Source organism: Bacillus pacificus (genome assembly GCF_020861345.1).
In the GTDB taxonomy this organism is placed as follows: Bacteria; Bacillota; Bacilli; order Bacillales; family Bacillaceae_G; genus Bacillus_A; species Bacillus_A pacificus.
Map to the genome: position 1 here is coordinate 288,358 of NZ_CP086329.1, position 53,357 is coordinate 341,714.

General features: G+C 33.4%; 44 protein-coding genes and 5 pseudogenes (1 of these 49 running past the window's edge). 18 read left to right on the forward strand and 31 right to left on the reverse strand.

Annotated elements, in window-relative coordinates:
- Positions 1-1,986: the 3' portion of a Tn3 family transposase gene (locus LMD38_RS28345; protein WP_046648580.1), read on the forward strand. 1,059 nt of this gene lie to the left of the window's left edge; only the last 1,986 of its 3,045 coding nucleotides appear in the window; its start codon lies beyond the left edge, outside the window; the stop codon is at positions 1,984-1,986.
- Between the two features lie 692 nt (positions 1,987-2,678).
- On the opposite strand, the pseudogene LMD38_RS28350 reads toward LMD38_RS28345, so the two are convergent.
- The 3 genes and pseudogenes from LMD38_RS28350 to LMD38_RS28360 all read right to left on the reverse strand — a co-directional run.
- Positions 2,679-3,221: pseudogene (locus tag LMD38_RS28350) on the reverse strand (DUF6037 family protein); the annotation flags it as partial.
- Between the two features lie 182 nt (positions 3,222-3,403).
- Positions 3,404-3,703: a transcriptional repressor PagR gene (gene pagR, locus LMD38_RS28355; RefSeq protein WP_000200275.1), complete on the reverse strand. Its 300-nt coding sequence runs from the start codon at positions 3,701-3,703 to the stop codon at positions 3,404-3,406.
- Positions 3,704-4,558: 855 nt separating this feature from the next.
- The gene (locus tag LMD38_RS28360) at positions 4,559-5,872 is read right to left on the reverse strand and encodes a hypothetical protein (RefSeq protein ID WP_000531859.1); all 1,314 of its coding nucleotides are present in this window, start codon (positions 5,870-5,872) and stop codon (positions 4,559-4,561) included.
- Between the two features lie 555 nt (positions 5,873-6,427).
- On the opposite strand from LMD38_RS28360, the gene LMD38_RS28365 reads away from it, so the two are divergent.
- Positions 6,428-6,808 carry a DUF4878 domain-containing protein gene (locus LMD38_RS28365; protein WP_000790845.1) on the forward strand — a complete coding sequence of 127 codons (381 nt, stop codon included), beginning with the start codon at positions 6,428-6,430 and terminating at the stop codon, positions 6,806-6,808.
- 39 nt (positions 6,809-6,847) lie between these two features.
- On the opposite strand, the gene LMD38_RS28370 is transcribed toward LMD38_RS28365, so the two are convergent.
- From LMD38_RS28370 to LMD38_RS28385, 4 genes are all read right to left on the reverse strand, one after another.
- Positions 6,848-7,297, reverse strand: a complete 450-nt coding sequence (locus LMD38_RS28370) for an SMI1/KNR4 family protein (RefSeq protein ID WP_000073371.1) — start codon at positions 7,295-7,297, stop codon at positions 6,848-6,850.
- A 12-nt stretch (positions 7,298-7,309) separates the two neighbouring features.
- Positions 7,310-8,542 carry a WXG100 family type VII secretion target gene (locus tag LMD38_RS28375; RefSeq protein WP_000107157.1) on the reverse strand — a complete coding sequence of 411 codons (1,233 nt, stop codon included), beginning with the start codon at positions 8,540-8,542 and terminating at the stop codon, positions 7,310-7,312.
- A gap of 132 nt (positions 8,543-8,674) precedes the next feature.
- Positions 8,675-10,402 (reverse strand): hypothetical protein, encoded by a 1,728-nt coding sequence (locus LMD38_RS28380; RefSeq protein WP_002163384.1) that lies wholly within the window; start codon positions 10,400-10,402, stop codon positions 8,675-8,677.
- A 262-nt stretch (positions 10,403-10,664) separates the two neighbouring features.
- On the reverse strand, positions 10,665-10,820 hold the full coding sequence (locus LMD38_RS28385) for a hypothetical protein (protein WP_000394773.1): 156 nt from the start codon (positions 10,818-10,820) through the stop codon (positions 10,665-10,667).
- A 351-nt stretch (positions 10,821-11,171) separates the two neighbouring features.
- Between LMD38_RS28385 and LMD38_RS28390 the strand changes: the two genes are divergently transcribed.
- Positions 11,172-11,426, forward strand: a complete 255-nt coding sequence (locus tag LMD38_RS28390; RefSeq protein ID WP_000045596.1) for a hypothetical protein — start codon at positions 11,172-11,174, stop codon at positions 11,424-11,426.
- 288 nt (positions 11,427-11,714) lie between these two features.
- Here the strand turns inward: LMD38_RS28390 and LMD38_RS28395 are convergent, their stop codons facing one another.
- Together LMD38_RS28395 and LMD38_RS28400 are read right to left on the reverse strand one after the other, a co-directional pair.
- Complete coding sequence (locus LMD38_RS28395; RefSeq protein ID WP_000386116.1) at positions 11,715-12,227, reverse strand: helix-turn-helix domain-containing protein; 513 nt, start codon at positions 12,225-12,227, stop codon at positions 11,715-11,717.
- Positions 12,228-12,248: 21 nt separating this feature from the next.
- Positions 12,249-12,598, reverse strand: a pseudogene (locus LMD38_RS28400) (transposase).
- 228 nt (positions 12,599-12,826) lie between these two features.
- On the opposite strand from LMD38_RS28400, the gene LMD38_RS28405 reads away from it, so the two are divergent.
- Positions 12,827-13,870 carry a tyrosine-type recombinase/integrase gene (locus tag LMD38_RS28405; RefSeq protein ID WP_001021542.1) on the forward strand — a complete coding sequence of 348 codons (1,044 nt, stop codon included), beginning with the start codon at positions 12,827-12,829 and terminating at the stop codon, positions 13,868-13,870.
- Between the two features lie 197 nt (positions 13,871-14,067).
- On the opposite strand, the gene LMD38_RS28410 is transcribed toward LMD38_RS28405, so the two are convergent.
- From LMD38_RS28410 to LMD38_RS28425, 4 genes and pseudogenes are all read right to left on the reverse strand, one after another.
- Entirely contained in the window at positions 14,068-14,223 is a 156-nt protein-coding gene (locus tag LMD38_RS28410; protein WP_000721811.1) for a hypothetical protein, read from the reverse strand.
- A pseudogene (locus tag LMD38_RS28415) lies at positions 14,220-15,122 on the reverse strand (AimR family lysis-lysogeny pheromone receptor); the annotation flags it as partial. The gene LMD38_RS28410 and the pseudogene LMD38_RS28415, both read right to left, overlap by 4 nt.
- Positions 15,123-15,132: 10 nt before the next feature.
- Complete coding sequence (locus LMD38_RS28420; protein WP_001214174.1) at positions 15,133-18,108, reverse strand: Tn3 family transposase; 2,976 nt, start codon at positions 18,106-18,108, stop codon at positions 15,133-15,135.
- A 1-nt stretch (position 18,109) separates the two neighbouring features.
- Positions 18,110-18,679 (reverse strand): recombinase family protein, encoded by a 570-nt coding sequence (locus tag LMD38_RS28425; protein ID WP_000668444.1) that lies wholly within the window; start codon positions 18,677-18,679, stop codon positions 18,110-18,112.
- 327 nt (positions 18,680-19,006) lie between these two features.
- On the opposite strand from LMD38_RS28425, the gene LMD38_RS28430 reads away from it, so the two are divergent.
- Both LMD38_RS28430 and LMD38_RS28435 read left to right on the forward strand, forming a co-directional pair.
- On the forward strand, positions 19,007-19,771 hold the full coding sequence (locus tag LMD38_RS28430; RefSeq protein WP_001070962.1) for a DeoR/GlpR family DNA-binding transcription regulator: 765 nt from the start codon (positions 19,007-19,009) through the stop codon (positions 19,769-19,771).
- Between the two features lie 19 nt (positions 19,772-19,790).
- Complete coding sequence (locus LMD38_RS28435; protein WP_000625819.1) at positions 19,791-20,411, forward strand: HAD family hydrolase; 621 nt, start codon at positions 19,791-19,793, stop codon at positions 20,409-20,411.
- 250 nt (positions 20,412-20,661) lie between these two features.
- Here LMD38_RS28435 and LMD38_RS28440 read toward each other — a convergent pair whose 3' ends face one another.
- Both LMD38_RS28440 and LMD38_RS28445 read right to left on the reverse strand, forming a co-directional pair.
- Complete coding sequence (locus tag LMD38_RS28440) at positions 20,662-22,095, reverse strand: IS4 family transposase (protein WP_000365962.1); 1,434 nt, start codon at positions 22,093-22,095, stop codon at positions 20,662-20,664.
- Between the two features lie 189 nt (positions 22,096-22,284).
- Complete coding sequence (locus LMD38_RS28445) at positions 22,285-22,707, reverse strand: carboxymuconolactone decarboxylase family protein (RefSeq protein WP_228920430.1); 423 nt, start codon at positions 22,705-22,707, stop codon at positions 22,285-22,287.
- A gap of 122 nt (positions 22,708-22,829) precedes the next feature.
- Between LMD38_RS28445 and LMD38_RS28450 the strand changes: the two genes are divergently transcribed.
- Entirely contained in the window at positions 22,830-23,270 is a 441-nt protein-coding gene (locus tag LMD38_RS28450; RefSeq protein WP_000686752.1) for an Lrp/AsnC family transcriptional regulator, read from the forward strand.
- Between the two features lie 558 nt (positions 23,271-23,828).
- Here the strand turns inward: LMD38_RS28450 and LMD38_RS28455 are convergent.
- The 7 genes from LMD38_RS28455 to LMD38_RS28485 all read right to left on the reverse strand — a co-directional run bounded on the left by LMD38_RS28455 (position 23,829) and on the right by LMD38_RS28485 (position 28,389).
- A complete protein-coding gene (locus LMD38_RS28455) occupies positions 23,829-24,095 on the reverse strand; it encodes a hypothetical protein (RefSeq protein WP_000379691.1) in 267 nt (88 codons plus the stop codon).
- Positions 24,096-24,367: 272 nt separating this feature from the next.
- Positions 24,368-24,709, reverse strand: coding sequence for a zinc ribbon domain-containing protein YjdM (locus LMD38_RS28460; protein WP_000067662.1), 342 nt, complete (start codon positions 24,707-24,709; stop codon positions 24,368-24,370).
- 137 nt (positions 24,710-24,846) lie between these two features.
- Positions 24,847-25,086, reverse strand: coding sequence for a D-alanine--poly(phosphoribitol) ligase subunit DltC (dltC, locus tag LMD38_RS28465; protein ID WP_001288604.1), 240 nt, complete (start codon positions 25,084-25,086; stop codon positions 24,847-24,849).
- Positions 25,087-25,127: 41 nt separating this feature from the next.
- The gene (locus LMD38_RS28470; protein ID WP_016099829.1) at positions 25,128-25,652 is read right to left on the reverse strand and encodes a hypothetical protein; all 525 of its coding nucleotides are present in this window, start codon (positions 25,650-25,652) and stop codon (positions 25,128-25,130) included.
- A gap of 86 nt (positions 25,653-25,738) precedes the next feature.
- A complete protein-coding gene (locus LMD38_RS28475; RefSeq protein WP_001214616.1) occupies positions 25,739-27,493 on the reverse strand; it encodes a SulP family inorganic anion transporter in 1,755 nt (584 codons plus the stop codon).
- A 100-nt stretch (positions 27,494-27,593) separates the two neighbouring features.
- On the reverse strand, positions 27,594-28,034 hold the full coding sequence (locus LMD38_RS28480) for a hypothetical protein (protein ID WP_000021457.1): 441 nt from the start codon (positions 28,032-28,034) through the stop codon (positions 27,594-27,596).
- 1 nt (position 28,035) lies between these two features.
- Entirely contained in the window at positions 28,036-28,389 is a 354-nt protein-coding gene (locus LMD38_RS28485; RefSeq protein WP_000526193.1) for an ArsR/SmtB family transcription factor, read from the reverse strand.
- Positions 28,390-28,698: 309 nt separating this feature from the next.
- Here LMD38_RS28485 and LMD38_RS28490 point away from each other — a divergent pair.
- The 3 genes and pseudogenes from LMD38_RS28490 to LMD38_RS28500 form a co-directional block, all read left to right on the forward strand.
- Positions 28,699-29,013 (forward strand): annotated as a pseudogene (locus LMD38_RS28490) (C39 family peptidase); the annotation flags it as partial.
- Between the two features lie 147 nt (positions 29,014-29,160).
- On the forward strand, positions 29,161-29,721 hold the full coding sequence (locus LMD38_RS28495; RefSeq protein WP_000668446.1) for a recombinase family protein: 561 nt from the start codon (positions 29,161-29,163) through the stop codon (positions 29,719-29,721).
- A 157-nt stretch (positions 29,722-29,878) separates the two neighbouring features.
- Entirely contained in the window at positions 29,879-31,987 is a 2,109-nt protein-coding gene (locus LMD38_RS28500; RefSeq protein WP_000254351.1) for a DUF4158 domain-containing protein, read from the forward strand.
- 5 nt (positions 31,988-31,992) lie between these two features.
- Here the strand turns inward: LMD38_RS28500 and LMD38_RS28505 are convergent, their stop codons facing one another.
- Positions 31,993-34,959: a Tn3 family transposase gene (locus tag LMD38_RS28505; protein WP_228920432.1), complete on the reverse strand. Its 2,967-nt coding sequence runs from the start codon at positions 34,957-34,959 to the stop codon at positions 31,993-31,995.
- A 154-nt stretch (positions 34,960-35,113) separates the two neighbouring features.
- On the opposite strand from LMD38_RS28505, the gene LMD38_RS28510 reads away from it, so the two are divergent.
- The 4 genes from LMD38_RS28510 (at position 35,114) to LMD38_RS28520 (ending at position 37,901) form a co-directional block, all read left to right on the forward strand.
- Entirely contained in the window at positions 35,114-35,674 is a 561-nt protein-coding gene (locus tag LMD38_RS28510) for a recombinase family protein (RefSeq protein ID WP_000262479.1), read from the forward strand.
- A gap of 160 nt (positions 35,675-35,834) precedes the next feature.
- Entirely contained in the window at positions 35,835-36,275 is a 441-nt protein-coding gene (locus LMD38_RS28515) for an Hsp20/alpha crystallin family protein (protein ID WP_000060050.1), read from the forward strand.
- Between the two features lie 64 nt (positions 36,276-36,339).
- Positions 36,340-36,465 carry a hypothetical protein gene (locus LMD38_RS28680; protein ID WP_255256528.1) on the forward strand — a complete coding sequence of 42 codons (126 nt, stop codon included), beginning with the start codon at positions 36,340-36,342 and terminating at the stop codon, positions 36,463-36,465.
- A gap of 617 nt (positions 36,466-37,082) precedes the next feature.
- On the forward strand, positions 37,083-37,901 hold the full coding sequence (locus LMD38_RS28520; protein WP_228920452.1) for an AraC family transcriptional regulator: 819 nt from the start codon (positions 37,083-37,085) through the stop codon (positions 37,899-37,901).
- 135 nt (positions 37,902-38,036) lie between these two features.
- Here the strand turns inward: LMD38_RS28520 and LMD38_RS28525 are convergent, their stop codons facing one another.
- The 3 genes from LMD38_RS28525 to LMD38_RS28535 are packed head-to-tail and all read right to left on the reverse strand — an operon-like array spanning position 38,037 to position 41,808.
- Positions 38,037-39,203: a Ger(x)C family spore germination protein gene (locus LMD38_RS28525; RefSeq protein WP_000153859.1), complete on the reverse strand. Its 1,167-nt coding sequence runs from the start codon at positions 39,201-39,203 to the stop codon at positions 38,037-38,039.
- Positions 39,200-40,726 carry a spore germination protein gene (locus LMD38_RS28530; RefSeq protein ID WP_000649999.1) on the reverse strand — a complete coding sequence of 509 codons (1,527 nt, stop codon included), beginning with the start codon at positions 40,724-40,726 and terminating at the stop codon, positions 39,200-39,202. The genes LMD38_RS28525 and LMD38_RS28530 overlap by 4 nt, the downstream gene beginning before the upstream one ends.
- The gene (locus tag LMD38_RS28535; protein ID WP_000372605.1) at positions 40,723-41,808 is read right to left on the reverse strand and encodes an endospore germination permease; all 1,086 of its coding nucleotides are present in this window, start codon (positions 41,806-41,808) and stop codon (positions 40,723-40,725) included. The genes LMD38_RS28530 and LMD38_RS28535 overlap by 4 nt, the downstream gene beginning before the upstream one ends.
- Before the next feature lie 216 nt (positions 41,809-42,024).
- Between LMD38_RS28535 and LMD38_RS28770 the strand changes: the two are divergent.
- From LMD38_RS28770 to LMD38_RS28550, 4 genes and pseudogenes are all read left to right on the forward strand, one after another.
- Positions 42,025-42,283: pseudogene (locus LMD38_RS28770) on the forward strand (hypothetical protein); the annotation flags it as partial.
- A gap of 506 nt (positions 42,284-42,789) precedes the next feature.
- Complete coding sequence (locus tag LMD38_RS28540) at positions 42,790-43,797, forward strand: site-specific integrase (RefSeq protein ID WP_228920434.1); 1,008 nt, start codon at positions 42,790-42,792, stop codon at positions 43,795-43,797.
- Positions 43,769-45,394, forward strand: a complete 1,626-nt coding sequence (locus LMD38_RS28545; RefSeq protein ID WP_228920441.1) for a site-specific integrase — start codon at positions 43,769-43,771, stop codon at positions 45,392-45,394. Before LMD38_RS28540 ends, LMD38_RS28545 begins: the two co-directional genes overlap by 29 nt.
- Before the next feature lie 35 nt (positions 45,395-45,429).
- Entirely contained in the window at positions 45,430-45,918 is a 489-nt protein-coding gene (locus tag LMD38_RS28550) for a DUF6262 family protein (RefSeq protein ID WP_001091679.1), read from the forward strand.
- A gap of 107 nt (positions 45,919-46,025) precedes the next feature.
- Here LMD38_RS28550 and LMD38_RS28895 read toward each other — a convergent pair whose 3' ends face one another.
- From LMD38_RS28895 to LMD38_RS28570, 5 genes are all read right to left on the reverse strand, one after another.
- Complete coding sequence (locus LMD38_RS28895; RefSeq protein ID WP_157674596.1) at positions 46,026-46,193, reverse strand: GNAT family N-acetyltransferase; 168 nt, start codon at positions 46,191-46,193, stop codon at positions 46,026-46,028.
- A 227-nt stretch (positions 46,194-46,420) separates the two neighbouring features.
- Entirely contained in the window at positions 46,421-49,579 is a 3,159-nt protein-coding gene (locus LMD38_RS28555) for a type I restriction endonuclease subunit R (protein WP_000590816.1), read from the reverse strand.
- A gap of 22 nt (positions 49,580-49,601) precedes the next feature.
- Positions 49,602-50,834: a restriction endonuclease subunit S gene (locus LMD38_RS28560; protein ID WP_000428096.1), complete on the reverse strand. Its 1,233-nt coding sequence runs from the start codon at positions 50,832-50,834 to the stop codon at positions 49,602-49,604.
- On the reverse strand, positions 50,824-52,416 hold the full coding sequence (locus tag LMD38_RS28565) for a type I restriction-modification system subunit M (RefSeq protein WP_000819001.1): 1,593 nt from the start codon (positions 52,414-52,416) through the stop codon (positions 50,824-50,826). The genes LMD38_RS28560 and LMD38_RS28565 overlap by 11 nt, the downstream gene beginning before the upstream one ends.
- Positions 52,417-52,438: 22 nt before the next feature.
- Positions 52,439-53,005, reverse strand: a complete 567-nt coding sequence (locus LMD38_RS28570) for a restriction endonuclease subunit S (protein WP_000762856.1) — start codon at positions 53,003-53,005, stop codon at positions 52,439-52,441.
- Positions 53,006-53,357: the final 352 nt, after the last annotated feature.

Below are 53,357 nucleotides of genomic sequence, written 5' to 3' on the forward strand. Positions count from 1 at the left end.
ATTGGCGGAACCTCTGGTCAACGTGTATTAGATGATTGTGAAAATCATTTAGCTTATGCTGGAAACAATTACTTTTCATTTATATGGAAGCATTTAAAAAGCAGTAGAGCAGAGTTAATGAAAATATTAGAAACGTTAGAATTTAAATCAACAAACCAAAATAAAGGGTTAGAACAATCCATTTTATTTTTAGTGAAAAATAAAATGAAGAAATCTGAATGGATTCCTATTATGGACTTAACTAATCAAAAAAATAATGAAGCTGATTCACATACAACGTCTGTGGTTGACCTTTCCTGGATACCTGAAAAATGGTGGCGATGGATTCGTCCACATCAGAGAAGGAACGCTCCTCCTGAAAAGATTCATCGGCGCCATTTTGAAGCCTGTGTTTTTTCTCAGATTTGGTTGGAATTAAAGTCTGGAGACTTATATATAGAAGGAAGCGATAAATATGCAGATTATCGAAAACAATTAATTTCTTGGGATGAATATCAAGAAAATGTCGCTACTTTTTGCAATCAAGCAGGACTTCCTACGACTGCTCAAGAGTTTAAAATGCAAGTTTACAACAAACTAGAAAAAAGGGCTAGAAGTGTAGACGTTTCTTTCCCAAAAAACAAAGCTGTCACACTACGTAATGGTGAGCCAGTTATCACAAAACCTAAAAAGAAAAGAGTATCTCCTTTGTTAAAAGCCGTACGAAAACGTATTGATGAAAAATTGGTTCCCATTAATGTATTAGATTTATTAGGAGACACAGAATATTGGTTAAACTGGACTCGTTTTTTCGGCCCGATTTCTGGTCATGATGCAAAGTTAGAAAAGCCACCTGAACGCTATTTGACAACTGCTTTTTGTTATGGATGTAATTTAGGTCCCACCCAAACAGCACGCTCTCTAGGAAGTGTAGATCGAAAACATATATCTTGGATAAATGAAAGACATATTACAGAAGAAAACATTCAAAAAGCCATTGAGTGGATTATTAATGCCTATAATCGATTTAAATTACCTAAATATTGGGGAAATGGAACTAGTGCTTCGGCTGATGGCACAATGTGGGATTTATATGAAAAAAATTTATTATCAGAAAATCATATTCGATATGGAGGATATGGTGGAATTGGTTATTACCATGTCTCCGACACTTATATCGCTTTATTTAGCCACTTCATTCCTTGTGGTGTCTGGGAAGGTGTTTATATTTTGGATCTTCTCATGAAAAATAAATCTGATATTCAACCTGATACTCTCCATGCTGATACCCAAGGACAAAATGCACCTGTTTTTGGGTTAGCTTATTTACTGGGGATTCAACTTATGCCACGTATTCGTAATTGGAAAGATTTAAAGTTCTTGCGACCAAGTAAAGAGTCTACCTATCAACATATTGATGGATTGTTCTCACACTCAATTGATTGGAATTTGATTGGAAATCATTATAAAGATATGTTACGTGTAGTAATGTCGATTAAAATGGGACGAATTCATCCTTCCACGATTTTAAATAAGTTAAATACATATAGTAAAAAGAACAAGTTATATCAAGCTTTTCGAGAGTTAGGTAGTGCCATTCGCACTTTATTTTTGTTAAAGTATCTATCAGATGAAAAATTGAGAAGTACAATTCAAGCAGCCACAAATAAAAGTGAATCTTTTAATGGGTTTTCAAAATGGCTATTCTTTGGTGGTGAAGGAATCATTGCAGAAAATAATCGAGAGCGTCAAAGAAAAATCATTAAATACAATCATCTAATCGCTAATTGCTTAATTTTTTACAATGTATTTCACCTTACACGGATTCTTCATGAATATATACAAGAGGGAAATAAAATTGATGCGGAAGTATTGTCTGATCTGAGTCCGTATTTAACATTTCATGTAAACCGCTTTGGGAAATACCGACTAGATTCTAATCGGCGCCCTCCAAATATTGAATTTGATATACCTGTATCACCGATTCCAATTGAAGGAACTGGTTAATCTAAGCAAGAGCGGGGACAATTTATATAACTTCCCCTCTTGCTTTACGTTTGCGAGTGGCTCCAAAAAGAAGGAATCGTTGCCGTACCCCTAGGTTGGGAACATATTAATCTACTAGGAGAATATCATTTTAATTCGGAGAAAGTGGTCTCGTTAGATTCTTTAAGACCATTAAAACTTTCTTAACGTTGTAAAAATGGGGGAATCGTCAGGAAAATAGGCTTAGCGTTGTAAATCCGCATTTTCCTGACGGGACCCCTATAAGTTCTTTTTTAATAGTAATAATGCAATAAGGAGAAAATTAACTTTCTTCTTATTGCATTATTGCTGGCTAAGTAGTTTAGAGTTTCTTGTCCTAAGTACAAAAAGTTTAGACTTTCATGTCCCGTTATTAAGACAAGAAAGTACCTACAAAGTTTATGATAAGGACTATTTTCCAACGATTGTTCATGAGATTTTAGTTTAGAGATTCATGTCTTTGTACATTACAGAAGCAAATCCATGTGATCTTATGGGTACGTGTAGGTTTAAATGTAGGTTACTTTTCTACTCTGTAACAAGTTTAAATATATAGTATATAAAAAATAAACAAGATAGATATGCTAGTCTATAGCTACTAGTGATTGGGTGTGTAGTAGGTATATATAAAGAACCCGACATTTGTGCCAGGCTCTTTTGGGTTATATTTGAGATTAGAGTTTGTTAAATTTAGTCTTTATTTCTTCTTTTTCTTTTCGCTCATCTTTTGGTGTACGCGTGAAGCATACGGAAATATTCCTTGTACCAATAAGCTTATGAGCATCGGGTAAAAGTTTTTCCGTTTTCGCTTTATTTTCTAAACTCCGTTTTTTTCCATTTAAATCATTATTAAGGAAACTGCGAAAATATATTTTGTCTTGTTCATTATCTTTACTGGTAGGATATGAATATGAACAAGCCAATCTATCCTTAAGCAGAATATTAGCTTTTGTTGGAATAGCGTTATGTAGAGCCTTGAAAAAATATAGTGGTTTAAAAGGACCGTTTTTATTATAATCAATTTCCAGGAACTCACAAAGTTTTTTGTATAAAATCTTATTCAGATCTGCTAATGGTAAGTGAAACGATTTGTAATTTTCTTCATTTTTGTATATTAACGGTAATTCCAAAAATTCGTTAGTGCCTCTTTTAAATAAGCCCAATGTGTATACTTTATTTGCTGTATCATCATAACTTTTTTTATCATCTATATCCCTTCCAGCGGCGTATTAGTGTTGATGGGGCATTTTCTTTTACAGGTTCATTATGACATATTTTAGTTATTGATATCATTAGAATAAAGAGATTATTTTTTAATGAATTAACAAATAAAAACCCTCCATTATCAGGAGGGTTTTGCTTTCTAAATAATTTACTTTTAAATTGTAGTCCTAATATTTTATTGTAACGGTCCTAATAACCCCATAATTTCTTTGGCTTTTTGGTTTTCAATGCTATAGTAAATTTCTAATCCTTGACGATTACCTCTTATAACCTTCCCTTTCATTTTAGATAAATGTTGGGAAACTGTTGATTGTGGAATGTTTAAAATTTCGGTCATTTGGGTTACATTTAGTGTTTTATGTTTAGAAAGCTCACTGATCAGTTTTAAGCGCATTGGGTGTGCCATAACCTTTAAAAGCTCTACATCCTCTTCTAAAATCGTATTTTCTACGTGTTGATTCGCAAAACTTGTCATAGTATCTTCTCCCCTTATTTGTTCTCTTCTCTTCTAATGTCATATAACTTCTGTAATACCTAATATCATTATATTTGAATGTTCTTTGTGAATTATAATAACTAAATTATACAATATCAATTTGTGTTAGTAGTGTAGTTAATGTGTGGTTTGTATGAAGTTTTAATTTGTAATGGTCTGAATGTAGCCTATTTATTAGACGGGACAAAATAATAAAGTATTATTAGGTAATAATATTTAAGTCATTAAGTATACAGGTAAGATTAGATTAGACTTGAATTAATACTTTACATAAACCATAACTAATTAAGTTGCCAAGCTCCTTTGCTTATTGCAAACTTTATGTTGTTTTCCGTTTATTACTAATTTTAGAATTACGTAGATATTATAAATTTCCGAATCTATATTTAACTATTTTAATGTTTATATATTAAAAAGTTTAAGGATATGTGTTATTATTTATATTGCAGGAATCATAGCTACCCTGCTTTTTTTAGTTACTAAGGAGGAGTGCAATGATGAGAGTTTTAATCGAGTTTTTGTTATTTATGTGTTGCCTTGCTTCTATTTTTCAGCTTGCATTGGTAATTAGACGTTATATGGCCATAAAAAAAGATTGGTTATTATGTAAAACAAAAGTCTTTAGTCAATCATGTGTGACTGGTTGTTATATTCTAGCTTTTTTTGTATTGAGATTCTATTAAGAACCTTTTATATAAGAATGGATACTAATGAATTTTAATTACCTTAGAACAAAAAAAGAACTTAGAAACCATAATACATAAAGGTTATAAGTTCTTTTTTGCTATTGAAACATTAAGTTACTGGCAGGTTTATTATCCATTTTACGAGAGTTTACAATTTCCGTATTACTCCCTCATTAATTCCAGTCATATAATCTCCATACATATTCCTTGCGAAAAGCTCGTTTTGTACTCCTAATTCCCATTTTTCGTTTGTAGCAGCTGCAAGATAAATAAACATATCTTTAACATGTAATTCAGTCTTCTTTTTATCATAATTGTCATAATTACTAAAGGAACTTATATACCTACAATACATCTCAAACAAGTGAGTTTCATCAAAATAAGTATCTCCTATGACACTGTAAACATGATCATTTCCAAAAAGGAACTCTGTCATTTTCGATATTAGGTCAAATTGATGCTCCTTTAGTACAAACCATTCTGCACCAAGGTGCTTAGTTTTTTCTGGTTCTGATTTATCATAACGAACTGCAGATGCAAGTTTAGAAATGTAGCTTCCTGTTATCACCACTAGCATATCTGCTAATTGTAATCCAACAAATTCTTTAGAATCCTTCTCTTCCATTATATTGCCAAACCCAATATTCTCAAATGGCTTAGAAGGTATTCCCTGATCAAGAATTAGTGTAGATTGCTCAGGTTCCCATATACCGTGTAACTTATTCTCACTTAACCATAAATCAACATCAGAGCTTACCTTTTCCCAGTCAAATGATACTTTTTCAAATACCACATCATTAGCTAATTTCTTCCCATTCCCAATGTCCTTTATCATTTTTTTGTAATATGCTATTTGGTTCCTCATTCTAGCAATATTCTTATGTTTTGCCACAAATTCTTTCAAATCTTTTTGAATAGAGTATAGTATTTCATTGATTGTTTTTTCTGGATCAAAAAGATTTCTAATAACCTCTTCAGATGCTTCTAATTCACAATATTTTGTGAGACTGTATTTAAACAAAATAGCAGAGTCGATAAATCTTTTTGCTTCCAGTTGGAGAATCCACTGTGTAAGTCTAGCATCAATAACCATCGACATTTTATTTACTGAAAATAGTAAGTTAGAGACATTTGCATCTAGTAGCATGTTAAATAAATTTAAATAAAAACTACTATTTACTTCTTTCATACTTGCAACGCCGAAATTGAAATTGCCTTTTAGAATATCAATTCCTTTTAGCTCTTTCTCAACTTTATTTTTTTGTCCGCTTCTATAGTTTTCAACCAGTTCCAGGTATTTTTTGTTAACATTTTCTAGGGAATCTTCTGGAATATAAAGTACATCGGCTACATAAGAACGCATTAAATCATCACCTAGATTTATTCTTCTATCGTCACGGTATGTATTTGGAATTCTGATTGTTTCTTGTGGTCCTTTTTCATCAATAAACACTTGTCCCATTGTTAATCATCCTCTCTTCTACTTAAGTCATTTAATTTTTACTACATTGTAAATGGATAAATAGTACACTCTAAAATTGCATTTAACGTTTTTTCTTAATGTTAGTATCTACAAATATATTATATATACGATATATGTGTTTTGTATGGAGTTACTGTAAATTTTTTGGGAAGTTTTCACAAAAGTAATCTATATAAAGAAAGCCTTAACTCTAATTTTTATGAATATGCTTATAGTTCAAAAAAGATAAAAGCCCTCCTGTGAATGGGAGAGCTTTTATCTTTCATATAAGTGAATCCGATTTTATGATTTTAAAAATGAATGTCGTCTGTTATACCCCTATAACGCTGACTTCATTATTATACTAATGTATATAACGGAAATCAATATTATAGTAATAGGTAGATTCCCCTGCTGCTCATCTTTTTAATAATAACATCATAAAAATTATATTTAAACATATATAGTTTTACGGTTTTAATTATTATATACTTATACAAGTGATTTAGCTCTTTATAAGAGTTGAAATTACGTTATATATAAGGAGTGGTTTGAATGAAAAACAAATTTGTGCGTATGATCATGTTAACGCTGGTAATGATAGTATCAATTTCAGCACTTGCAGCATGTGGAAATAATCGTAACCCTGAAGAAGTTGCTACAGCGTATTTCGAAGATGCAAAAGAAGGAAATGTTAAAGATTTTGGCGAGTTATTCACTCCTGAAGCGAAGAAAATCGTTGCTTTTGTGGGCGGAAATGCAGACCTAATGAAATCAGTTAGCAAGGATCTTAAAAGCTATAAAATTCGAAAAGTCGAAGAGAAAAATGAAATTGCTACAGTAACTGTTGATGCTGTATATAAAGATAATCCTAAAAAGGTAATCGTAATTGAACTAGAGAAAACGGATGATGGTTGGAAAATTAGTAAATCATAAAAAAACGGTCTAGAATTCTAGGCCGTTTTTTTTACTTCCTCAATCTTCTTCAAAATCACGTAGACTAGCAAGTAATTCTGTGAATGTTGAGCAAACAGGATATATTGCTTCTTCTATGTTATCCTCCTCATGCTCCCAAAATACTACTGTTGGTGATTCAGGACTGTTACGGTAATCAAAACATAGATGATTCCCAAATGAATCCTTGCCAAAAGGATATACTTTATTTGCTAATCTATCTTTTATATCATTATAAACTTGAATGATTGAATTTCTACTTTCTAAATCAAAAGTTAAAAGCTTACTAAATACATTCTCATCCTGTCCAGGTACATCAAATATTTTTGGTCTTGGATAACCACTATCATATTTTTTTACACATTCCACAAAATCCATAGGGAATTTTATGTTAAAATATTGTTCTACTTTCTGGATGTTTTCATCTGTAATTTCTTTTTTATTTACTCCAATCCAAGTAACGTTGCTCATATATAATCCTCCTTACTTATCGCTGTCTTTTCCCCAAATTTTATATCCACCAGTGTGGCCTGTTTTCCTATGTGTTTCATAATCAACAAGTTGCATTCGTCCTGCTTCTTGATGATGATGCCATGTATAATTTTCTGGTACCTCACCTAGTTTAAATAACTCTATTTCTTCTTCTGTGAATTTTGCAGCTAATTTAGGGTCTTTCATTATTTGTTCGTATAATGCTTTACTACATATTCTATCATGTGTTGGTCTAGACTTTTTAAAATCAGCTTCTTTTAATTTAACTTCAGAAACGGGTTTAAAGATAGGAAAACCATCTAAATCATACGGAATGCCTGTAACTGGATGTTTATCCCCCGCTAGCTCACCCAATCTTAATCTTATTGTTTTCGGACCATTTGGACCCTCATAAGTATATGGAGCTGCTTTCTGTAAGTACTGTTTAATACTACCGACTCCCGCATATGAAAGGTGGTTTCCAACCTTGAATTCATAGTTGTTTAATATATGTAGTGCATTTCTATATGCCGGAGAATTAATTACAAGTGATTTTCCTTTAGTAAAACCTGTAATAGCAGCTACCTTTCCAACTTGTCCTGCTTTACTAAGACCTTTATCACCCAGAAGCCCGAGTCCTAACGTTGCTATACCATAAGCTACATAATGCTCTCTACTTTCCAGATCCCCATTCCAAAATTTATTCATAAATGTATCTGATACAGTATTCCATGCAGCAGGAATAGTCTCCCTATAGTTTACAATCGCATCTCGCATATTAAGCCAGGTTTCTTTATCACCTAAGGATATCAGTCCTTCCCACGCATCCACTGCACCATCTACAAACCCATTAGAAATACCAGTCCACGCAGCATTTAAATCTTTTTTATTGAAAAAAGACTCTTCTGATTTTGGAGGGAGTTTTCCGCACATGGCTCCTTCTTGAATATCAGAGTCAACTAAATTTCCGCCATACAATTCATCCGCTTCTCGGAATTTAACAGCTGCACGTTCTAATTCTACTGCGATTTTATCTAATTCTTGCAAGATGTTAAACATCATTGGCTTTGCTTCATTAAACATCTGATAGAAACGATCACTGCTTGCTCCGCTCCACTGAGAAGCTATATATTCAGTTTGAGAGTATAAATCTTTATGTATATATTCTAATGACGACCTCGTATTTCTTACGGTTTTAGCAGCTTGTTCTAATTGTTCCGGTGTTACCTTAATTTGTGTGCTCATTCCATCCCTTCTTTGCATATATATTATGAAAATTATAACATATCATTATTTCATTAATGGTTATCATTTGAAAATATCCGTTCCTAAAAAAGATAAAAGTTACAACAATAGTTGCAACTTTTATCTGAAATATTAATCTTCCTTGATTTCTTCCCAACACTCATCACATACTTTATCCGTAGGGGAATTCAATGTTTTTCCACATTTCATACATTTCCCTACATGATTAGGATGCTCGCAATATAGGCAAGTACCTATTTCAAATCCGTTATCTTCTGATAAGTTGATGCTATATTTATTACATTGTTCACAAGGAAAGGATGCTATGTCATCTTCTTCTATTTCAGGCATATAATTCTTCATAAAATAGGAAATTTCAGTTTCAATTATTTCGAGGTCGTCAATATCAAGCTCTGCCTCATTGTCTGGCATATATGTTCCTTGATCATCATCAAAGTATGAACTCCCGTTTGTAAACGTGATTTTAAAGGTAGTTTGCGGAGTGTTGTTATAAAATAATATAAAGTTCACTGTACTTTCACCACATTCAGAACTATCAAGTGCTACTTCTGTTGCCATGTGTAATGTACAATCAAAGTAATTATGGGTGATTTCGAACGCTTTTTCATTATTTAATAAATTTTGTTCTTCAAATTCTAACTCGATGTCACTACGATAATATAACATTTCTTGTAAATTACCAAACGCTTCAGAGACTATCGCTTTAAACTTTTCTAGGATTTCATCTTCATCTAGAATTTCTACTGCTGCTTCTTCACGTATTCTTCTACGATAATGAAGTTCTGCTTCATTATCGCCCATCATTTGCATAACTTCTTGTTCTTCTAGTTTTTCAAGATATTTTTCCATTTCCGAATCTAAATGATTATTGAATTTTTTTTCGGCTTCTGTAATTATTCCTAATAACTCTTCCATGATTTTTTTGTATTTTTTAAACAGCTTTATATCTATTAATTTGTTATGGGCTACGTGATTTCTATCCTCACAAAAGCCTTTCCACTTGCCTATAAATCTATCTAAATCACAAGAAAACCATGGCTCAAAGAATTCTTTACCAAAGTCCTTATCTACTTCCAATGTATCCTCTAAAATACCTGTTAATTTTTTTTTATGCATATCTAATTTTTGTCCATTTAATAAATCAGTCATAATATATTGGAATTTTCGAATGTCCGGATTGTCTGTATTTGGAGAAGCGAATAAGTTAACTTCTTTTACTTTATGTGTTTTAAAGGTCAAAATACTTATTAAATCTCCGGTATCTATAGACATTAAACTTGTATGTATATTTTTAAAACTATGTGAACGCCCTTTAAATTGTTCATCTCTTTCTTTATATCCTTGAACGAGCTTGGTAGGCATATATGTTTCCCACCAATTTCCACCTAAATTATAGAATAGAATTGTATTAATTAATCTTCTTAATGCGTTCTCTACTTTATGAACCTCGCCGTATAATATATCTGAAAACCTTTCAGCTTGTATATCTTGTAGCCACAGACATTCTTCCCATTCAACTAGCATTAAATCTTTTAACTTGGTTTTTAAATTATGTAGATTCGGATCTAGATGCGTCCAATAATCTCCAGATATTTCTACTTTTAATTGTGAAATTGTATTTGACCTGATATAGGTAAATGAGATAATAAATTCATTTATATTATCTATCACAATTGCGCATTTTCTAGTTTTAGTATTGGCCGAAAAAAAATTAAAATCATTTGTCCTCAAATCTTTTTTGATGTTCTCCAGAAGTTTTTTCGTATAACTTTCGAAATCAAAATCTGATTCTGAATTCTTTAGATTAATCATTACGAACTGTACTAATTCGCTCATCATGTAGTCCCCCATTAAATTTAAAAATAACATGCACTTAATGAAAGAATATAGAAACCTCTCATTCCTCTATTAGTTCTATTTTCTTCATTTATTGACCAAAAAATAAAAATATGGTATGTTTACTGTAGATTAGATATATATTGAATGCATATCCAATATATATTAAGTATAGTACTTAACTGAATTGCATAAACTAAAAAAGACGAGATGCGTCAACATCCCGTCCCATAACTGCTACTGTCAAGGTGGCTGTTATTATGCATTATCTTTTTCTTTTAGACCCACGCTTGTACTTTGGTCGGTGAAGCGCGGGTTTTTTGTTGTCTTTTTTTTCGAATTGCTTTTTCAGTGCGTATGCTGAAACCTCACGCACAACTGCTCTTGCAATTTCTTTTAAAAGTTCAAACAAAAATTCCATGTTATATCACCCCCTTTCCTTCCAAATGGAAAGAAGGGATAATAACAAGCCCACCTTCACACGATATACAGTTATACTCCTATTTTATCATATTCCTATTCATTTAAATAGAGAATCCACAATGATACATTCATTTTTGAATAATCTAGTTTACTATAATTAAAATATGTTTACTCGAAGGTTTTCACACTTAACCATAAATTTTATTAGAAATAGTAATTTTTTTGAATTTTATAATATTTATTTATCAAGTTTTAAAGATTTTAAACACCTGTGGTATATGTTACCATTTTATTAACCTATTAGTTACATTATTCTAATAAGTTAATAAAATAATAAGGGGGATTATTTATGTCAAAGTCAAAAATTAAAAAGATAGTTGGGGCGCTAAGTTTAACATCTTCATTACTTATTTCTGCAATGCCGGCAAGTGCTGGTTCAGGATTAATATGGGTTAGAGACAAATACCCTAATGCATATGAATTTGATTATAATGGCGCCAAGGGGACAGTTAAAATTTTTTACAGAGATAAAAAAGGAAATACTAAAACAAAGATAGAAAAATGCCATATGGATAACAACACATGTTATGTACCAGATAAATGATAAAAAAAGCACTCAATTCGAGTGCTTTTTTTACCTTGAATAAAATCGTCTTAAATTTCTCATCACCAATTCCAAAATTCTCTATATATAGTATATATGTTACTTTTTTTGTATTTTAAGAGAATTTTTTTGGAGCACACTCAAAAAAGGGGCTCTCAAATTCGTTTATAAAGAGCGTTGGTTATATCAGCAATACAATAAGATTCGATAGTTGTAAAGTTTCTTAAAAACAAAAATAGACCCCTTATAACGTTTTTCGTTTTTTAGGGATCTATTCTTTCTGGGATTCTATTCTTCTATTTCTTCTTTTACTTCTGCAGATAAAATGTCTTCAGCAAACTTCTTGTAGCCATTATACCCCTTCTTTGCAGCCTTTTTCTTTATTGCTTCTACTACTTTTTCATCAAGATAGAGACTTAAATGCTGCTTTTTTTCTTTCGATTCCTCTTTTGAACGGTTTTCAATTTTTTCTTTGAAAACTTCCAAATCCTTTTTTAAGTACAATCGTTCAGTAGATTTCCCTTTAGCAATCTCTTTAAAGGGCAATATCCCGTCTTTAGCGGCATTATGAACGTAAGTCTTAGACTTATTTAGAAATTCAGCTGCTTCTTTTAATGTTAAAGAGTCTTTGTATAATTCCTCTAACTTTTTTACATCTTCTTGTTCAAAGCGATATCCGCCATCTGCTTTCCAGGTAGCCAGATTGATAGGTTCGATCTGTTTATACTTAATTAAATAGCCTAATTGATTTTTTGTTAAACCTACCCTATCGCATACCTCTTCTAAAGATAAATAGTCCATTTCTCACCTCGTCCGAAACTTTCATTCTAGCTGTTGTTTAAATTTTCTTAGTTGATACTTTGTTAAACCTGTTTCTTTTACTACATCTGTAATTGAGTACTCCTTATACTGCAGATACTTAAATGGATTCTCCATATAACGTTCTCGTACCTTATTAAATGTACTCTTTTTCGATAAAGAATTCAATTGCTCTCCTTTCTCTCGGATGGAATCGAAAATGGACAACCTTTACAATGTTTGTAGTTTCTCTGTTTTGCCTGTTCTTGCTCATCTGTACAATTCACTGATAGGTTGTTCAGAGGGCAAATTGAACAATGGGTATCTTCTAAATTATGGATTTCTTGTAAAATTTTCAGACGAAGACTAGTCAAAAAAATCTCCTCCTACCGCATTTGGATTGAAATGTACAAAAAAATCAATTAAATATTTCCATTATACATTATCTAAACAGAAACGTTAAATAATAAGGTAAAAAATATATTTAAACATTTCATTCTATACCACAATAAATTATGTATTTATTGTGGTATAATTAGAATCATAAAATTTTATAAAAATATATGTGTATCTTTTCATTCTATTAAAAGGTGTGTGTAAATTTGAATATTATAAATTACGAACATAATAATCAACTTGTAAAATCTAAATCGGATTTTTTTGATAGCAGCCATTTCGAAAAAATTATGGGTTTGGGTATCCGTAATATTGACTACTCCCAATTAAGTGAAGAATCATTAGTTTATTTATTTTTACATGATGAGCCTTCTTTAACGAAAAAAAGAAGTGAGCGAACAAAACAACAGTATCTGCACGATCTTTCTCATTTTCTTCGTTACATAAAAGAAACCATTGGAACCATCCAGGAGCTATCCCATAATGATATGGAAATCTACTTCTATGAATTAAGTAAGAAATATGCTGCCACTACATTACGTCGAAAGAAAACAGTGGTTCAGCAATTTTTAAAATACGTGTATGATAATAATGGACTCTCAGACAACTTTAGTAGTCGCCTTAAAAAAGTATCCATAAAAAAAGAAGAGCTAGTCAATCGTGACCTTTATCCAGAAGAAGTTACCCAGATATTAGATGAACTAAAAAAATCCAACTATTTTGTTTACACTATATTTTTCTTATTAACTACAACAGGACTACGAATTGAAGAAATCGCAACTGCTAAATGGGCAGATTTGGTCTTTCATTCATCTTTAAATGCCTATCTACTTCGTGTAGTTGGTAAAGGGAATAAAAGTAGGGAAGTTCGTATCTTTGAAGACACGTTGGATGATTTATACCATGTTCGAAGTTTACGTAAACAAACAATAGAACTAGATGCATCGAATACCTCCGCTTTCCTTCCTAAAGCTGATGGAACTAATTATCGAGCGGACTATCTATCTTCTCTTGTGGCAAAAAAAATTGAAGAAACAAATTTAGATTTTCTGCGTTATCGACAGGATAGAATTACTCCTCACACTTGTAGGCATTTCATGGCTAATTACTTAATGGAAAAGGGTATAGAACTAAAAAAAATAAGGGACTATTTAGGGCATGAGTCTATTATGACGACAGAACGTTATTTAAGAGAACGTACAAGACGTCAAAACTTGGCCACAATAGATATCGGAAAGTCATTATTTTAGTAAGTATATATAATAGGAAGAAACTCGATTTGATGTGTCGATTTTAGGAGTTAAAATTCCTTTTCAGTTCTCATTTTCTATTTGTGAATTTTTCACATACATTTCACGAATTTCGAAATCGATATTTAGGAAATATCCCTAAAAACAACAAATGCGATTGCCTCTACTGAGACAATCGCATTCGAATTATTTAAAGCTTAACCCATCCCACTTCCAGGGTCAGCCATTCTAGCTAATAATTGTTCTGAATCTTTTTTTACTAATTTGTTTGGTTGCTCTTTACTACCAGCAGCGGTGTAAACAATTCCTGCCGCTAAAACGATACTTGTTAATAAAAATAATATTTTCTTCATATAGCACCACCTTCGTACATTATACCATTCCCATTAAATTCTACCACTATTTTTTTAGGGAATCTACAATAGAACCTATTACCAGCACACTCTAGTAGCACAATTGACTTTTCAATTAATGAAATATCATTCTTTGCTATTCCTAAATAACAATATTGCATTGGTGTTAGCGTACCATTTTTCTTTTCTAATTCACTTAAAATATCAACTGCATTTTTGTGGTTTCCCTTAATAATCTCTAAAAAAGATTTTTCTGCAGAATGATATATATCAATATTCTCCAATTCTTGCTTATTAACTAACTTAATAAAAGCATATGTGTTAAGAATCGATTGCTTTCTTTGTTTTTCCCTTTCAAAGTTACATGGTCCTAACTGTTTTAGTGCCTTCTTCATATACCAAGATGCACTATCATAACAATCAAAGGTATATGACTCTGCTATATAAGCAAGAGCTAATGCTCTTAAAAGGCGGAAACAATCTTTAGGATCATCTATCGCTAAAATCTCCTGACACAATTTCCTAGACATTTCAAGGTTATCTTGCACTAAATAGGCATACGCTAATCCTTCTTTAATCCTACCTAAATAAGATGACTGAATAAAACTATCGGTAATTGCTTTTATATCCGGAAGTAACATCTCAGCATACTCGAACAGAGAATTGTATTTTTCTAAATCATACATAGTGTAGTAAGTTAATATACCACATAAGACCTTCATCTCAATTGTCTTGATTATCTTACTCCTCTTATGATCTTCAAGCCTAGATAACAATTCCTGTTTTTTAATCGTCCCGTTACTTCTAAGTAAAACCATTTCATATACATAAGCCCATTCTCTATTCATTGCGAGTGAGGACTTTCTCTCTCTATCTACTAATAGGGGTACTGCCGACAAAACGCGGATATTATACGCTAAGACATTTTTTGGATATGAAAACCCTAAGTGGACGTAGGGAATGTATTGAGTTCAAAATCTCAGGTATAAATGAATATTCTCCTAGAAAGTTTATATGTTCCCATCCTAATGGTGATATGTGTGGGAGCAATTCCTCTTGATACTTTCCTGTATTTTTAAAATGTTCAATTGCTTGTGATAGATACACGGTATTCCAAATACTAATAGCATTAATAATTAAGTTTAAGGCGCTGGCACGCTGTAATTGATCTTGTAATGCTCTTTCTCTAAGTTCCCCATGTTTCCCAAAGAAAATAGCTCGTGCCAATGCATTCATAGCTTCTCCTTTATTTAATCCACGTTGAATTCGCCGACGCAATGTTTCGCTAGAAATATAATCTAATATAAACAAGGTTTTATCTATGCGACCCATCTCTCTTAAAGTTGTCGCAAGGCTATTTTGACGAGAATAAGAACCTAATTTCCCCATAATGAGAGAAGCAGAGACCGTTCCTTTACGAATGGAATGTGCCAACCTTAATACATCATCATAATTTTCCTGAATGATCTTGGTGTTAATTCTTCCACGAAGCAACTTCTCCATTTCTGGATATTGGTCTGGTTTTTCAAATGAATAAAGTTTTGAATCTGCAAGGTCTCGTAGTCTTGGGGCAAATCGAAATCCTAACAAATTAGTTAATCCGAATACTTGATCCGTATAACCAGCCGTATCTGTATAATGTTCTTCAATATGCAAGTCGGTTTCATGATGCAATAAACCATCTATAACATGAACAGCGTCTCTTGCGTTTGTATTAATCACTTTCGTATAGAAGCTAGAAAATTGGTCACTAACAAACCGATAAATGGTTGTTCCTTTCCCTGTGCCGTAATGTGGATTTGCATCAGCGTGTAAGGATGAAACTCCTACTTGAACACGCATTCCATCTGAAGAAGAAGTTGTACCATCGCCCCAGTACGACGACAAGTTTAACTGGTGTTGAAAATTCACCATAACGGCTTGTGCTTTATTCATAGCATCTTCATATAAACGCCATTGTGAGGCTGTGGACATTTGCCGGTAAGAAACCCCTTGTGTCGCTTCTGCCATCTTAGTAAGACCGATGTTTGTTCCCATAGCCATAATCGCTGCCATGATCGCAGGCTTTTCTTCTTCTTTCGGTGGATTCAGCGTAGAAGCATGGAGGAACTGCTTTTCGAATCCCGTCCAACTTGCTACTTCCATAAGCAAATCTGTCAACTTCACATGAGGTATCAGTTGATATAGAGATAAACTATATTCTCGTGCTGTTTCTGGAACGTTTTTCTCCAAACGATGGAGATGCAGCCGTCCGTCTTCAAAATTAACCCCATCTAATTCTGTGATATTCGCTTTAATCCATTCAAGCCGATTATGTAATGCATCTATTTTCAATTTTAAGTATTCATCAACAGAAGGTGGTGCGGTAAGTCCATTAAGGTGCTTGTTTTGCTCCCATGCTTCTTTTGTCACTAAATAATTATCAAAATCTTGATGCTGACGACTTCCTTTAATAGAAACGTTACCTGAGCGTACAAGATTTCTTAACTCGGTAAGAACAGACATCTCATAATATTGGCGATTTATATTACCATCATCATCATAAACGTGCTTTTGCCAGCGATTCGAGATAAAGTCCAAAGGAGCTCCTTCTGGAATTTTTCGTTTATTATTTTTGTTCATCTCTTTAATGGTCTCAATAGCTTGAAGCAATGGCTCTCCTGATTTTGTAGAAGTGAATTCTAGGGCTTCTAACAATGTTGGAGTATATTTACGTAAGTAGTTAAAGCGAAATTTTAGTAAGTCTAAGTAATCGTAATCCATTGGGCGTGATAATTGCTTCGCCTCTTCTATTGAGTTTACGAAGTCCTCCCAAGGCATAATAGCTTCTAAGGCTTCAAATGGGTCCTTCCCTTGTTCTTTTGCTTGAATCAATGCTGTTCCCAAATCTGCAAAGTGAATAACCTTTTCATTAACTGATTTACCATTTAACCTCTGAATCTCTTCTTGAGCTTTACGTCCTTTTGATAACAATAGGCTAATTTGCCGATCATGTATCTCAAAGGCATGATCAGTAAGGTTTTGGCTAAGTTGTAGGAGGTGTAAAACTAAAAGCGCAAATTTCTTATTCTCTTTAAATCTACGGAATGAACGGGGTTCATATTTGGAACCCAATCGTGCTAGCTGTAAGACCCTATTTGGATGAATTTCTTTAATATCCACATTAAGTTGCAAAGTTCGTATGACTTGAAGACGTTTTATAACCTTTAAGAAGGCATCTGGAGAAGATTGACCGGGAACTTCTCGCAACCAAGCAAGGGGTGTCTTTGAATTGGTGGAACTTACATCAAGTAAGTGATCTAACTTTTGTTTTTGAGATTCACTTAATGTAGAGATGATAGATTTAAAAATTCGTTCTTCTGCCCGTTGACGAGCTTCCCATACAATCCTTTCTATTGTTGTCAGTGCTGGCAAAATTACTTTTTGTCTTCGCAATTCTTCAATTGTTGAGCGAATCAAGTAGTCTGTATTTCCGTTCTCAAGAGCGAGTTTAAGAGTAAATTGTGCAATTATTCGATATGCCCCAAAGGATAAGTTTTGGTAGCCATAATGTTGCCGAAGTTCCTCTAGATGTTCATTTCGAGTTGCTACCCGTTTTGCATACTGGGTATATTCTTGAGGGGAGACATCAATTTGTTTTGCAATATAATCGAGTATTGGGCTGGGAATGTCTTTAATCTGAAATAAAGTCCAACCCGGATACCGAAGGACAGCGAGCTGTAAAGCAACCCCTAAGCGATTATGGTCTCTTCGGTGCTTATTAATAAATCCAAGATCTTCTGAGGTAAAAGTATAGTGCATTTCTATGTCATGCTCATTCATATCATCGGGAATAGACACAAACATATTTCGCTGATCGGAGGTTAACAGTTCTTTCCCTCTCATGTTATACCTCCTTGCCAGATTTTTCTTTCGTTCCTAAGTAACGATATAACGTTGTTGCTCCTATTCCTGTGGCTTCTTTAATTTGAGATAAGGAGTAGTCTTTACTTTCATACATCTTCATGGCAAGCATGATTTTTTTAGGTTCAACCTTCGGTCTACCTCCATTTCTTCCCCTAGCTCTAGCAGCTACCAGTCCATCTTTAGTTCGTTCACTAATGATGTCCCGTTCTAATTCGGCTATGCTGGCTAACATTCTGAAAAAGAATCGCCCCATAGCTGTTGTTGTGTCAATTTTATCTTGAATAGACACGAAATGAATTCCCTTAGCTTCAAACTGCTCCATGAGTTCAATTAAATGTTTGGTACTTCGACTGATACGATCTAATTTGTAGACAACTACTGTGTCGCCCTTACGCAGAACTTTAAGTAGCTCGTCCAATTGAGGACGGTTTTTCCTCTTACCTGATTCTTTTTCTTCAAAAATCTGTTCCACTTCATAATGGTTCAAAGCATCCAGTTGTAATGACAATGACTGATCTTGCGTACTTACCCGTGCATATCCAAATTTCAACACAAATCCCCCCTTACTTAATACATTTACTATACCAAAAAGGGTATTTAAATAGATATATTAGTAATTTGATTTTGGTTATATTTTTGGTTATGTGTTTTAAGTAGTTTTTGAATATTTTTAGATAATCTCTTTTCTACAACCAAAAACGGTCGTTTATGGGACTTGTTATATTGAATTAAACAATATTTATAAAGGCACCAAATAAAGCCTCTCGCTTAAGTAACTTAAATTAACTTAAAAATCTAGGTATTTTTACATAATAACGCTTAAAGTAACTTGAAAATAAACTTATATTAACTTAAAATGAGCGTAAGGAGGTTACTTATGAATCAAGAAGAACGATTGATACGAGTCCTTAATTATTTAGAAACACATAAAACCATGAATATAAAGCAAATGTGTGAAATGTTTCATATCTCACGAGATACTGCAAGAAGAGATATAGTAAAACTTTCAAAAAATAAAGCAATAGTTAGAACCTATGGCGGGGTGGCTTTAGCTACTTTTCATAAGAAAATTGATACTTACCAAGAGCGTTCACAAACTGAATTAGAAACGAAAAAATCGATTGGAATGAAAGCTGCAAATATGATCACAAACAATGACATGATTTATTTAGACGTTTCAACAACAGTCAACTTTGTAGCACAACATTTACAATCACAGAACGTAACTGTTGTGACGAATTCGATTGATAGTGCTTATATGTTAGCTCAATCTGAAGATACGACTATTCATCTTTTGGGAGGAACTTTAAATAAGGTTTCTCGGCATACTACAGGGATTTCTACCACTGAAAAACTCAAAGATTATCACTTTAATAAGGTGTTTATTGGAACAGCAGGTATTACAGAAGACGGGATATACTATGGTTTTGAAGAAGATATTTATTTCAAGCGTGAATTAATAAAACATGCTGATCAAGTTATTTTGGTGGCAGATCACACTAAATGCAATCAACGACAAAATTATAAGGCTTTAACGTTTGAATCTATTGATACATTCATTACAAATAAAGCTATGCCTAGTAATTTATATAACACTCTGAAAGAAAATGGTGTTGAAGTAGTAATTACAAGTGAGGATTAAAAAATTAGGAGGTTTTATTATGATTTCATCTCTTGTTTTTGACGTAGACGGCACAATTTTAGACACAGAAAAGGCAATACTAAAATCCTTACAAAAAGTTTTAAAAGAAGAGCTAAAGAAAGATTATGAGTTACAGGATTTAAGATTTGCATTAGGAATTCCAGGGAAAGAAACATTGAAAAAATTAAATGTACAAAATATAGATGTTGTTCATCCGAAATGGTCCGAATCTGTACTAGATTTTTCCCATGAAGTTTCTGTGTTTGAAGAATTAGAAGACGTTATTAAAGAGTTATCTCTTAGTAAATTAAAGCTTGGTATTGTTACATCAAAAACTAAGCAAGAATTAATAGATGAGTTCGAGCCATTTGGTTTAAGTGGTCATTTTGAACATACAGTTTGTGCGTGTGATACAGATAAACATAAACCACACCCTGAACCATTATTTGCTTGTTTACAACAATTAGATGTTCCTAATCATGAGGCAATATACATTGGAGACTCTATATACGATATGCAATGTGCAAAAAGTGCGGGTGTAAAATTCGCATTAGCTTTGTGGGGTTCAAAAACACAGGAAGGGTTTGAAAAAGCTGATTATGTATTAAATACACCAAAAGATATTTTAGACTTAATTTAACCAAGCTTGAATCTAATAAAGACATCAAATCACTCATTAAAAAGTCGATTCCTTAACGTATAGGAAATCGACTTTTTCTTTATGAGAATTTGCTTAGCGTACGAAATTCGCGTTTTGTTGGTGCTACCCCATCGCCATCAACTTAAGGGTACTAAGAGGTTATATGTGAGGATTATTCCTTTAAATTACTACGACTGTATTAAAGATAGGCATAACAAATAAACCTATTAACTAGGCATTTTAAAAAATATTATGCAGCCTTGAAACTTTTTGACAACATATAATCATACACAACACCTAAGATATCAAAGACGGTTTTCTTTTCGTACCGGTGCGATTTTCTTCCGTTTTTTTCTAAAAGGTAAAACAAACGCAGTAAAACTTTTAATAATTCATGGCTGCCTTTCTGTAGTCCCTCATAAAACATTAGATAATAATTCTTTATCATATAGATGGATTTATATTCACTTAACTCTTTCTTTTTCTTATCCAAGAGTAACTGACGCATTTTGAACATCGTCGATGAACAGAGTAAAATACTAATGAGTTGCCCATATAAATGGCATTCTAAGCGTTCTTTTTTGATTTCTTTGCACTTGTCAATTTGAAAGAAAGATTTCCATGTTTTGAACAAAATTTCAATTTGCCAGCGTAATGAATACAAGTCATGGATATGTTCCGTTGGAACATTTTCTGCAGGAAGATTCGTAATATACACATTGATCCCACTCAACCGCTTACTTCGTTCTTTGTAGGTAATACCTTTCTTCTTTTCTTTTTTGGCTTGTTCCTTCAACCTTTTCTCTGTTTGTTCCTTTGTTAATCGATGAATAATAACACGAGCTGGTAATTTTTGATACTGTCCAATGTATGCCTCTGAAATCTCCATTGTTTGACCAGGGGACAATTGATTCATGAGTTCTTCCATATCTAACTGAATATAGAGTGATCCTTTCTTCACGGTTCCATTTCGAAAATACCCTGGCTTATCATTCTTACGATAGATTCGAGAATTTAATTTCAAACGTGAGATATAGTAAGCTCCTTTATCATGGATTTTCTGTAAGTCATGTAAGTCGAAATAGCCTAAATCTCTTATGTACAAGTCTTTTGGTCGAATGGTTTGTAGACTTGTTGAACCAAAGGTTTTATCATTTTCTCTTCCTTTCCCTACATAAACGTGCAGGAACTTTCCACTCAATAGGTCATACTCCAATTGAATTTTAACTCCTGCGGTATGGCTACTTCCACCTGAACCTTGATAATGTGAAGAAAACTTATCTGGAAGCTGAAATGTTGTAGAATCTAGAATCCGAATGCTCTTAAAGATCGTAGTATATTGATGAATTATTTCTTTTGTTAAATGAATTCTTTGAGTTAGAAGGTTAGCTAGAACTTGTTCAAGAAATTGTACTGCGGAAGCATTAAATCGTTGGTTAAGTCCTTCAGGACTAATAAGAACACCTGTAGATACTTCAAGACAGCTACATAATTGTGTGAGTGATGTACTTGCGACCTGTTGACTAAGCCATACACATAAAGCAACTAACTCCTTTGCTTGATATTTACTCTTTCGCTGAACGAATCCTTTTTCTTTAGCTAAGTGTTCTAGAACATGAGGAGACATATGTCGTTGTAATTCTTCAGCAAGCGGTTGAAGTTCGTCAAGAATCGAAAGATCCATAAAAAACGCCATCCTTTCCTATAATTCTACAGAAAGGATAACGTCTTTTTTGTTTTATGGATAGTGCAAAACCTTAGCTTGATAGCGATGTGGTGCTACCCCAATAAATAGTTTAATCTTACTTATATAGTATAATAGCTCTAACTATATCATAAAAATATTCTTTCCATGTAGAGTATTTCTCCATTTCTAAACCTCTTCCTGGGGCGGTTTTAAAGCTAACATTGCGCCAAAATACTGTGAAGCAGTAGTAAACGTAATAAACGCACAAAGCTCGCTAATTTCTACGTCAGAAAGATACTCTTTTAAAACATTAAACGTAACGTCTGATATATCCCCTTGTTGCTTTAAAAACACCTCTGCAAAGCCAACTGCAATAGATATTTTATTATTGAATAAATGGGGTTCAGGTTTTCCTTTTGCTTTACAATACTCACAACCATTACTTTGTGCTAAAGTTCTCCTTACTTGTTCTTTTAACTGAGAGGATAAATTCCCATCTTTCTCCAAAACTTCCCCCAATTGAGTCCATCCGTTCAATACATCTTTGTTATGTCCTAAAAGTTTTTGAAAAGGGGTCTCTCCGAATTTAGATTCATTAATTCTTGTCATAGTTAATACCTCCTGGTAATATTTATAATATCAAATAAATTTATTCCATCACATTAAATTTAAAACTAGTTTCCCATTAATTTTTTAACAAATTAATGAAAATAGGAGGATTTTCCTTAAAAATGAAAATAGATGATATTGATAAAAAAATATTAGAAGAATTAAGCAAAAATAGTCGATTATCAATGAGTGAACTTGGAAGAAGAATCAATTTGTCTTCTCCATCTATAACAGAACGGGTAAGACAAATGGAGTCATTCGGAATAATAAAGAAGTACACCTTAGAAGTCGATTATGAAAAATTAGGACTTCCTATCCAATGTATAATAGAAGCAACAGTTAAAAACGGAGACTATAATTCCTTTAAGAAATATATTGAGGGTCTGCCAAATGTAGAGTTTTGTTATCGAATTGCTGGAAACGCTTGTTATATGCTTAAAATGCAATTCGACACTTTTGCTAAAGCAGAAGAATTCATTGAAGCTGTAAATCCATATGCCCATACTGTAACACATTTCATTTTTTCTCAGGTCCAGACGAAATTAAGAATCAATTCAGACTGACTTTTATAATGCTTGTTCAACTAACCTGTCCAACTAATGTCTAGTTAACTTAAGCTATCATTATCAGTAGTCAACGATGCATAAAATTTTCGTTTTGGGGGTAATTAAAAAATATTAGCTTGATGGGCATGGGGTACAGCCAGCATTTCGGAAAAAAACCACGCTAAGCAAATTCATATAAGAAAAGAGCCACATTTTACCCCGTTAAGAGTAAAATCGGCTCTTTAATATATGGGGTAGAAGAGCAACTGTGCCGTGAAGTGCAAAGTAGTTTTCAATAAATGTATCAAAAAAACGCAAAGCTTTTTACTTTTGCGTTTCTTCTGTAGGTTTAGAATAAAGTTTGATTAAAAATCGCTCTAAACTGTTAATTTTTCTGCATATAAAAAGCTAACAATCAGCCATTCCTACGTAAGCGTTGGATATTTCACATGTTTGTCCTGGTTGAAGAGAGTTCATTAATATCTCCATATGTATTTGTAAATTGCCGTTATCAGAAGTTAGGGGATCTATCTAAAACACGAAAGCCTTCAGAATCCTGAAGGCTTTCGTGTTTTATTAATGAAATCTAAACCATGCAAACCATTGACCTTTTTTGTTTTTAGTTGCAAAAATTTGTCTATGTGCTGCATCATATGCTGGTAAATATTGTGGAAATAGAACTTCCACAAACCAAGATTTATTAGCTATTTCTTTCCCGCAATAATGTTTTGCCATTCCGTAATAAATTTTTGGATGTGGTGATTTTGGGAGATGGGCTATGGTTTCTACTTTCCAACCTTTATAATTTTGACCTTTATATACCGTGGGAATAATTGTATCCATTGCTTGTAACAGGGGTACGGCAACGATTCCTTCTTTTTGGAGCCACTCATAAAAATAACACAAGAGGCAAAACTATATTTATTGTCTTATTGTCTTATCTTTTTGTTAATTCACTAATCCAACTGAAATACAGATATGGCTGAGATAAGTTCAAAAAAATAGAAAGACCCCATTCATTCAAAAAATCTTATCATGAATGAATGGGGTCTTTCTATTAAAATACTGTACATTCATTGGCTTTCAAATTAACTCTGTTGTATTAAACCCACAATTTAAACCTTTTTCACAAATTCAGATTTTAATTTCATCGCTCCAAAACCATCAATTTTACAATCAATATCATGGTCTCCATCTACTAAACGGATACTTTTTACTTTTGTACCTATTTTTACGACTGATGAAGTTCCTTTTACTTTAAGGTCTTTAATTACAGTTACAGAATCACCATCGTTTAAGATGTTTCCGTTTGCATCTTTAATTACCTTTGTATCTTCACTATTTTCAGTTTCTGATTCTAAAGTCCACTCATGGGCACATTCTGGGCAAACAAAAAGATTTCCATCTTCGTAAGTGTACTCTGAATTACATTTTGGGCAATTAGGTAAATTAGACATATTTTTATTTCCTCCACTTGTTATCATTCATTCTATATATAGCTTTTTAAAACTTTCCTTTTATAATTTCATAAGAATAGCAATTCTGAAGTTGAAATTTAAGAAGCTACCCTTATCTATGTTTCAAGAACCTATTTTTATCGCATATCTTTCAGTTTCTTAATGATCATGTTCGGTGTTGCCCATTCATCACGGTCAAAGTCAGAAATAGACACTTCAATATTTAAACGCTCTTGAAATTCTACTAATAAAGATACTGTAGCAAAAGAATCTAGAATCCCTTCTTCAAATAATTGCACGTCTGGGTTATCTTTTACGATATCATTTTCACATACTTCTTCTAAAACAGTTAATACTTGATCTTTAAATTCAGACATTATTTATGCTCCTCTATATCCATGATTTATCATTAATTTTTTCATAGTTTTCTATTTTTTAACACATCATTTAAAAGAATCTGTCCCATCATCATTACAAAGCTACCCCTAGTTTTTGTGTAATAGTTATTCAGGTTTAACAAATAATCGTTCCCTGGAACATATGTGATTACAAACCCTTTGTTCTTTTCTTTAGGGAATGGAATGTAAATATTTTTAACATCTGGCTGTATAGCTGGAATGTCTTTCGAAAACAAACCATTTAATTTCGTTAAAAACGTCTTTCCATTAGAGATAGGTTGTATTTTCTCAGCCCTGTTCACACCATCTTTGTTTTTACTTGAATCTATTCCCCATACAATTACACCACCAGAAACACAAGAAAAAAATGACACGCTTTCTTCATAATTCTCTTTATCATCTTTGGAAAGAACACTACTCGTACAATCTGTTTTACATTGAAATGTAAAACAGATATTCTCTTCTTGCTGTTTGATGATCATTTGTTGGATGTATGAAAAACCTTCTTGTTCACACCTTGTAAAAATCTTCTCCGCATTCTCCAAAGTAAACTTTCTCCTTCTCTATTTTTTAATAAAATAATGAAAAGAGTAGATCAAATCAAACAAACTTTGTATGTGAAGTGAATTTTTTATAAATCTAATGCATTTACTTTATTCTTTATTGTATTTGCTTCCTGAGAAAGCTCGATACATTCATGAAAAGCGAAATGCTTACACCCTATACATTTTTTTGTATTCAAATGTCCTAAAGCATAGTTAATAGCTTCCCCGGTATGATCAAAAAAGTTTTCTTCCCCAATCTCAGCGTACAATCCATTCTTATCTAGAGTTGTCTTTAACTCGGATTGAATTCCTGAAATGAGAAGTATGCCACCTTGCTTTTTAAAATGCTGAACAATATTCCTAAAGTAAGACTCTCCTGTTGTATCAATAAAAGGAACTTTTCCCATACGTAAAATTAAAACTCTGGGTTTATAATGAATGGTCGCTAAAATATTTTGTTCAAATGTTTGGGCAGCCCCAAAGAATAACGGACCTTCTATTGTGTAAATACTAATTTGTGGGCAATCATGAGATTTATTTACCACATGTGGTAACAATTTTTCATTCTTTTTTGTATGATCAGGAAGTACTTTCGATATGATAAGCATATTACTCATACGTTTTGTAAACAAAATAATAGCTAAAATAAGACCGATTTCCACAGCTGTTGTCAAACTAGTAAATACAGTAAGCAAAAATGTTACCAATAATACAAGGGAATCTCCTGTCTTCATTTTAAGTATATGAACAAAATGTTTTCGTTCACTCATATTCCACGCTACCACCATTAAAATGGGAGCCATACTAGCAAGTGGAATATGTGATGCATATGGAGCTAATAGTAGAAGTGTGAATAACACAAATCCCCCGTGAATAACTCCTGACATCGAAGATGTAGCTCCACTCTTAATATTGGTTGCTGTTCGAGCGATCGCTCCAGTTGCCGGAATCCCTCCAAATAATGGGGTAACAATATTGGCAATGCCCTGACCAATCAGCTCTTTGTTACTGTTGTGCTTACTATTTGTCATACCATCTGCCACGACAGCGGATAAAAGAGATTCAATACCACCCAACATTGCAATAACAAATGCAGGGCCAATCAATTGTTTGATACGCTCTAATGTGATCTCTGGTATATCAAACTGAGGAAGTGTATTTGGAATCGTGCCATATGCTGTGCCAATAGTAGGAACATAAGCTGAGAAAAATACAGTTGCAATGACAGTTGAAATTACAACCCCTACTAATGAACCAGGTACTTTGGGTAAAATTTTTGGTGTGATGAGTATAACGAAAAAGCAAATCAAAGCAGTTATAACACTATAAAAATTGGTGGTACTAATATGAGTAAAGATTTCCTGCAGGTTTGCTATAAATTCCTCATGCTTTTTTATACCTGTTAGCCCTAAAAAACTAGCAATTTGTCCCGTAAAGATAATGACAGCAATACCTGACGTAAAACCAATTGTTACAGGACGTGGAATAAACTTAATTAAAGATCCTAGTTTAAAAACTCCCATAAGACATAAAATAATTCCAGCTAATAAACCAGCAAGTAGTAAATCTTCATATCCATAGGTAATGACAATTCCTAAAAGAATTGGAACAAAGGCACCTGTAGGTCCTCCAATTTGATACTTTGAACCACCAAATAGCGAAATGAGTATTCCGGCAATACATGTTGTATAAATTCCATACTCTGGCTTAACACCAGAGGCTATTGCAAAAGACATAGCAAGCGGTATCGCAACAACTCCGACAATCATTCCTGACAGAAGATCCTTTTGAAAATGTCCCAATGAATATCCTTCAAACCTTCCCGTAAATAACCCTCTCATTACAAACCCTTCTTTTCTATTTATAATAAATCTGGATTACAAATGTATTTCTCGTTCCTTTATAGAGGAGATTTTCATTTTCACAAGAGAAAACATTATCCTAATATTTACTATACGTTTTTCTTAAATGACGATCTAATTTACCTACATCTCCACCTTGTTGTACGTAGGATTTCAACCTTTCCGCTAGAAGTTCTCCGGCTCGACTATCTAGCTTCTTCGTATCAATAAATGATGTAATCCTTACCTTATCTGGAGTCATATCTCTACGAAACATCTGTCCTGGGATTTCACTCCAAAAACGATTCCATTCATCTAATAATCCGATTTGATCGAATAAAAAACCTTGAATCCCACATAGCCAAGCTGTACAAGCTGTATTTCTTTTTTGACATCCAACGCCATCTTGTAAATGCTGGCATGAAAAACAACAAGAATTCCCACTTTTAATACAAACTTTACAAACATGATGAGCTCCTATTGAGTGGAAAATTTCAATCCCATGTTGGATGATATCTTCTTTCTTAACTTCAATGCTCAACCTAATCCTCCTTACCTATCGTTTCAAGTTCTGTTTCATCTAGTTCTTCTAACATTGAAATCGTATCGATTAAATGGTTGTTAAAAATTTTCCGTGCAACTACCAGTAAATCCACAATCATAGGGTCTCGTAGAGAATATAAAACTCGTTTTCCATCTTTCGTACCAACAACAATGTTTTTTGAACGTAGTACACTTAACTGTTGAGAAACAGCTGAACCTTCCTTGTTAAGGATGGTTTGAATTTCATTTACACTTCTTTCACCCTCTGACAATAGTTCTAGAATACCTATTCGCAAAGGATGTGATAAGGCTTTAAAAAAATCAGCTTTAAATTGTTGCATTTCATTTCCCATTAAAACACCTACTTATTTTTAATTAAAGACCCAAAAGTATCATATACATCTTCAAATGTTTGAATATGTATATGATACTTCTAGAACTTACAATTTTCAATAAAAACATTTGAACCCATATGGGTAAATTATTATTAGGTACATATTGTAATACTACGCCTCGTTTTTACACGTATTTCGGTTATACCCTAATATCAGTTACATTAGTATTGAATATTTTTATGAGAAATTAAAGCACACAATTCATAAAAAATGATATTTAATGAGATATTATGACATGTATCGAAATACATAAAGAAGGTGAATGACGTGAAAAGACTTCTAATTTTGTATGTCCTGTTTTCAATTTTAGCGGGCTGTTCTACAAAACAATCTCCAGTTGAAAAGCATGAGTCTAACGTTGGACATGAAGATATTGAATTAACAAAAAATCCTACATCCCAAAACGAACCACTTCAATCCCCAGCTCCTTCAGTACAAGAAAAGGTCATTTTAGACGTGCCATTAATATCTCAAAAACCTGAATTGAAATACGGATGCGAAGTTACGAGCTTAGCGATGGTATTACAGTACGCTGGTATTAAAGTGAATAAAATGCAGTTAGCTAACAGTATCAAAAAGGATCGTTTTTGTTACAGGGATTAGTATCAAGACATGACATCACGTAAACTAGCAATCTTGACGTAACAAAAATATGTAACAAAATTATTTTGTAACAATATCTATTTCATAACGTTTTTGATACAATAAAACTGAAAAAGGAGGAATTATATGAAATTTGGATATATGCGAGTATCTACAATTGATCAAAATTTAGATCGACAAGAACAGCAACTAAAAGATGCTGGTTGTGAACGAATCTTTTTTGAAAAAGTAACCGGAGTCAAACGAGACCGACCTGAGTTAAATCGTATGTTAGAATTTCTACGCAACGACGATACGGTTGTAGTAACAGACTTAACTCGCCTTTCACGTTCTACAAAGGATTTAATTGAGATTACCGAACTAATTTCTCAAAAAGGAGCGAACTTGAAAAGCTTAAAAGAGTCCTGGCTCGATACAACAACAGCACACGGGAAAATGCTCTTTACTGTTTTTGCAGGTATTGCTCAATTCGAAAGAGATTTAACCTCAGAACGAACAAAAGAAGGAATTCTGGCAGCAAAAAAACGTGGGAAATACCCTGGAAGACCAAAAACCGATGAAGAAAAAGTAAATTATGCCTTATATCTTATAGAACAAGGAATGAATCGTACGGATGCTGCCGAGAAAGCCGGTATTTCTAGAATGACCTTATATCGCAAGATGCAAAGAGATAATGAAGTTAACTAAAAATTAACGGAGCAAAGAATTACTTGCGTATTCTTCACGGTCTAGTTTTCCCACTGTTTCATTTTTACTTTTATAGGAAACTTCATAACTGACTAGAGCAGGAATCATCTTACTAAGCCTGTAAGATTTCATTTAGTTAACAAAAAGGAGACACGTTATGGTTAGTATGCAAGAAACAGCTTATCCCAGATTAAAAAGTTGTCCATCTTCTACAGAATTAGAAAAACTTTTCTCACCCACATCAAGTGAAATTTCGTGGGCAAAACAGAAAGCACGTAACTCTTTTTCGCAGTTAGGTTTATTAACAATGTTAAAAACATTCCAATGTCTAAATTATTTTCTTCCAATCAGAGATACTCCACCAATTATAATTGAACATATTGGGAGAAAAGCAAAGCTTGATCTACCAGAGCGAGAAGAATGGAGTTCTTATCATCGTTCTGGTACAGGAATTCGTCAGATTGCTATGATTCGTGAATATCGTCAAGCTAAAATATTTAATGACCAAGCTCGTCAAATTATGTTGAATATCATGAAGCTATCTGTATTAGAAAAAGACGAAAAAAGCGATATTATTAATATTGCGATTGATGAACTAGTCAAGCACAGCTATGAGCTTCCTGCTTTTAGTACACTTACAAAAGCTGTAGATCACGTACATGCTGAAGCGTATCGTGTTTTATATCAACGCATTTCAGATGCTTTAACGATTGACGAAAAACAAAAGATAGATCAATTGTTTCAGAGTAAGGAAGGTTCTACTTATTCTGATTGGAATGTAGTAAAACAAGATCCTGGACGTCCCACCTTATATCAATTAAGACGCTGGATATATCGAAAAAACTGGCTCAACGAACGGTATGTAGAATCTGATTTTTTTCAACGTCTCCATATTCCGCCTGCAAAAATTGAAAGATTAGCAGCTGAGGCTAAAACATTAGATGCATCTCGAATGAAAGAATTGGAAGCACATAAAAGATACACATTGACTGTCTCATTACTATCTGTTCAATTTGCAAGTACCATTGATGATATTGGAGAAATGTATATAAAACGTATAGCTAGTTCGCACAAAAAGTCTGAAGGTTCCCTTCAGGAGTTGAAAAAAAAGAAAGAAAAACAAACTGATAGTTTAATTACGATTCTACATAATACAGTGCTTGCGTTTCAATCCGAAGGATCGACAGAGGAAAAGTTACAAGAATTAGAAAATTTAATTGGTGGAAACTCTGGTCAACGTGTATTAGATGATTGTGAAAATCATTTAGCTTATGCCGGAAATAATTACTTCTCGTTTGTATGGAAGCATTTAAAAAGCAGTAGAGCAGAGTTAATGAAAATATTAGAAACGTTAGAATTTAAATCAACAAACCAAAATAACGGATTAGAACAATCCATTTTATTTTTAATAAAAAATAAAATGAAGAAATCCGAATGGATTCCCATTATTGACTTAACTAATCAAAGAGATAATGAAGGTAATTTACATGTAACGCCTGCGATTGATCTTTCCTGGATACCTGAAAAATGGTGGCGGTGGATTCGTCCACATCAGAGAAGGAACGCTCCTCCTGAAAAGATTCATCGGCGCCATTTTGAAGCATGTGTTTTTTCTCAGGTTTGGTTGGAATTAAAGTCTGGAGACTTATATATAGAAGGAAGCGATAAATATGCAGATTATCGAAAACAATTAATTTCTTGGGATGAATATCAAGAAAATGTCGCTACTTTTTGCGATCAAGCAGGACTTCCTACAACTGCTCAAGATTTTAAAGTGCAAGTTTACAACAAACTAGAAAAAATGGCTAGGAGTGTAGATGTCTTTTTTCCCAAAAATAAAGCTGTTACACTACGTAATGGTGAGCCAGTTATCACAAAACCTAAAAAGAAAAAAGTATCTCCTTTATTAAAAGCTGTACGAAAACGTATTGATGAAAAAATGGTTCCAATTAATGTATTAGATTTATTAGGAGACACAGAATATTGGTTAAATTGGACACGTTTTTTCGGTCCGATTTCTGGTCATGATGCAAAGTTAGAAAAGCCATCTGAGCGCTATTTAACAACAGCTTTTTGCTATGGATGTAATTTAGGCCCTACTCAAACAGCGCGTTCTCTAGGAAGTATAGATCGCAAACATATATCTTGGATAAACGAAAGACATATTACAGAAGAGAACATTCAAAAAGCCATTGAAGGGGTACAGTCAGGAAAATGCGGATTTACAACGCTAAGCCCATTTCCCCGACTATTCCCCCAGTTTTAACAACGTTAAGAAAGTTTCAAGGGTCTTAAAGAATCTAACGAGACCATTTTCTCCGAATTAAAATGGTATTCTCCAAGTAAATTAATATGTTCCCAACCTAGAGGTGACATATGGTGCAATAATTCTTCATTAAAACTACCTGACCGTTTTTGATATTCAACTGCCTTTGTTAGATGTAAAGTATTCCAGATACTGATGGCATTGATAATGATGTTTAAGGCACTGGCTCTTTGCAATTGATGCTGTATGGTTCGTTCCCTAAGCTCTCCTTGTTTTCCGAAGAAAATAGCTCTTGCCAGTCCATTCATGGCTTCTCCTTTATTCAATCCTTTTTGTATTTTTCTTCTTAATGATTCATCCGAAATATAATTCAAAATAAAGATCGTTTTTTCTATTCGGCCCATCTCACGTAAGGCTGTAGCCAAGCTGTTTTGTCTTGAATAAGAACCTAATTTCCCCATAATAAGGGATGCTGAAACTGTTCCTTCCCTTATAGAATGAGCTAATCGCAAAACATCCTCATAATTCTCTTTAATGACCTTTGTATTTATTTGTCCACGTAAAATGACTTCTAATTTTGGATACTCACTTGCCTTATCTATTGTAAATAATTTCGAGTCTGATAAATCTCGTATTCTTGGAGCAAATTTAAATCCTAATAAATGGGTCAGTCCGAATATTTGGTCTGTGTAACCAGCCGTGTCTGTATAATGCTCTACTATATTTAGATCCGTCTCATGGTGTAACAAACCATCCAAAACATGAATCGCATCCCTTGAATTAGTATGAATAATCTTTGTGTAATAAGAAGAAAATTGATCACTTGTAAAACGATAGATGGTGGCTCCTTTTCCAGTTCCATAATGTGGGTTTGCATCTGCATGTAGCGATGAAACGCCTATCTGCATTCTCATACCATCGGACGAGGATGTTGTACCGTCTCCCCAATAGGAGGACAATTGCAATTTGTGATGAAAATTTACTAATACGGCTTGGGCTTTATTCATTGCATCTTCATACATGCGCCATTGTGATACATTGGCCAATTGCTTATATGTAAGTCCGGGTGTTGCTTCAGCCATTTTGCTTAAACCAATATTCATTCCCATTCCTAAAAGAGCAGCCATAATAATAATTGTTTCTTCTTTATCCGGTTTTCGATTATTGGAAGCATGAATAAATTGCTCATGAAATCCTGTTATATAAGCAATATCCATCAGTAAATCGGTTAATTTTATTCTTGGTAGCATCTGATACAGGCTTGCACTAAACTTTTTTGCTTCTTCTGGTACATCTTTTTCTAAGCGTGCAAGTGACAGCTTTCCTTTATCAAGAGAAACTCCATCTAACTTGTTGGAATTGGTAGCTAACCACTTTAACCTTTTGTTAAGGCTGCTGGTTCTCTCCGTCATATAATCCTCGAATGATAAACTAACTGATAATCTTGTATTCTCCTTCGTTTGATTCCATGTATCTTCTGAAAACAAATATTCTTCAAAGTCTCTATATTGTCTGCTGCCAACAATGGAAACATCTCCTGCCCTAACATGCTCCCGAAGTTCTGTTAAAACAGCCATTTCATAGTAATGACGATTGATTGTTGTACCATCATCCTCGTATAAATGCTTTTTCCAACGTTTTGAAATAAAATCCACAGGTGAGTTATCAGGCACTTTTCGCTTTCCGGATTCGTTCATTCCACGGATAATCTCAACAGCTTGTAAAAGTGGCTCATTTGCTTTTGTAGAATGAAATTCCAATACCCTTAATAGCGTTGGCGTATATTTTCTAAGTGAATAAAATCGTTTTTGCAGTAAGTCTAAATAATCATAGTCGTCAGGGCGTGCAAGCTCCTGAGCTTCTTCGACCGAAGAGACAAAAGAATTCCATTCGATAACGGATTCTAAAACCTCAAAAACGTCTAATTTTTCCTTTTTTGCTTTGATTAAAGCTTGTCCGATGTTCGTAAAGTGTATAACTTTCTCATTCAGCTTTTTACCGTTTTGTTTCTGAATTTCCTCTTGAGCCTTACGGCCTTTTGATAACAGACTAAGTATTTGTCTATCATGAATTTCAAAAGCTTTATCCGTTAACTCTTGAGTAAGATGTAATAAATAGACGGTTAATATCGAATATCGCTTATTTTCTTGAAAGTCACGGAATGCATATGGCTCATATCTTGAGCCTAAGCGAGATAGTTGAAACAGGCGATTGCGATGCAAATGACTAATTTGTACCGTTTCTAATTCCATTCCTCGTATGTATTCGAGTCGTTCTATTACTTTTAGAAATGTTTCGGGTGAAGGATGACCCGGCGGTTCCTTTAACCAACCCAATATCGTTTTATTGGATTCGGATGGATGCTGCGAAGTAATGATCTCTTCAAGCTTTCCTTTTTGTTCATTTGTAAGAGATTGACTAACAGTATTAAACAGTTTCTTTTCAGCCATTGCCCTTGCCTCCCACACCATTCTTTCAAGTGTAGTAATAGCAGGCAGTATGATTTTGTTTTTTCTTAGAAAATCTATACATTCATGTAGTAGATGTATGGCATCGCCATTTTCAAAAGCTAATTGATGAAGATGCTTAAATGCTATTCGATATTCTCTTAGAGTAAAAGTTACAAAGTCGTATTCACTTCGAAGTTCTTTCAAATGATCCCAAAGTGTATTTTCTCTTTGAGGATAAAGACTAATCGAAGATGGAGTGGCACCGATTTGTTTCGATATATAATGTATGACTGATTCCGGGATGCTTTTGATATGAGTGTATGGCCAACCGGGATACCGAAGAACAGCTAATTGAACAGCAAACCCTAAACGGTTTTCTTCTCTCCTTCGCTTATTAACTATTTCTAAATCCCGTTTGGAAAAAGTGAAGTAGGTCCCCAATATCCATTCATCTTCAGGGATTTGCATAAAATCCTGCCTCTGTTCCAGTGTAAGCAATTCTCTACCTCTCGCAATTTTCATTCAGTATCATCCCATTTCCATAATTATTCAGTTAATTAGTTCAATTATATATCAATAGAGTGTGCCCTATTGAGAAGAAATTCTTTCCTTGATATTATTAGTCTCAGAGACTCTCAATAACACTTATCAAAAATATATTTGAAATGAGGAGAAAATGGTCTATGGATACGCTCGTGTAAGTGCACAAGATCAAAATCTAGATACACAGATTGAACAGCTCATGAAATATGGAGTAGATGAAATTATTAAAGAAAAAGTAAGTGGAGTAACAAAACAAAAGCCAGAGTTAGACACTATACTGTCAAAACTAATTACTGGGGATACTTTGGTTGTAACTAGAATGGATCGTTTAGGTCGAAATACCATTCAGCTATTACAATTAGTAGAACAACTTCGGGAAAAGGATGTTCACTTTGCGATTTTAAATTTAGGAATTGATACAAGAACTCCAACGGGCAAGTTCTTCTTAACTGTCATGGCTGCCTTTAGTGAATTAGATCGTGAAATGATTAAAGAAAAACAACATGCGGGAATAAAGCTAGCAAAACAAAAAGGAGTATATAGAGGAAGAGTGAAGAAATACACAGATAAACATCCTGGCATGAACCATGCAATTGAATTACGAAAACATACCAATAAAACAGTAAAGGAAATATGTCAGATTACAGGAGTGAGTCAGGCCGCTCTATATCGTAGATTAAAAGAACTTGAATAAAGTTCTTTTTTATATTTGTAATTAAATCCCAGAGTGGCCCCTCATCTCCCGAATCGTTTCCGTACCCCAATTGTGAAAAAATCAGGAAAATAATACATAAGCGAATAATTTCATGAGAAATGAAGAGAATATGAATGATAAATGAAGGAGGAATGTAACTATGTCATTAACACCTTATGACCCATTTAGACAATTAGTAAATATAAGAAGAGATTTTGACCGTATCTTTTCTGACCTACCGTTTGATTTTAGTGGGGACAAAGAGCACTTTGGAAGTATTAAGGTAGATGTGCATGAAAGTGAAAATGAAGTTGTTGCAACTTGTGATATACCGGGACTTGAGAAAAAAGAAGACGTAAACATTGATATTGAAAATAATGTATTATCGATTAGCGGTTCTATAAACAAAACAAATGAAACAAAAGAAAAAAATATGTATAGAAAAGAACGTTACACAGGTAGTTTTCACCGAGCTATAACACTTCCGAGTCTTGTATCTACCGAGGGAGTATCAGCAACCTATAAAAATGGTGTATTAGAAGTAAAAATGTTAAAGACTACACCAAATAATAAAAAGAAAATTGATGTGGAATTTCATTAAAATGAGCAAATTATATGAAGTTATGAAAGAATTTGATAAGGATTATTTGCAGGAGATATCTAATATGCAACCAGAATTAGTGGATTTGCTTATATTAACTTGTCATTCTTCAAATAATAAGAAGAAAGCTATATTAGATGAACTTGCTCATAACATTAAGTCATCATATATTAAAAACAATATTAACTAATCTTCCGATTAGAACTATCTAAACAAGGGGGTGTCGAATTTGGCATCCCTATTGTTGTAACAAAGTTAAGAGGTAAAAAAAATGCCCTTACTGTATTTTCTTTATTTTTTGTGAGTTTTCACCTAAAGATACATAAGAAACTATGTATAGATTGTTGTAAGAACCAAATCTATTATACTAGAGTAATACAGGGTATCTATTTTGAATAAATTCAAACTTCGTTCAATTAATTACCTCGGTAGATAGTATTTAACATAAGGATAACTTATCCCCCCCATTCCTTGCTTATTATTGCATAGAGGTAATTTCTTTTTCTACTTCTTCTTGAATTACATTGTTGAAAATAAGTATGCAAATAAATGTACTTTAACTAAACTGTTTTAATTCAATAACTACATATAGAAAGCTCAAAAATACATTATTTTACTTATTAAAATGTATTATTGTCTCTTTGTTACTTATCTTTGCCTTATAAAATCAGAAAATGATTAACAGATGTCTTGTTATTAGAGGATGCAATTCACTATAAAATGTGAATGATAACTTCCAGTAATGTGTTTCAGTTATTATAGCAGAAATTGTGTCATTCTACTTGATGTTCACAATTGGCTAAAAGAATGAACCATGCGTTAAACTTCATTGAAAATAAAGAAATAGACTACAAAGAAACTGCAAAAGTAGCTAAATTTTCCGAGTTTCACTTTTCAAGAATGTTCTCTTCAATCTCAGATGTATCGCTCTCAAAATATATTAGACGTAGACGGTTAACACTCGCAGCATTTGAAATTCAAAAAAGTGAAATTCGGATCATCGATGTGGCAGTTAAATATGGTTATGTTTCTTCTGATACTTTCTCACGTGCTTTTCAAAAAATGCATGGAGTAACCCCTTCCAATGCTCATAATAGAGGGGTACAGTTAAAAGCCTTTCCCAGAATATCCTTTCAAATTACTATTAAAGGAGATACCGAGATGGATTACAGAATTGAAAACCTTGATTTTGAATTAAGAATTGTAGGAAAAAGTAAGCCAGTAAAAACAAGCAGAGCATTTAAAACAATCCCTACGCTTTGGAACACCGCGAAAAAAGATGGATTTATGCAAGAACTAGTAGCTATGTCATGGAAAAATCCAAAATGCACGCTTGAAAGCCTTCTGGGGGTTTGCGGAAAAGAAGCCGCCATAACAGATGAAGAATTTTCCTATTTCATGGGCGTAAGATACGATGGGGAATCCCCTGAAAATATGGAGACGCTTATTATACCCGCAAATACATGGGCAGTATTTCCGAACATAGTAGATGCATGGAAACGTTTATATACCGAGTGGGTTCCTAACTCCGAGTATGAACTTGCAAATTTACCTTGTATAGAATGTTATTACGGTCCGAAGCATAAACCAAGACACGAACTCTGGGTCCCTGTTATCCCGAAGTAAATTCATATTCAGTAATAGAATGTGTTTATGGGACTCTGCAGACGAAACGCAAATATTATACGCTATCAGAAATATAATTAAAAAGTCAATTCCATACATAAAGAATTGACTTTTGTGAAATTTAGCTAAATCACTCTAATAATGACCTTCTTGGTATTTCAATTTTCCTGAGTTCACTAAATTAACTTGTATGTTGATATGCTCGATACTATCCTTATTTAAAAAAAATGGCTTTTCTTTTATCTCTTGATTCCATCTCTGAGGGTTCTCCCGATATAATATTTCACCTAACCTATAAACGTCTGAATTTATCTCCACTCCTTTTTCAAAAGTATTAAAAATCTCAGCTCTTATTATTTTTTCAGTGTTAGCAACTAACTTGTTTTCACTAATTTCTTTTAACTTTTCGTTTATTCCGGCTTGTAAGGATACGTTAATCTTATATCTCACTTGTTCGTTAGTAATAACTGGAGTTATCCTCACCTTTGGTTTTTCTAATACTATAGAAACAACCGGTTGATCATCCTCAACTATCCATAAAGGAGATCGAACAGTTTTTTCATCTATCCATCTTAGACCGTTTAAATCAGATTCAGAAAGCCATCCCTGTAGATGGTTATTTCTTATAAAGACAGCACCGTCATTTCTTAACAATGGTGCTTTTTTATCTTCCTCTTTCCAATTTTCAGTGGATATTTTTATTGAAGGAATGAAAGCTGTTTGCCCAACAGGATTGCTATCTCGAATAAATTGGAAAAATTGAATGGGTTGTATGTAGGATCTTTGCTTATATCCTTCACTTGGTTCATGAAGTATCGTCGAGAGTCCAGATAAAGTGAAAAATGATTTTGTTTTAAGTACATCTTCAATGGATTCATTTGTAGCATAAAATAGGATATTATATCGAATTTCCCTATATCGATTTATAAAATCAATCGAGGATTTGATATCTTGCTCAAGTAATGTATTACTCAAAATCAATGTAGACACATGTCCCCAAAAAAGTCTTTGTTGTGCATCCTTGTATAATTGATTTAACGCTTCTGTCATGGTAATTCCTTCACCTTTCCCAATCCAAACCGGTGGCTGTTTATCAGGTCTGGCGCCTTCTAGTTTAGCCACATTAGAAAAGTCCAGTAATTGAACATATGCTATATATTTTTCATCTTTATAGTCAATTCCAAGTGCTGCAACATAGTAAATATCTTGTATTTCTTTGATATTCCAACATCCCGTTAATACCGAACTAAAGAGAGTTAGTATGCTTATTAAAAAGAGCTTACGTAGTTTCAGGATTGTCACTCCCCTTCATCCGTCTTTGTATTATCACGAGTACGGACATAACTTACCCGTTCTCTATAACTTTTCCATGGTAACCGAAACAGTGCCTTGAAAAGATCTGAACTAGACTTTGGAAATACTAAAGCTAAATAAGGGATTCCAAAAGAACGTAACCTTGCCATATAAATAACAATCATAAATCCTCCAATCATAAAACCGTATAAACCCATAACACTTGAACAAAGAAGAACAAATCCTCTGAGAATAGATATTGAACTTGCTAATATTTGGTTCACTAGTGTATACCCTGAGATGGCAGAAAGAGCCGTAATAACGATGACTGAAGGAGAAATAAAACCCGACCGAATTGCAGCGTCTCCAATAATGAGTCCCCCAACGACGGAGAGAGTTTGTCCAAGAGGGGAAGGTAATCTTTGACCAGCTTCACGGAACATTTCAAACAGGAATAAAACAATCATAAGTTCTAATGGTGCAGGAAATGGCAAACCCGATCTTGCAACAGTTACAGTCGCAAGAAGAGGAAAGGGAATCTGATCTTGATGGTATGAAAGCAATGCCATCCAGAACCCGGGTAAGTAGACAGCTAAAAGGAATCCTACCCATCTATAAAATCGAGCTAATGACATGGGTAAATAATTAAAATGTGAATCCTCTGCTGCTTTTATCAAAAAAGTAATGGTTACTGGAGCAATAATGACTAATGGTGAGCCATCTACTACTATGATTATTCTACCTTGTAATAAACATTCAACTGCAAAGTCAGGTCTGGATGTATCAGCAGAAAGTGGGAAAATAGAAAGTGATTGTTTGGACACCATCTCCTGCAATTGAGTTGAACTAATAATTCCATCAATCTCAACATTAGATAATCGTTCCCGAATAGTATCTAGCATCTCCGTATTAACCACATCTTCTAGATATAATAATCCCACCTTAGTTTGAGTTCTTGTTCCTATCGTATAAGTTTGATAAGATAGCGTTGGCGATCTTAGTCTTTTTCGAATTAATGCAATATTTGTTGAGATATCCTCTGTAAAATTATCTCTTGGGCCACGAACAGATACCTCGTAATTGGATTGTTCAGTTGAACGGTTTGGTTTATTGGATGCACTAACAGAAAAAAAAGCACTAAATTCCGGAAAATAAATGACTAAATTACCATCGAAGATCTCTAAAGAGATGGAATTTAACCCTGTTTCCACCTTTAAAGGTGTCCATTCCAGATCATCTTGATTCCATTCCACGCCCTCTTTGAATATTTTATAGTAATTTTTTGTAGTCATTTTTTTTAGTTGTGGAATAATGATTTGATTTATTTGTTTTTTATCAACCAAATTCTCACAATAGATAAATATGGTATTTATTTCTTGTTGTTCATTAGTAAATTTATGGAGTACAACTTTAACATCCTCACTTTTTTGATAAGTTGAACGAATTTTTTCTTCATTTACTTCATCAGTATTCTGAAAGGTAGCATGATAAGAGTTCAGTTCCTTTTGTTTTTTATGTTTATTACATTTCAAGAATTATCTCCCCCTTTCCCTTTTAAAAAGGCTAATAACCCAATGCTTAAAGAAAAGATAATTAAAAATAGAAAAGATAAATAAAAATATATATTTTGCAAAAAGCGAACAAATTGCATATCACTAATAGGTAGAAGCACCATCAACGATGTAATTAATGAGCTAAACCCTATTAATAAATGTCTATTCTTATCGTTCTCAAATGGAAATAGCTGTCCAATTATAAACAAACCTAAACTTATTCTTATAAATCCACCTGACAGCCATTGATAAATAGAAAAAAAATCTACATGTTCAATATATTTACCAATTTTTAATAATCGCCATTCCTCGTATGCCGGATACCTCTGATTAGCAGCCTCTTCTGGACCAAAAATAGCAATTGAACCTAACAAGGGACCTAGGGTTAACCCTATTAAGATAATTCCGAGAAAAAGTAAACTTCGAACCTTAATGTTGGGTTTTAATTTGTGTTGTAAGAAAAGTATAAGTGAAACTTCCATTAGAGAACCTGAACTATAGATTACGCCTTTCAAAACAGGATTCAAACCATGTTCTAATATAGGGAATATTTGAGCGTAATCCTTATGAGGAATATTTAGGCTCATGACAAAAAAACCTAAAGCAACAACAAAAACAAGTAAAAAACCTGAAATAATAGATAGGGTAGCAAAGCTAGATGTCGCAGCAAAAAAACAAATGATTAGAAAAACTATGGCTAAGATGAAAACTGGACTTTGAGGGAAATAGGAAGTAACTGTCCAAACAATCATATCCTTTAAGGTAACTCCAATTAATAAAAGGATAAAAACATAGGCAACCGAAGAAAGACCCCAAGCAACACCTTTACCAACTCGGTCCTTTATCCAAGTAAATAAATGGGAGTAATTTGTTTTTTTAATAATTACTTGTAGAAAAACAAGCCACCCCAAAAATAAAACTCCTGAAATTAGTACAGATATCCAAGAATCCCTCTTTGCTGTGCTTAGTAACATGGGTATCACCATTACATGGTTCATTAATCCTATACTCATCATAGAGAGAACAAATATAGTAGAAAAACTTGCTTTATTTTGATCCATTTTCAACCCTCTTATCCCATTATTGTTTTAACTATCCATCTCGTTTTTCCTTTTTGCTACCATATTTTATATAATTACCTAATATTTGATTTATATCCAGAAAACCAACTAAATAAAGCGTTGTGAAACAGCCACAGAAAATAATAGTAACCTTTAAAAATTCAAAGTATAACCAAAATCAAATTACTAGGTAAGAACAACCGCGTTCTTAACTACTTACGTAAACATACCCCAACATTGTTAGATGCCTTAGAAATCACTTCTATATAAAATCAGGAGAGTCATTGCTTCACGCTATTGTGACCATTAAAGAGATGAACAAAAAATAATAAACGAAGAATTCCAGAAGGCGCACCTTTGAACTTTCTCTCAAATCGCTGGCAAAAGCACGTTTATGATGATAGGAATATAAATCGCCAATTATGCGTTGTCTTTTCTTACCGAGTTAAGAAATCTTGTACGCTCAGGTAACGTTTTTCTCCCGCACATATCACCATGGGATCGGAACGTACTTTCTAGGAGAATATTTATTTATATCTAGATTTTGAAATCCATCCCTACATCCACTTAGGATATAAAAAAATGCCTTAGCCTTTAATATCAGCATTTTGTCGGCTGTACCTCTTTATGGGGTAACGAAAAAAAGAGCCGAATTTCTCAGTTTAGGGATTGGGAAATCAGGCTTTTTATATTGGAAATTCCTTATCGTTGTAAATCCGCATTTTCCTGATGCTACCCCATATAGATGTAATTCAAGTACAACAAATTATTGATATTTTACAACAGATACACAGTAGAACCGGTACCAATTATAATATTAAAACAATACAAAGCTGCATCTCTGAATGTAGGCTAGTATTTGATTGGATAGTTAAAAAGAAAGAAAAAAATTCTATAGACAATCCTTTTAGAGCGATAATTCTACATAATGTAGAAGCATTTTCCGAGAGCACTTCCTATATTCCTGAAGAAGTTATAAAGATGTTAAAAGAAAAGCTAAATGAGCTACCTCGATTTGTTCAGGCTGCATGGACTATTATGATGAACACGGGAATTAGAATTAGTGAAGTTATTAATTTGAAAGAAGATTGTGTTATTTATGACACTAAAGATAGTATTTATTACCTTAAATTTATTCCGCATAAAACTTTACAGTATCGAAGAAAACTTGGTCTTGAAGATTATCATTATCTTCCTATTAATGATACAAATTTAATAAATGTTATTAATCAACAAATTAAAGATACAAAAGATTTAAGAGAAATTAACAAAGAAAATAAAATATTTCTAAAAAATACACCAAAGGGAATTAAACTATATTCTAATCAAGAAATATCCCGTGCAATTAATGGGTTAATTCATAAATATAATATATGTGATCGAGATGGAGTATTGTGGAAATATACTCATCATCAATGTAGAAAAACTGTAGCTGTTAATTTATTTACAAATGGAGCAACTGTAGAGGAAGTCAGCGATTGGCTAACACATTTAGATTCGAAATCTACTATGAAACATTATCATGATATTGAACTTATGAAAATTGCTGAATTAGATGCTGAATACTTCGATATTATGTTCAGTAATTTAGATTCAGATATTAAGGATAGGTATAGTCCATCAGAATTTAAAAATTTAAAAGATGAAATTATGCTTGGATCTCGAAATACGCCTGAGGGGCACGGAACCTGTATAAAACATGTATCATTTGGTCCATGTCACAAAAAGAAATGTGTAGGATGCAAAATGTTGATAACAGGGCCTCAGAAGTTGTCCATGTGGAAAACACTATATAGCGAACAACAAACTTATTTAGACGAATGGATAAAAGTTATGATTGAAAATAAAATTGATGACTGGAAAGGTTATAGGGAATATCAAGCAGAGATAAATTTATTACAAATATACGGTGACACAATTCAAAAACTAGAAAAGTTTATAAAAGAGAGGTTATCGGAAGATGAACAAAAGCGTTATCTCCATAATTAGTACAGTTCCATTATATGATGGCAATCTAAGACAACGACTTATAGATAAAATTCCACAATTGGGAGACTTTGATTTTACTGATGATGTTTGGTATTACAATCACAAACATAAGGATTCAAGAGCTAAATTCTACTATGTAGTAAGATTTCATAAGGTCAATGAACCCTACAAAAGTTTATTAAAATATTATGCATTAATTAAAAACCATTCTATTTTCGGCATCCAACAAAAAATATATTATATTACAGCCTTTATACATTTTTTAAATGAAAACTATCCAGGAATAACGATAAAAAATATAAATCAGGATATTATTAATGCGTATGAATACACAATTAGTATTGATAATAATTACAAGCCAAATATTAAAAGTGCCCTCTATAGAGCAATTAGCGATTTTTTTAAAAGCCTTAAAGGGTTTCCGGAGCTCCCTAATACTGTTCCAACAAAATCTATAAATCCTTTTAAACAGGTTCAAAACCCTCAAAATAGGACTATCCCCCCTGCTGCCATTCAAAAGATGGACAGAATAATGAAAAATATGGACATGAATATTCCTCTAGAATTTCGTACTTTTTATTGGTTAATAAGATCATTCCCAAATAGAGGAACTGAGATATTAAGTATGAAAAGAAATTGTTTAAAAACTTTTTATAGCGAATATACAATTAGCATTCCTACCTTTAAACAAAATGGCGGTTATCATGAACCTGAAATGAAAGCGATCCCAATTATTTATTCTGGGCATGTAAAATTTGTGGTGGAACTAATTAAACAATTAAAATTACAAACTGAAAAACTTTTGATAAATTATCCTTTAAACCAGGGGGATAAAAAAGATTATTTGTTCATTGGAAGATATCTGACACTACACAATGATAGTAATGGTAATGTGGATATTAGATATGATAAGAGATATAAATTTGTAAGAAATTTAAACAATATTACAATGAATAGATACCTAAAAAGTCTTGCTGTAATTATTGGCATTGTTGATGAAAATGGAAATTCATGTACTGTAACATCTCACCAGTTTAGGCATAATGCAGTTACAGATAGAATGTATCAAGTTGGTTACACCATGGAACAAATAGTCAAGTTAACAGGTCATAAAAATATAAACATGCCCTCTCATTACTTACATCAATTAAAAGAGAGACAAAAAGAAGTTCATCTAAATATGAGTGAAATAAACAATGGAAAAAATAATGCAGTATCATTTAAAGGAAGAATTATGAATCTTGATAATCAAACGATAAACTTCTTATCAAAGGATCTAAACAAATACTTAACATGGGAAGCAAATGGAAAAAAGGGAGTTGGAATATGTGGTGATATATCTGGGTGCAATCCTAAAGGCACTTCTATACTTTTTGAATGCTATGCATGTGAATGGTTTATTCCAAAAGCTGATTATTATCATGATTACAAAAAGGAACATGAGTACTGGCAAGCTGTAATTGAAAGGGTTGGTACGGATACAAGAAGAGCCTCTCAATTGGAAAATGCCATACGCAATGTTAGTTATTTAGAAAGAATAATCGAGATATGTGAAAAAGGTATAGAGCAGTATCAAAAAGATAATGTAGATAAATGAAATCTAAAATTTATTGAAAGATAGAGGGAAGCAAGATGAATACAGGGCTTATGCAATACCAAGAGAAAAAACGACAAGAATCCATCGAAAAAGTAACGTGGGCTATTCAGACTTTACAAGATTTAGAAGGAGAAGATGCTATTATTCGATCTGAAAAAATCATAGAAATGACAGGACTAAGTAAAACGGCTATTTACAAACCGCATTTGAGAACACTATGGGATCAGCAGTGGATAGGAACGAATATTGACCTAGATAATATGATCAGTAAAATGCAACATAATAGAAAAGTTGTAGAATTAGAAAAAGAGGTGGAACGTGTCAATAAACAGCTAGAAAAAGCAGAAAGAAAAATGACTAATCTACAAAAGAAATTAGAGCTAGAAACCTCTAGAAGTCGAGTATTTATAAATGAGTATGAGGAACAAAAGAAAGAAAATGAAAAGCTCTTATACAAATATTTGAAATTATTAAGGGCGCTTCATGTTCGAGGGATAGAAGTTGATGAATTATTAGAGAATTAACTTGAATATACGAGATAGTGTAAATCTAATAGAAGAGACTAGTTTGCGCATAAACTAGTCTCTTCTATTTTCCTTATTACTTGTGACGAAGCAGGTTCGATATTGTACTACAAGTCTTTCTCCATTATTACGTAAGATTTACCGTCTTTTGTAAACCTACAATTGGATTCTTCTAGCTTCAATTTTTTATAGAAATTTACTTTATTCTCTCTAGCATTACACCAAATTCTTTTCACGCCACGGTTCTTTGCTTCCTGTATTAGATAGTCTAACAATGCACTTCCGTATCCCTTACCTTGTTCATGTGGAAGAGTTACAATTTTTCAAAATCGATCTTCTTCATTGATTATAAAAAGGGAAATGACAGAAATCAGTATGTCCAAGATTTAGCGATTACTTGCAAAATTCATTTAATCTTTTTGCACCAGAACCATATAGGCCAACTACAGCTTCACGGTTGGCCTAAAATTATATAGATTTTTTTATTTATTTCAAAACGATTTTATCTCAACTCGTTATCCAAAGGTACAATGACTTCATCTAATGTCTTTCTCCACTGACGCTTCATTTCTGGTCCGTATTTCAATGGTTTTGCATCTGGATGTACAGCTTTATACTTATCAAATTGCTTGCTGTTGATGATTCCTCCAATATTCGGAATAGGATCCGTTCCTATCACATATTGAATCGCAGATGTATGTAGCTCATCTTCTTCCACAAACCAAGTACTCGCAAAATCTTCAATCGCCTTCTTACGTGTATCAGTGAAAAAGCGTCGTTTCACTCCAAGAATATCTTCCTCTGAATCTATTTCTTTGGAATCAATAGCATTTAAAATTGCACGGTACACGCCTTTAACAATTTCTGATTTCTTCAATTTTTGCAGTGTTTTTTCGATATCGTCACGGATATTCTGATTATTGGCTGAGTATGTTCCTAATAGTCGGTCAATATAGGTTGAGTCAATATCATAGATTTTAATTGCATTTTCTCCATAGAATTCAATGTCTGAGAAATCTGCCTCCGGTCCATCTTGGCCCCCTTCATCTACTAATGAACCCTTAATCGTGTTGTATACACCAATATATTCTTCTAAGGTATTTACCTGTTCTTGAAGTGCTGTTGATTTCTCCATATCATCGTTGTAATCATCATATGTAACTAAAGCTTCATAGGCATTGTTTAGCCCTTGGAAAGCTTTCACAAATTCAATCCGGGTTTCAAGAGGTGAGTGCTCGTTAATATCAGCTGAATTGGGAACTAACGTTGTTAATACTTTGTGAGCCTTTTTAAAACGTTTCTTCGATTCAACATAAGTTGGATAAACAAGATTAGATTCTTCTTGTGCTTCAGAATATAACTTCGTGGCATCCTTAACATTTTGTTCCATTGTCGAAGGTTTCCGGAATGTCACAATCAATCCTTTTGTCTTTCCTGGATAGGTACGATTGGTTCGAGAAAAGGCTTGGATCAAATTGGCATAACTTAAATTTCGATCCACAAATAATGTTTGAATCGTTGGTGCATCAAATCCAGTCAATAAGCGGTCTACAACAATGACTAAGTCAATTTGTTTTCCAAATTCCTTGAATTCTGCTTTCTTACGAGCTAAGCGATTGTTGATATCGCCATTATATCGTTCAATATCCTCTATTGACCAAGCAGTACGATAATAGTCGTTATAGTCCTTAATAATATCTTGCATTTCATCTTGAATTTGTTTAGCATTTTCCTCGTTTTCTTGTATCGAATAGGTGATAGCAATCCGTGGAAAATCTGGATCTTCAATCGTACGCCCCGTTCGAATTGGATGCCCAACAAATTCTTTCGTCAACCATTCTGGATCTTTAGTCATTTCCTTGATCGCCTGATAGTACCGTTTCGCCATATCAATAGAATTTGTTGTTAAAATGGCAGACTTTTGAGGACGACCATTTTGAAAATCAAATTTTGTATAGGCATTATCTGGTCGGAAAATCTTACGAATGACTTTTTGAATATGAATATCCTTTTCGAAAGAAGATGGTTCAAGATATGCTTCCTTTTCCATACTATCCATTTGATCAATAATGTCATTAATTTTATCATCACTAAAATGAGCGTATTTTTCATTTTGACGCAACTTAGCAAAAATATAATTATTTAATGATGTTGGCTCAACCGTATCCTCGTGCTCAACTTGAAATCCTAAAACTGCCCCATCGTCTAACGCGTTTTTAATGGTATAAGTATGTAAGACTTCACCATATTGATCACGAGTAGTGCGAGCTAATCGACCTTTAGCTTGCTTTTTATTTACATCAAATATCGGTGTACCCGTAAACCCAAACCATGTAGAATTAGGGAAAAATTCTTTAATCTCTTTCATTCCTTCTGCACTTAATGCTCGATGGCATTCATCCACGACAAAGACAATATGTTGCCCCAGTAGTTTCTTAAAACGGTGGGTTCCTTTTTGTTCCTCTTGTCTTTGGGCATAGCGCAAAGCAGCTTCTAATTTTTGACGAGTGGTAATAATCACTGTATTAGAATTAGAATCAGAAAGTAGAGTATCACTTAGCTCTTTCGCACTTCCGGTTCCGACAATCAAGCTATTAGACTTGGCATTACCAGAAGAAATACCGGTATTAAACTCGGAAGCAAATTTAGTGAATTCCGTTGTAGTTTGATTATCCAAGTCTTTTCGATCAATCAGCATAATCGTACGATCTACACCTGGTTTACGAGCCAATAGCTTCGTAGAAACAAAACTTGTCAACGTCTTTCCTGAACCAGTCGCATGCCAAACATATCCTGATTCATGTTTCGTAGTAGATGTAAACAAGGCCTCAATCGCATGAATTTGATAAGGGTGTAAGACCATTAATGCTTTATTGTCTTGATCCTCACTCACAATTGTATAATTAGCAATTAACCGATGTGCATCTGGAATATTTAAGACTTGTTTTACAAATTCATAAAGATTTTCTACTTTTCGATTGTCTGTTGTTCGCCAGCTAAAGATAAATTTTTTATGCATGTCTTTTGGCAGCGCATTGGCAAAATAGCGAGTCGTTTGTTCATTGGAAATGACAAATAACTGAAGAGTAGAAAAGATATTATTTCTAAACATTCCTTCTTCTGCGTATTTCTTGATTTGATTATAGGCTTGGAATACGCCGTCTTTGGCACTCACTTGTTTCAATTCAATTTGAACAATTGGCAACCCATTGATTAAGAGTGTCACATCAAATCGGCGATCACGACCATCAACGTTTGCATTTTGTTTCGCAATCTGATGAACGACTTCGTAAGTTGAGATTCCGCCACCAATGTCTTGGTTGGAATACAACACCAACGACATCGACCCCAGTGAAACATCTTCACGTTCAATCGTAATACGAGCAATTCCATTCTCTCCTTTAAGCCATCTAGCAGCATCAAAGGGTGTCTGTGTTTTCGATAGTAATTCTGTTTTAATATTGTCAAATTCTTTATCAGAAATTGGATGTTCCCCAATTTCTGATAAATTATTTTGTGTAATCTTTTGACGCAAGTTCTTCCATAAATCTTCTTCCGATTTTAAATCTGGACGATAATTCCACTGATTATGCCCTTCTCCTAACACTTCAATCAGTCGACGTTCTACTTCAGCTTCATCTTTATGCGGTATCTTTATCATTTTTCTTCCCCCATCTACTTACTTATACAAACATCTTTTGTAAGAAAGCTTTTTTGGTTTCTTTTAAGGCTTCTAATTCACGGTGATGAAGGGAGATCGTGTCGTCTAGTTGCTTGAAAAAGTTGCCGATTTTGATTTGTTCTTCTTCTAATGTAGGAATTCCAACTTCAATTTGCGCTAAATCATTTGAATTAATTGCAGGATAACTGGTTCCTGTACATCTATCGAGAACACTTGAAACAAATTTTTCTTCTTGAAGTTTACTAAATAAGAAATAACTGTCTACATTCGGTCTCATCTGAGCATATCCTGTTGAAAACACATAGTTATCATATGGTAAATCGAAAAGATAATTATTCTTTTGATACGGTCTGACCGTCTGATAAAATACATCTCCCTGTTTAGCTAATCTTTGAGCTCTTGAAGGAGCTGATTCTCTATGTTCAGTGCGGTGCGAAATTAGATTAGTTCCCACAACTGATTCTAAATCTACATATTCAAATTGTTCGGGAAGAACTGATTTTGGATTAAAAACAGCAATATCTTTTAACTTATGCTGTTTCCAATCTCCAGTAAATCCTGGGAACCGAACCTCAGGCACGGGCTCCCCTTCTTTAGGAAACATTTTTTGCAAGAATCCCTGTTTTGTTTGTTTCAGGTTGGTTAGTTCTTGCTGAAGAAGAGTGATAGTTTCATCTAGTTGTTTAAAAAAGTTACCGATTTTGGTTTGTTCTTCTAATGATTTAGGAACTTCTACTTTTAACTGCGAAAGTGATTTTTGACTGACACCTTTAGCAGTTCCCCCACTTGATAGTGAAAACAATTCATTAAACACTTTAGGAGAGTTAAGTAATACCCTAAGAAAATCATTAGTCATTTGGTTCTCATAGACATCAAATGCTATGGTTCTTTGACTAAGGATATATCCCTTATTATCAGGTACTTGTGCTACATTTCCCATGGGTGCTTCTGTCGTAAATAGTACCTGTCCTTGTTTTAATTCCCGTCCCCCCATCCATTTTTGATATAATTCTTCGTCACCGTAATGAGCATCAGCAGAAGGATCTATATACCCATTTTTTACATTCAAAGCAGATAGAGCCAAATAACCACTATCACTCCATTCAAGCCCAAGCTTTTTGGGAGTTCTACCTCTAAAATCTATAGTACTTTTTATGTTATCAAAGAACTTACGCTGTTCCCAATCTTCAGTAAATCCTACAAATCGAATGTCTGGTGTACATTTATTTTCCACGATTAAACACCTCTAACGCACCCTTGATCCATTCTGCGTTTTCTTCACCAAATTGTAGCGAAGAAATCATGTCATATAGGCTAGATTCTAGTTTTGCTTTTTCTTTTCGAATATCTTGAATTGTTGAGCCGATTGTAACCATATCAACTGGCGATTCTTCTTCAAAGGTATCTACGTATCGAGGGATGTTCAAATTGAAATCATTCTCTTTGATTTCATCAAAAGTAGCAACGTGGGCATATTTATCCACATCTTCACGCTTCTTATACGTTTCGATAATTTTATCAATATTTTCTTTGGAAAGTTTATTCTGGTTTTTTTCTTTAGTAAACTCATTACTTGCATCAATAAATAACACATCTCGAGTGGTACGATTCTTCTTCAAGATTATGACTGTTGTTGGAATTGATGTCCCAAAGAATAAGTTTGCTGGCATACCAATAACAGCATCAATACTGCCATCTTCTAGTAATTTCTTACGAATCACACCTTCTGCAGCTCCGCGGAACAGTACCCCATGCGGTAAAACGATTGCCATTGTTCCCGAATCTTTCAAATGATAGAATCCATGTAAAAGAAAAGCAAAGTCTGCCTTTGATTTTGGTGCTAACTTCCCGTAACGGTTGAAACGAGAATCATCTAAGAATGTATCATCTGAAGACCATTTTGCAGAGTATGGTGGATTCATAAGGACGGAATCAAAGGTATATGGCTCATCTGTTGGCCAATCTTTGTTCAACGTATCCCCATTGCGTAAACGCATATCTTCTCTATCAACACCATGCAAAATCAAGTTCATCTTCGCTAGATTATAGGTCGTTGTATTTAGTTCTTGTCCATGATACTTTACACCATCTGGATGGTTAATATAGTTGCGAATATTCAACATCAAGGAACCTGATCCCATGGTTGGATCAAATACGCTAAACAATTTTTTGTCTTCTTGACCAATTGCAGCAATACGAGCCATCATGTCAGATACCTCATGAGGTGTATAGAATTCTCCAGCTTTCTTACCAGCTTCTGAGGCAAATTGACCAATCAAGAACTCATAGGCATCCCCAATGACATCACCATTATGTCCTATCACATCGACATCATTTAATTTCTTCAATACTTCTGTAATGGTAATGTTTCGTTGTTGATCATCTGATCCCAGTTTTTTTGATTTCAAATCCACATCATCAAACAATCCATTAAATTGATCATATTTCGTAGACAAATCGATAAAGGCTTTATTCAAGTCATTCAACTGAAACGTGTTTTGTTTAGCTTGATTAGTTAATACGTTGAATAAATAATCTGGTTCAATATCATAGCCTAATGTATCCACTAACGTTTCAATCAAGTCATTTTTTATATCTTCATCTGCTAATGATTCTCTATACAATTGAGTTTGTTTTTCTTGTGTATTGTATTCTTCTAGTGATTCATCTGCTATTTCAACTACCTTTTCTAATAACTTATCAGATAAATATTTGTAAAAGATCAATCCTAATAAGTAGTTTTTGTATTCTGATGCATCCATTTTGCTTCGCAAGTTGTCTGCGGCACTAAATAATTTTGCGTTTAATTCAGCCATGTTGCGTTCCTCACTTTTTCTATTATTGGTCTAATTGCTTCAATACTTTTAAATACAGTTTCTCTTCAAGTTCTGCTTGTTTCTTTGCCAAAGCTTGGCGCTTTCTCAAAAAGAAATACGCTTTTCCAATCGTTCGTTGTTTCTCAATACTTGGTAACTTGATTTCCAACTCTTTTAAAATTGCTGGAGTTAATTTTGGTACAGTACTTCCTTGCATGGAAATTGCCATTTGCTTTTTCATTGAGTGTGATTCATTCAACGCATAACATAAATAGCTACTATCCAAATGATCATGTTCAATAATGAGTTTCGCAAAGTTTTGGTTTATGACCTTCCCTTGGTTTAAGTCACTCACTATCCCAGCTTTGGAACTAACAAAGCTGAAAACAACATCTCCAGTACTGCTTAAATAGTTGTCTTTATGATTTGAATTTCCACTATAAGAACTAGCTTGTGAGTCTAGAAATGATCCATCTAAATCATTCATTAAATCCTCGTACGAATAAGCAACTAAAGTCAGATTATTTTTCTCGTTTCCTCTAGAAAGGTTTCTTCCTATTCTAACTGTTACGATATCTTCAAGTTTCATATCCTGGCCTCTTCAAAAAAGTATTTCTTTAAAATTACTTAATTACCATTGCGATTAAATCATATCACTCTGAAAATACTCGCTCAACAATTATAAGTAATTTTTAAGAATTACACAAAATAATTATTAGATGATTATTAAGTCTCATCAATTCTAGGAAGTTGAGAAAAAGATGAACAAACTTGCACACAGGAGATCCTTTTCACAAAAGAATACAGAAACAAATTACCAATATTTAATAAGCAATCGTAAAAACAATAAATAACTTGTAAAGCTTTTATAAAGATATTATTAGAAGATAAATAGTGTATTAAAATAAAAAAGACATTGACAACTGAATAGATGAATTTTT

Excerpts from the sequence above, each read along its gene's own strand:
- LMD38_RS28410 (WP_000721811.1), bottom strand. The coding sequence starts at position 14,223 with ATGAAGAAAATATTATTTTTATTAACAAGTATCGTTTTAGCGGCAGGA.
- LMD38_RS28570 (WP_000762856.1), bottom strand. The coding sequence starts at position 53,005 with ATGAAACTTGAAGATATCGTAACAGTTAGAATAGGAAGAAACCTTTCT.
- LMD38_RS28515 (WP_000060050.1), top strand. The coding sequence starts at position 35,835 with ATGTCATTAACACCTTATGACCCATTTAGACAATTAGTAAATATAAGA.
- LMD38_RS28395 (WP_000386116.1), bottom strand. The coding sequence starts at position 12,227 with ATGGACTATTTATCTTTAGAAGAGGTATGCGATAGGGTAGGTTTAACA.
- LMD38_RS28485 (WP_000526193.1), bottom strand. The coding sequence starts at position 28,389 with ATGGGAAATGAAATGCAACAATTTAAAGCTGATTTTTTTAAAGCCTTA.
- LMD38_RS28385 (WP_000394773.1), bottom strand. The coding sequence starts at position 10,820 with ATGGAATTTTTGTTTGAACTTTTAAAAGAAATTGCAAGAGCAGTTGTG.
- LMD38_RS28505 (WP_228920432.1), bottom strand. The coding sequence starts at position 34,959 with ATGAAAATTGCGAGAGGTAGAGAATTGCTTACACTGGAACAGAGGCAG.
- LMD38_RS28520 (WP_228920452.1), top strand. The coding sequence starts at position 37,083 with ATGAACCATGCGTTAAACTTCATTGAAAATAAAGAAATAGACTACAAA.
- LMD38_RS28500 (WP_000254351.1), top strand. The coding sequence starts at position 29,879 with ATGGTTAGTATGCAAGAAACAGCTTATCCCAGATTAAAAAGTTGTCCA.
- LMD38_RS28680 (WP_255256528.1), top strand. The coding sequence starts at position 36,340 with ATGCAACCAGAATTAGTGGATTTGCTTATATTAACTTGTCATTCTTCA.
- LMD38_RS28445 (WP_228920430.1), bottom strand. The coding sequence starts at position 22,707 with ATGACAAGAATTAATGAATCTAAATTCGGAGAGACCCCTTTTCAAAAA.
- pagR (WP_000200275.1), bottom strand. The coding sequence starts at position 3,703 with ATGACAAGTTTTGCGAATCAACACGTAGAAAATACGATTTTAGAAGAG.
- LMD38_RS28550 (WP_001091679.1), top strand. The coding sequence starts at position 45,430 with ATGAATACAGGGCTTATGCAATACCAAGAGAAAAAACGACAAGAATCC.
- LMD38_RS28360 (WP_000531859.1), bottom strand. The coding sequence starts at position 5,872 with ATGGGACAAGTGTTTATTGATGAAAAAGGACCACAAGAAACAATCAGA.
- LMD38_RS28495 (WP_000668446.1), top strand. The coding sequence starts at position 29,161 with ATGAAATTTGGATATATGCGAGTATCTACAATTGATCAAAATTTAGAT.
- LMD38_RS28440 (WP_000365962.1), bottom strand. The coding sequence starts at position 22,095 with ATGGATCTTTCGATTCTTGACGAACTTCAACCGCTTGCTGAAGAATTA.
- LMD38_RS28540 (WP_228920434.1), top strand. The coding sequence starts at position 42,790 with ATGTTAAAAGAAAAGCTAAATGAGCTACCTCGATTTGTTCAGGCTGCA.
- LMD38_RS28435 (WP_000625819.1), top strand. The coding sequence starts at position 19,791 with ATGATTTCATCTCTTGTTTTTGACGTAGACGGCACAATTTTAGACACA.
- LMD38_RS28365 (WP_000790845.1), top strand. The coding sequence starts at position 6,428 with ATGAAAAACAAATTTGTGCGTATGATCATGTTAACGCTGGTAATGATA.
- LMD38_RS28455 (WP_000379691.1), bottom strand. The coding sequence starts at position 24,095 with ATGGATACAATTATTCCCACGGTATATAAAGGTCAAAATTATAAAGGT.
- LMD38_RS28545 (WP_228920441.1), top strand. The coding sequence starts at position 43,769 with ATGAACAAAAGCGTTATCTCCATAATTAGTACAGTTCCATTATATGAT.
- LMD38_RS28420 (WP_001214174.1), bottom strand. The coding sequence starts at position 18,108 with ATGAGAGGGAAAGAACTGTTAACCTCCGATCAGCGAAATATGTTTGTG.
- LMD38_RS28450 (WP_000686752.1), top strand. The coding sequence starts at position 22,830 with ATGAAAATAGATGATATTGATAAAAAAATATTAGAAGAATTAAGCAAA.
- LMD38_RS28535 (WP_000372605.1), bottom strand. The coding sequence starts at position 41,808 with ATGGATCAAAATAAAGCAAGTTTTTCTACTATATTTGTTCTCTCTATG.
- LMD38_RS28510 (WP_000262479.1), top strand. The coding sequence starts at position 35,114 with ATGGTCTATGGATACGCTCGTGTAAGTGCACAAGATCAAAATCTAGAT.
- LMD38_RS28475 (WP_001214616.1), bottom strand. The coding sequence starts at position 27,493 with ATGAGAGGGTTATTTACGGGAAGGTTTGAAGGATATTCATTGGGACAT.
- LMD38_RS28555 (WP_000590816.1), bottom strand. The coding sequence starts at position 49,579 with ATGATAAAGATACCGCATAAAGATGAAGCTGAAGTAGAACGTCGACTG.
- LMD38_RS28375 (WP_000107157.1), bottom strand. The coding sequence starts at position 8,542 with ATGAGCACACAAATTAAGGTAACACCGGAACAATTAGAACAAGCTGCT.
- LMD38_RS28460 (WP_000067662.1), bottom strand. The coding sequence starts at position 24,709 with ATGTCTAATTTACCTAATTGCCCAAAATGTAATTCAGAGTACACTTAC.
- dltC (WP_001288604.1), bottom strand. The coding sequence starts at position 25,086 with ATGTCTGAATTTAAAGATCAAGTATTAACTGTTTTAGAAGAAGTATGT.
- LMD38_RS28370 (WP_000073371.1), bottom strand. The coding sequence starts at position 7,297 with ATGAGCAACGTTACTTGGATTGGAGTAAATAAAAAAGAAATTACAGAT.
- LMD38_RS28565 (WP_000819001.1), bottom strand. The coding sequence starts at position 52,416 with ATGGCTGAATTAAACGCAAAATTATTTAGTGCCGCAGACAACTTGCGA.
- LMD38_RS28390 (WP_000045596.1), top strand. The coding sequence starts at position 11,172 with ATGTCAAAGTCAAAAATTAAAAAGATAGTTGGGGCGCTAAGTTTAACA.
- LMD38_RS28380 (WP_002163384.1), bottom strand. The coding sequence starts at position 10,402 with ATGATGAGCGAATTAGTACAGTTCGTAATGATTAATCTAAAGAATTCA.
- LMD38_RS28430 (WP_001070962.1), top strand. The coding sequence starts at position 19,007 with ATGAATCAAGAAGAACGATTGATACGAGTCCTTAATTATTTAGAAACA.